30 protein-coding genes, 1 pseudogene and 1 riboswitch are annotated in these 46079 nt (G+C 62.7%); of the genes and pseudogenes, 13 read left to right on the top strand and 18 right to left on the bottom strand.

The genetic code is table 11. The features are described from left to right. Positions 1-109: pseudogene (locus tag ACQ4WN_RS24560) on the top strand (IS1595 family transposase); the annotation flags it as partial. Between the two features lie 58 nt (positions 110-167). Here the strand turns inward: ACQ4WN_RS24560 and ACQ4WN_RS24565 are convergent. The 3 genes from ACQ4WN_RS24565 to ACQ4WN_RS24575 all read right to left on the bottom strand — a co-directional run bounded on the left by ACQ4WN_RS24565 (position 168) and on the right by ACQ4WN_RS24575 (position 4375). After that, on the bottom strand, positions 168-1979 hold the full coding sequence (locus tag ACQ4WN_RS24565; RefSeq protein WP_436553872.1) for a DUF885 domain-containing protein: 1812 nt from the start codon (positions 1977-1979) through the stop codon (positions 168-170). 135 nt (positions 1980-2114) lie between these two features. After that, entirely contained in the window at positions 2115-3212 is a 1098-nt protein-coding gene (locus ACQ4WN_RS24570; RefSeq protein ID WP_436553873.1) for a M48 family metallopeptidase, read from the bottom strand. Then, on the bottom strand, positions 3209-4375 hold the full coding sequence (locus ACQ4WN_RS24575) for an HPP family protein (RefSeq protein ID WP_436553874.1): 1167 nt from the start codon (positions 4373-4375) through the stop codon (positions 3209-3211). Before ACQ4WN_RS24575 ends, ACQ4WN_RS24570 begins: the two co-directional genes overlap by 4 nt. A 295-nt stretch (positions 4376-4670) precedes the next feature. Between ACQ4WN_RS24575 and ACQ4WN_RS24580 the strand changes: the two genes are divergently transcribed. After that, positions 4671-5171 (top strand): thioredoxin family protein, encoded by a 501-nt coding sequence (locus ACQ4WN_RS24580; RefSeq protein WP_436553875.1) that lies wholly within the window; start codon positions 4671-4673, stop codon positions 5169-5171. Positions 5172-5177: 6 nt separating this feature from the next. Here ACQ4WN_RS24580 and ACQ4WN_RS24585 read toward each other — a convergent pair whose 3' ends face one another. After that, positions 5178-7184 carry a methyl-accepting chemotaxis protein gene (locus ACQ4WN_RS24585; protein ID WP_436553876.1) on the bottom strand — a complete coding sequence of 669 codons (2007 nt, stop codon included), beginning with the start codon at positions 7182-7184 and terminating at the stop codon, positions 5178-5180. A 197-nt stretch (positions 7185-7381) separates the two neighbouring features. Continuing rightward, the gene (locus tag ACQ4WN_RS24590) at positions 7382-7879 is read right to left on the bottom strand and encodes an Lrp/AsnC family transcriptional regulator (protein WP_152255419.1); all 498 of its coding nucleotides are present in this window, start codon (positions 7877-7879) and stop codon (positions 7382-7384) included. 153 nt (positions 7880-8032) lie between these two features. On the opposite strand from ACQ4WN_RS24590, the gene ACQ4WN_RS24595 reads away from it, so the two are divergent. Both ACQ4WN_RS24595 and ACQ4WN_RS24600 read left to right on the top strand, forming a co-directional pair. Further along, positions 8033-10072, top strand: coding sequence for an aminotransferase class V-fold PLP-dependent enzyme (locus tag ACQ4WN_RS24595; RefSeq protein WP_436553877.1), 2040 nt, complete (start codon positions 8033-8035; stop codon positions 10070-10072). Between the two features lie 388 nt (positions 10073-10460). After that, a complete protein-coding gene (locus tag ACQ4WN_RS24600) occupies positions 10461-19106 on the top strand; it encodes a GH36-type glycosyl hydrolase domain-containing protein (RefSeq protein ID WP_436553878.1) in 8646 nt (2881 codons plus the stop codon). Here the strand turns inward: ACQ4WN_RS24600 and ACQ4WN_RS24605 are convergent. Both ACQ4WN_RS24605 and ACQ4WN_RS24610 read right to left on the bottom strand, forming a co-directional pair. Continuing rightward, positions 19103-19327 (bottom strand): hypothetical protein, encoded by a 225-nt coding sequence (locus ACQ4WN_RS24605; protein ID WP_436553879.1) that lies wholly within the window; start codon positions 19325-19327, stop codon positions 19103-19105. The two genes, ACQ4WN_RS24600 and ACQ4WN_RS24605, sit on opposite strands and share 4 nt — an antisense overlap. A gap of 126 nt (positions 19328-19453) precedes the next feature. Continuing rightward, a complete protein-coding gene (locus ACQ4WN_RS24610) occupies positions 19454-20029 on the bottom strand; it encodes a TMEM165/GDT1 family protein (protein WP_436553880.1) in 576 nt (191 codons plus the stop codon). Positions 20030-20050: 21 nt separating this feature from the next. Further along, positions 20051-20220, bottom strand: a riboswitch (yybP-ykoY riboswitch). 145 nt (positions 20221-20365) lie between these two features. Between ACQ4WN_RS24610 and ACQ4WN_RS24615 the strand changes: the two genes are divergently transcribed. The 3 genes from ACQ4WN_RS24615 to ACQ4WN_RS24625 all read left to right on the top strand — a co-directional run bounded on the left by ACQ4WN_RS24615 (position 20366) and on the right by ACQ4WN_RS24625 (position 26387). Further along, positions 20366-22750 carry a M1 family aminopeptidase gene (locus ACQ4WN_RS24615; protein WP_436553881.1) on the top strand — a complete coding sequence of 795 codons (2385 nt, stop codon included), beginning with the start codon at positions 20366-20368 and terminating at the stop codon, positions 22748-22750. Between the two features lie 117 nt (positions 22751-22867). Further along, positions 22868-24727 carry a M1 family metallopeptidase gene (locus tag ACQ4WN_RS24620; protein WP_436553882.1) on the top strand — a complete coding sequence of 620 codons (1860 nt, stop codon included), beginning with the start codon at positions 22868-22870 and terminating at the stop codon, positions 24725-24727. 22 nt (positions 24728-24749) lie between these two features. Continuing rightward, a complete protein-coding gene (locus ACQ4WN_RS24625; protein WP_436553883.1) occupies positions 24750-26387 on the top strand; it encodes a serine hydrolase in 1638 nt (545 codons plus the stop codon). Positions 26388-26440: 53 nt separating this feature from the next. Here ACQ4WN_RS24625 and ACQ4WN_RS24630 read toward each other — a convergent pair whose 3' ends face one another. Both ACQ4WN_RS24630 and ACQ4WN_RS24635 read right to left on the bottom strand, forming a co-directional pair. Then, the gene (locus tag ACQ4WN_RS24630) at positions 26441-27271 is read right to left on the bottom strand and encodes a class I SAM-dependent methyltransferase (RefSeq protein WP_436553896.1); all 831 of its coding nucleotides are present in this window, start codon (positions 27269-27271) and stop codon (positions 26441-26443) included. 77 nt (positions 27272-27348) lie between these two features. Next, positions 27349-28008, bottom strand: a complete 660-nt coding sequence (locus tag ACQ4WN_RS24635) for a pyridoxamine 5'-phosphate oxidase family protein (RefSeq protein WP_436553884.1) — start codon at positions 28006-28008, stop codon at positions 27349-27351. Between the two features lie 104 nt (positions 28009-28112). Between ACQ4WN_RS24635 and pdxR the strand changes: the two genes are divergently transcribed. Continuing rightward, the gene (gene pdxR, locus ACQ4WN_RS24640; RefSeq protein ID WP_436553885.1) at positions 28113-29597 is read left to right on the top strand and encodes a MocR-like pyridoxine biosynthesis transcription factor PdxR; all 1485 of its coding nucleotides are present in this window, start codon (positions 28113-28115) and stop codon (positions 29595-29597) included. Between the two features lie 10 nt (positions 29598-29607). Here pdxR and ACQ4WN_RS24645 read toward each other — a convergent pair whose 3' ends face one another. The 8 genes from ACQ4WN_RS24645 to ACQ4WN_RS24680 form a co-directional block, all read right to left on the bottom strand. Beyond that, entirely contained in the window at positions 29608-30387 is a 780-nt protein-coding gene (locus tag ACQ4WN_RS24645) for a spermine/spermidine synthase domain-containing protein (protein ID WP_436553886.1), read from the bottom strand. Between the two features lie 59 nt (positions 30388-30446). Further along, a complete protein-coding gene (locus tag ACQ4WN_RS24650; RefSeq protein ID WP_436553887.1) occupies positions 30447-30968 on the bottom strand; it encodes an FxDxF family PEP-CTERM protein in 522 nt (173 codons plus the stop codon). A gap of 238 nt (positions 30969-31206) precedes the next feature. After that, positions 31207-32538: a sensor histidine kinase gene (locus tag ACQ4WN_RS24655; protein WP_436553888.1), complete on the bottom strand. Its 1332-nt coding sequence runs from the start codon at positions 32536-32538 to the stop codon at positions 31207-31209. Then, the gene (locus ACQ4WN_RS24660) at positions 32538-33890 is read right to left on the bottom strand and encodes a sigma-54-dependent transcriptional regulator (protein ID WP_436553889.1); all 1353 of its coding nucleotides are present in this window, start codon (positions 33888-33890) and stop codon (positions 32538-32540) included. The genes ACQ4WN_RS24655 and ACQ4WN_RS24660 overlap by 1 nt, the downstream gene beginning before the upstream one ends. A gap of 28 nt (positions 33891-33918) precedes the next feature. Then, positions 33919-35157: an ABC transporter permease gene (locus ACQ4WN_RS24665; RefSeq protein ID WP_436553890.1), complete on the bottom strand. Its 1239-nt coding sequence runs from the start codon at positions 35155-35157 to the stop codon at positions 33919-33921. Between the two features lie 28 nt (positions 35158-35185). Then, positions 35186-36511 carry an ABC transporter permease gene (locus ACQ4WN_RS24670; protein WP_436553891.1) on the bottom strand — a complete coding sequence of 442 codons (1326 nt, stop codon included), beginning with the start codon at positions 36509-36511 and terminating at the stop codon, positions 35186-35188. A 9-nt stretch (positions 36512-36520) separates the two neighbouring features. Beyond that, positions 36521-37237 carry an ABC transporter ATP-binding protein gene (locus ACQ4WN_RS24675; RefSeq protein WP_436553892.1) on the bottom strand — a complete coding sequence of 239 codons (717 nt, stop codon included), beginning with the start codon at positions 37235-37237 and terminating at the stop codon, positions 36521-36523. 35 nt (positions 37238-37272) lie between these two features. Then, complete coding sequence (locus ACQ4WN_RS24680) at positions 37273-38538, bottom strand: efflux RND transporter periplasmic adaptor subunit (protein WP_436553893.1); 1266 nt, start codon at positions 38536-38538, stop codon at positions 37273-37275. Positions 38539-38745: 207 nt separating this feature from the next. Here ACQ4WN_RS24680 and ACQ4WN_RS24685 point away from each other — a divergent pair, with 207 nt between their 5' ends. Continuing rightward, positions 38746-40311, top strand: coding sequence for a MutS-related protein (locus tag ACQ4WN_RS24685; RefSeq protein WP_436553894.1), 1566 nt, complete (start codon positions 38746-38748; stop codon positions 40309-40311). Positions 40312-40321: 10 nt separating this feature from the next. Here the strand turns inward: ACQ4WN_RS24685 and ACQ4WN_RS24690 are convergent, their stop codons facing one another. After that, complete coding sequence (locus ACQ4WN_RS24690; RefSeq protein WP_436553895.1) at positions 40322-42247, bottom strand: phosphoethanolamine transferase; 1926 nt, start codon at positions 42245-42247, stop codon at positions 40322-40324. 425 nt (positions 42248-42672) lie between these two features. Between ACQ4WN_RS24690 and rpsL the strand changes: the two genes are divergently transcribed. The 4 genes from rpsL to ACQ4WN_RS24710 all read left to right on the top strand — a co-directional run. Continuing rightward, the gene (rpsL, locus tag ACQ4WN_RS24695) at positions 42673-43056 is read left to right on the top strand and encodes a 30S ribosomal protein S12 (protein ID WP_010394376.1); all 384 of its coding nucleotides are present in this window, start codon (positions 42673-42675) and stop codon (positions 43054-43056) included. A gap of 152 nt (positions 43057-43208) precedes the next feature. Continuing rightward, positions 43209-43679: a 30S ribosomal protein S7 gene (gene rpsG, locus ACQ4WN_RS24700; RefSeq protein ID WP_010394377.1), complete on the top strand. Its 471-nt coding sequence runs from the start codon at positions 43209-43211 to the stop codon at positions 43677-43679. A gap of 108 nt (positions 43680-43787) precedes the next feature. Beyond that, a complete protein-coding gene (fusA, locus tag ACQ4WN_RS24705; protein ID WP_101483577.1) occupies positions 43788-45893 on the top strand; it encodes an elongation factor G in 2106 nt (701 codons plus the stop codon). 72 nt (positions 45894-45965) lie between these two features. Next, the coding region (locus ACQ4WN_RS24710; RefSeq protein ID WP_204317187.1) for a GTP-binding protein at positions 45966-46079 on the top strand (114 nt) is incomplete at its 3' end.

Raw genomic sequence — 46079 nt, forward strand, 5'->3', positions numbered from 1 at the left:
GCCGAATTATCTGGGGTGGCGCTGGATACTCGACGCCGGACGCATCCGCTCCCCAGAAACATTGTTGAAGGCAACCATGGGAGAGTTCCCACACCTTACGGTGACATAGCCAAAAAAAAACGGCAGCGCCATCGAGGTGCTGCCGTTTTGCTTTCAGGCGCCGCGTCTTACTTTTGTTGCGCTATCCACCGGTCCACCTTGGCTTCCAGCAGTTTCAGGGGCAGGGTACCGTCGCTGAGCACGACTTCATGGAATTTCGGCAGGCTGAATTTGTCGCCCAGCGCCTGTTGCGCGCGCTGGCGCAGTTCGACGATCTTCAGCGAACCGATTTTGTAGCCCAGCGCCTGGCCCGGCCAGGCCATGTAGCGTTCCGTTTCGCTTTTCGCCACGGCGTCATAGCCGAGGGTGTCGCGCATGTACTTGATCGTCTGCTCGCGCGTCCAGCCCTTGGTGTGCAGTCCCGTGTCGACCACCAGGCGCACGGCGCGCAGCATCTCGTCGTTCAAGTGGCCGAAGTATTGGGCTGGATCGTCGAACAGGCCCATTTCCTTGCCCAGCGTTTCCGCGTACAGGGCCCAGCCTTCCGTGAAGGCATTATTGCCACCGAAACGGCGGAAATTCGGCAAGTCCATCTCTTGCACCAGTGCCAGGTGGAAATGGTGGCCAGGCTTGCCTTCGTGCAAGAACAAGGTAGTCATGCCCGTGTCGCCATACAGTTTCGGATCCGTGACGACGGACCAGAACACGCCTGGGCGCGAACCATCAGCGGCCGGCGCCGTGTAATGGTCGGCGGCCGTGTCGCGGCTCAGTTCAGGTTCCAGGCGCAAGTCCAGCGGCGCCTTCGGCACCAGGGTGAACAGGGCAGGCAATTTGCTGTCCAGCAGCACGTTCAGCTTGCGGTAGACGTCGAGCACTTCCTGTTCCGTCTTGAACGGGCGGTATTTCGCCTGTTCCGAGACCCATACGGGCAAGCCGGCGGCCGGGCCGTTGTAGCCCATCTTCGGACCGACGATCGCGTATTGTTCCTGGATGCGCGCCACTTCCTTCAAGCCGATGGCGTGGATTTGCTCCGGCTTCAAGTCCGTGGTGGTGCTGCTGGCCACGCGCGCCTGATACCAGGCAGCGCCATCGGGCAGGGCGCTCCAGCCGCTGCTCGTGCGGCCGGCCGGCAGGTAGTCGCGTTCCATGAAGGTGGACAGGCGCTGCAGGGCAGGCATCAGTTTGGCCTGGATGGCGGCGGTGTACGCCTGCGTCAGGCGCGCCTTGTCCGCGTCGGAAAAGCTGGCTGGCAAGTTCTTGATGGGCGTGTAATAGACGCTGTCCTGCGGCGTGGCGCTGACCAGTTTTTTAAATTGCGGCAAGGCCGACTCCGTCAGCGCTTTCGGCAGCACGATGCCCTTTTGCATGCCGACTTTCATGTTGGCAATGGCCTGGTCTATCCAGCCCGGCAGCTGGCTGATACGGCTCAGGTAGGCGTCGTATTGCTTGACCGTGGTCAGCGGTTGCGATGCCTCGCCACCCGCATAATTAGCCAGGGTGACGGGCATGCTGTCCATCTGGTTCAGTGGCAGCAGGTATTCGGGGAAGCGCTCGAAGCTCAGTGCCGTGGCCAGTTCATAGTCAAGAATATCGTAGTTGATCTGGTCCTGGTGCGACAGGCGCGCGCGGGCAATACTGCGCAGGGTCTTCTGGTACTGGCGGTACAGGGTGAACTGTTTCGCGCGCGCGGCGGGAACGATGGCTGAACCGAGCTGATCGTCAAAACGGTTGTCGCCGCTCTCGGTGGCATTGATCGGCTCGAAACGGGCCTGCGCATCGTAGTATTTGTCGGCCAGCACTTGCAGCTGATGTTTCGCTTGTGGCGCACTGACGGCCACGGTTTTGGCTGTGGGCTGGGCCGCTTGCGCCAGGGGCGTGTGGGCGAGCAACAGGGAGATGGCCAGGGTGCCGAGGGTGCCGGCGGCAAAACGATGCTTCATGCGCGATGTCCTTTGTAAGGAGGGGAATGAACGGGGCTTAGCGAGGTCGGGGTGGCCGCTCGCGAAGGAACAGCCGGGGCGTAAGCATACGCCATTGCCCGGTGCGTTTGGATAAATTGTGCGGGAGGAATGTTGCTATTTGTCCGCTGGCGCGACAACGGCTTTCATCGCCGGCCAGTGCCGGCTGGCCAATGGGACGCAAGCGGGGCAGGGCGTGGCAGCGATCAGACTGCGGATTTGCTGCGCCCGCGCCGCCGTCTGCGGGTGGGAGGAAATCCATCCTGGCGTTGCCCCCTTGTCCTTGTCATCGAGCTTCTGAAAAAAGCGCAGCATGCCATCGGGACGGATCTGTGCGCGCTGCAAGGCAAGCAAACCGAGCCTGTCCGCTTCCTCTTCCATGTCGCGGCTGAAATACAGGGTGCCGGCCTGGTGCGCGAGCATGGCGGCCACGGCGCTGATGTCGCCGATGGTCACGCCCACCAGGGCGCCCCAGCCCAGGCTGCTGATCATTTGCCGCAGTGAATGGCGCTGTTCCACATGCTGTACTTCATGCGCGAGCACGCCGGCCAGCTCTTCCGGGTCGTTTGCCTGGCGCAGCAAGCCCGTATGCACGACGATGATGCCGCCCGGCATGGCAAAGGCGTTGACGGTGTCGTCCTGCTTGACCAGCCAGCGGTACTGGTAGCGTGACCCCGCCGTCAGCGTGCGGCCGATGTCCTGCACCGTTTGCTGCGCCACGCCGTGCTCGCTGATGCCGCCCTGCGCGCGCACTTGCGACAGGGCCAGTTCGCCCAGCTGTTTTTCCGTCGACAAGGGGATCCATCCCGCCAGAGCGCCGATGGCATGGCTGCCTTGCCACCACAGCAGGGCAGAGGCGACGACGGCCGCGCCCGTCAAACCGGCAAGCCAGCCCGACACTTGCCGCCGGTTGCGCTGGCGCTCCCCCCACAGGCGCTGCAGTTGCGTCTGCAGCGCGGCCGGCGCCTCCTTCAAGACGATGGCGATGTCCTCCGCTCCGAGCGGTTTCAGCGACGCCTGTCGGCCTTGTGCATCGAGCCAGTTCAGGAACAGTTCCGGTCCATCGACACCGCCCACGCTGACGACCAGCTGCGCCACATCGACGGTGGAGCCGGGCGTATCGATGGCCAGCTGCGCGCCGAAGAAATGCGCGCTGACGGGCATGCCGGCGGAGCCGCTATCAGGACCCGTCAGCAGTGCCTGGAATGGCGTCATGCGGCCGTCTCGGCAAAGCGGCTTTCATACAAGGCCGCCATCAGGTCGGACTGGCTGATGATGCCGGCCAGGCGCTCTTCATCGTCGAGGATGGGAATATGGTGGTAGCCGGCATCGGCCATCAGGGGCACCAGATCGATGATGGGCGTGCCCAGGCGGGCAGTGTGGGGCGACGGCGTCATCAACTGGCCCACCACTTCCGGCTTGTCGCTGTGGGTGCGGCCGCTGCGCTGCAGCAGGCTGCGCAGGCGCTGGCGCATGCCCTGATAATCGTCGAGGCCGCCATGGTGCAGAAAATCCGTCTGTGTGATGATGCCGATGACGCGGCGCGCCCGGTTGACGACGGGCAGGGCGCCCACCTCGTGCTCGCGCATGGTGCGCCAGGCAACATCGAGCGGCGTGCCGAATTCCACGCTGAGCACGTCCTTCGACATGATGTCGGCGCAGGTGACGACGCCGAAGCGGCGCTGGTAGGCGCGCATTTCCGTTTGCAGAAAGATCGCCTGCAAATCGTCGCGGCTGATGTCGAGCACTTCGCTGTGCTGGCGCAAGACGGCATCGAGGTCATCCGGCGAAAATCCCAGGCGGGTGCTGGGGATGTCATCCTTCGTGGCGTGCGGATGCGGTGCGACCAGTTGCTGGGTGTGCGGGTAGCGGCGTCCTGTCAGGTTGTTGTACAGCACGGCGCAGGCGACCAGTACGGCTGAATTGAACAGCACGGTGATGAAGACGAATTCAAAGCCGGCCGCATGCACGCTGGCGCCGCCGACGACGGTGGTCAGGGCCACGGCGCCGCCCGGCGGATGCAGACAGCGCAGGGCAAACATGGCGCCGATGGCCAGGCAGGCTGCCAGCGCTGCCACGCCTACGCTGGGCCCCAGCCATTTCACGCAAGCCATGCCCACCAGGCCGGAGACCACATTGCCACCCACTACGGACCACGGTTGCGCCAGCGGGCTCGCTGGCAGGCAAAACAGCAGCACGGCCGAGGCGCCCATGGGCGCGATCAGGTAGACGCTGGCGCTATCGGGTGCCAGCAGGAAGTGGCAGATGAGACCCGTGAGCAGCAAACCGCAGATGGCGCCCGCGCAGGCGCGCAATTGTTCGCGGCGGCTGCCGTTGTTCGGTTGCGGCAGCCAGCGTGCCAGGAAAGAAGTCGTCATGGAGGAGGGCGCGTTCGGGCCGCGTTGCTCAGTGTGAGCCCGACATTATCCCATGCGTTCCATTTCGCTGCCGGCGGGCATTAATCCTCGGCGCAGACCGCCTGCAAGCCGTGCCGCTCCAGCAAGTTCCTGGAGGCCGCGATGATGGAAGGCTCTTTTGGTGCCGTTTATACGTTTTCCGCATAAGCACAATGCAATTAAATGGTGGATATTTCCTACAGGTACGCATATTCTAGACAATCATGCCCGCTGACAGCTGTTCAGCTGGCCTCACGATTTCTCTCAGGAGCCCCGCATGCGCCTTTCCATTCTTTTTGCCAGCCTGCTACTTGCCGGCACCGCCGTTGCCGCCGCCCCGACACCGGCTAACCCGGTCGCCACGCCACATTTGCCTTACAACGCGGCGGCCGACGCCAAGGCCGACGTGGCACGCGCGCTGGCCGAGGCCAAGGCGGCGCACGTGCCTGTCTTGCTGATCTTTGGCGCCAACTGGTGCGAGGATTGCCGCGCGCTCGACAAGGCCTTGAAGGAGGGCAAGAACGCGGAATTGATGCAACAGCAGTTCAAGGTCGTCAAGGTCGACGTGGGCAACTTCGACCATAACCTCGACGTGGCGCAAACCTATGGCAATCCGCTCAAAAAAGGCATCCCGGCTGCCGTGCTGGTCTCGAGCGACAACAACCAGGTGCTGTACGCCACCAAGGGCGGCGAACTGGCGAACGCGCGCCGCATGAGCGAGAGCGGCATTTATGATTTCTTCAAGCAAGCGGCGAGCGTGAAAGCACCGGCGCTTTAATCGCCTTTAAAACTCTTCCCATGCATCGCTGGCCGGCGCTTTCGGGCGCGCGGCGGGGACCGTTGCTTTGAGCATTGCCGGGCGGGACGGCTTGGCCAGCGTGGGCTTGTGGACCGGTGGCTGCGGCGGCGCTGCATGCCCCGTTTCTTCCAGTTTGAAGACGCTGACCACCTGTGCCAGCCTGCCAGCCTGATCTTGCAAGGATTGGGCTGCCGCGGCCGCTTCTTCCACCAGGGCCGCGTTTTGCTGGGTTGCGTCATCCATCTGCGTGACGGTGGCATTGACTTGCGCGATACCCTGGCTTTGCTCCTGGCTGGCTGAAGCGATCTCTCCCATCAGGTCGGCCACTCTCTGCACGGAGACGACGATGTCCTGCATGGTGGCGCCGGCGGAGTCGACCAGCTTGCTTCCCGCTTCCACCTTGCTGCCCGAGTCGACGATCAAGTCCTTGATTTCCTTGGCCGCTGCTGCCGAGCGTTGCGCCAGGTTGCGCACTTCTGTCGCCACCACGGCAAAGCCGCGGCCCTGTTCTCCCGCGCGCGCCGCCTCGACTGCCGCGTTCAGGGCAAGGATATTGGTTTGAAAGGCAATGCCATCGATCACGCCGATAATGTCCGCGATCTTGCGCGAACTTTCCGTAATCGCGCCCATCGTCTGCACCACCTGGCCCACCACCTCGCCACCCTTGACGGCGTGGCTCGAGGCCGACACCACCAGCTGGTTGGCCTGGCGCGCATTATCCGCGTTCTGTTTCACGGTCGACGTCAGCTCTTCCATGGCTGCCGCCGTCTCTTCCAGGCTCGATGCCTGGGTTTCCGTACGCGCTGACAAGTCCAGGTTGCCCGAAGCGATCTGGCTCGATGCGCTGGCAATGGACCCGGTACTGTCGCGAACTTCGCGTATCGTCACGTTTAGCGATGCGACGAAACGGTTGAAGGCAGCGGCCAGCGCGCCGACCTCGTCTTCCGATTCGACGGGCATGCGGCGGCTCAGGTCGCCGTTTCCGCTGGCAATTTCGCTGAGCATGTCGGCTGCCCGTGCGACGGGGGCGGCGATGGCGCGGCTGATGACATAAATGATGCACAAAGCGATACCGCCACCCACCAGGCCGGCGATCAGGGCGGCGATCAAGGCTGAACGCGTGACGTTGCCCAGCACTTCCGATTCCGGTACTTCAGCCATCACATACAGGTTGAGTTCCGGCACGAAGGAGGCGGCGACGAACTGGCGTCCCGCAGGCGCATCGTAGATGGCGTACGCGTATTTTTTGCCCGTCAGCAGGCTCTTGCTCAGGGTATCGCTAAAGCCGGGCAACTCCTTGAGTTGATGCTTGCCGTCGGCCAGGGCTGGATCGCGGTGGATCAGCAGGTTGCCGTCGGCGCGTACCAGGTAGACATGGCCGGTCTGGCCGATCTTGTAACTGCGGATGGTGTCGGCCATGGTGTCGACGCTCAAGCCCATGCCTGTAATGACGGCCTTGCCGCCCGCCGTCTGGCCCCGTGCATTCAGGAACAGCATGAAACTGCCCGAGGCTGGATCGCGGTCCAGATTGATCGTGTGCTGTTTGTTTTCGTCGAGCATGCTGAAGAACCAATGATCGGCTGGCTGTTGCTTGTCCAGCGTGCGGATCAGACCCGCATCGGTCATGTACCTGGACGCAGTTTGCGAGCTCCAGCTGACGACGGCCGCCTTGTTTTTTTCCTTCAGCATTTTGGCGTAGCGCTGGAACGTGGCCAAGCCACTGTCCGCCAGGTCCGCGTCTTCCCAGTCTTGCAGAAAGACATCATTGGCCATCGTTTGCACCACCGACAACGGTTGGCTGATCTGGCGCAGCACGTCGTTGCGAATTTCGCCCACCTGGGCTGGTAGTTCCTGGCCGACGACGCGTTCGCGCACATAATCGCTGCTCATGCGCACGCTGAGGAAGGATGAAATTCCCATGAAAATCAGCAGGCATAAGCCCATGCTGAACATCAGTTTTTTCTGGATGGAGAGACGACGAAGCAGATGCATGGAAGACCCTAGGGATGGGCCCGCACGACCGGCAGAGGTTGCCAGAAAGGCACGGACAAGTGCGCAGTATAGCGACGGATGAGGGGGATATAGTTGGGCTATGCCGTATTTAATACAGGAGTGTTGCTTTATGGCAACGATTGCAAGGTGTTAACATGCATGCTTTTCATGTATACCGGCGCGGGGTGGAAAAACGTTCAGGCTGGCAAGCCGTGGGCGATCAATTCCAGCGGCAATTCCGTGCTGCACTTGATTTGCTCCATGGAAAAGGCGGACGACACGCCCGTCAGTTGCACAGCCTTGATGAGTTTTTTATAGAAAGTATCGTAACCCTTGATGTCGGTGGTGACGACTTTCAGCAGGTAGTCGATGTCACCGCTCATGCGGTGAAATTCCTGTACCTCGGGCAAGACGATGACGGCGGCGGCGAAGCGGCGCAGCCATTTTTCATCGTGCTGTCCCGTGCGCACGCTGACGAAAACCGTGACGGGTAAGCCCACTTTTTGCCGGTTGACGATGGCCACGCGGCTTTCGATATAACCGTCTTCCTCCAGGCGCTTGACGCGCTTCCAGCAGGGTGTGCTGGACAGACCGATCTTCTCGCTGAGGGCGGCGATCGACAGGGTGCCATCCTGCTGCAGGGCGGCGAGGATGGCGCAATCGAATTTGTCGAGCGATGTGTTTGGTGAATTCATTTCGCTATTTTCTATTTTATGGCATGTATATGCTGCATATTAACTCGTTTGCAGTGTCTTTTGGCATATCTTCACGGAAGCGTACCGGTAAACTATCCATACGCTCCAGCCGCCTGCGCTGTGCCCTTTTTATAGAATACTCAGACGGCCATCATGAAAGAAATCTACCTCGACAGCAATGCCACCACTTGCGTACTGCCCGCCGCCGTTGCCGCCGCCCGGCAAGCGATGGAGCAGGGCTATGGCAATCCCAGCAGCACCCACGCCACGGGATTGCAGGCCAAGGCCATGATGGATGGCGTACGCCAACGCGCCAGCCGCTTGCTGGGCGTGGGCGATGGTCGCCTGATGTTCAATAGCGGCGCTACCGAAGGCATCCAGACGGCCGTGCTGTCGGCCTTGTGCGCGCTGCGCGAGCGGCGTGCTGCAGGCAAGCGCATCGGCAGCCTGCTGCTGTATGGCGCGACCGAGCACAAGGCCGTGCCGGAAAGCCTGGCGCACTGGAACCGTTTATTGGGTCTGAACCTGGAAGTGCGCAAGCTGCCCGTCGACGCACAGGGGCGCCACGATCTGCAGGCACTCGATGCGCTGATCGGCGACGCGGCCATGCTGTGCACGATGGCGGCCAACAATGAAACGGGCGTCATCAGCGACCTGTCCGCCATCGCGCAACTGCTGCAGGAACGCGGTGCGGACGCCTACTGGATGGTCGACTGCGTGCAGGCGCTGGGCAAGCTGACATTGAACCTGGCCGCCACGCGCATCGACTACGCGCCGTTCTCTGGTCACAAGCTGTATGCGCCCAAGGGCATCGGCATGCTGTACGTGCGCGCTGGTGCACCATTTACCCCGTTGATGATGGGCGGCGGCCAGGAAGCGGGCCTGCGCTCGGGCACGGAGAACATGGCCGGCATCGCCGCCCTGGGCGCCGTGCTGGCCGCGCTGGACGATGGCAAGACCTTCCGCAGCCACGCCGATCTGGCCGCGTTCCGCGAGCAGCTGGTGGCCAGCCTGGAGCGCGCTTTCCCCGGCATCGTTTTCAATATGCCGTTCGACTTGTCCTTGCCAACCACGCTCAATTTTTCCGTGCCTGGCTTGTCCTCGAAAGAGTTGCTGGACCTGTTCGATGCGGCGCGCGTGCGCGTCAGTTCGGGCAGCGCCTGTTCCGCCGCCAAGGCCCTGCCCAGCTATGTGCTGGAAGCCATGCACGTGCCGCAATGGCGTGCCAGCTCGGCCATCCGTCTGTCGTTCGGCCCCCTGATCGATGCGGCGACGATAGCGGCCGCCTGCGCGCGCATTGAGCGCTGCGGCGAGGCGCTGCGCAGCAGCTGTTTGCTGCCGTCGGCGCTGACGCCATCGCAGCAGGACGGTGCGCAGGACGGCATAATCCAGGTGAGCGTGGATGGACAGTGCACCTGGCTGCTCAGCGACGTCGCCAGCGCCAGTTGTATCGTCATCGATCCTGTCGCCGCGCTCGTGCCGCGCCTGGCCGCCTTCATCCGCTGCCAGCATCTGGCCTTGCGCGCCATCGTGCACACGGCAGCGCCCGCCGACCACGGCGTGGCGCGCCTGGCGTTGTTGCAGGAACTCGAGATCGAACAAGTCGCTCACGTCGATATCGACGGTGAGCTGGAGCTGGGCCAGCAGCGCCTGCGCCAGATCGAGTATGGTGAGACCCATGTTTACTTGCTGGGCCAGCGCTTCGCCTTTATCGGCAGCCTGGCGCCCGAGGCGCTGACGCTCTTGTTGGATGCGGCGCTGGTGAGACCAGACACCGTACTGTGCGCCGCAGGCGATGACGGCAGCATCTGCAGCACCGTGCGCGCGGTGCAGGAAGGCGTCGTGCCAGCTGCCGACCTGCAGCTCGATGCGGCCGGCCTGCCCGCCTTCCTGCGCCAGCATCCTGACGCCATCCTCGTCGACGTGCGCGAAGCATATGAACACGCGGCCTGCGCCGGCACGGTATTCGAGGGCTGCACGGTGCATAGCGTACCGCTGAGCCGCCTGGCAGGACAGGTGGCCGCATGGCTGCAGCAGCCACAGCGCCCGCTGGTCTTTTTCTGCCGCAGCGGCAACCGCAGCGCGCGTGCAGCCGCCTGTCTGCGCCGCCTGGGCCATGCTGCGGCATGGCAACTCAATGGCGGCATGGCGCTGGCGGAGGCGACACGTCACCCGCTGGCCATCGCGGCATGACGGTGCTGAAGTTTCTCCTCTGGAATGTTGCACCGTGCCATCATTGACACGGTGCGGGTAGTTGAGTTGCTCCCATTCATTTCCTTCGGGCATTTTTCTCCCCTGCACGGGCTGATTTCTTTGCCTGCACGTCTCTAAAACCTCGTGTATGTACGCTAGCGCACGGTCTTGTGCGCAGCGCGCACCTACGATGAAGTTCAGAAAATCTCCCTATACCCTGAGATTCGTCGCAACGCTCCGGCGCTTCGCTTTCCGTCTTCGCCAGTGTCCGATCGTGTTCTTCCAGACTGGGCTGGCGTGACGGTGGCCGCTGGCTGCCTGCGTGCACCTAGCGAGGCCCAAGTTGAAAGAGTACACAGCAGTTGTCACGCAGCAGATCAAGGAACAGATGTCCAAATTCAAGGAAATCTTCCGCGACCATCCCCTTGCCCCGGACAGTTTCGACGCTGCGCGCGACGATGCCTTGCCCCTGCGCTCCGAGTTATTCAGCGCCATGCAGATGGCCGCCCACGGCAAGCATGTGGCCGCCGGTCATGCGGTGGGACGGCATCATGGCCGCGACCGCCTGCTGGCGCGCCTGGCCGACAATGCGGCGCTGATCACGGCCACCGTCAACGAACTGACGGCCACCGTCAAGAGCGGGCGTCAGGTCACGCCCGCCTCGGAGTGGCTGCTGGATAATTTTTACCTGATCGAAGAGCAGATCCGCACCACGCGGCGCCACTTGCCGAAGAACTACAGCAAGGAGCTGCCACGGCTGACGTCGGGCGTGGACGCAGGCTGTCCGCGCGTGTACAAGATCGCGCTGGAAATCATCTCGCATGGCGATGGCCGGGTCGATCTGGAAAACCTGTGCCATTTCATCGAGGCTTACCAGGATGTCGCCACCCTGACCCTGGGCGAATTGTGGGCCGTGCCCATCATGCTGCGTCTGGCCCTGATCGAAAACCTGCGCCGCGTTGCCGTGCGCGTGGCCGATGACCGCATGCAGCGCGACCTGGCCAATACCTGGGCCGACCAGATGACGGACATCGCCGAGCGTAATCCCAGCGGCTTGATCCTGCTGGTAGCCGACATGGCACGCTCGAATCCACCGATGACCAGTGCCTTCGTGGCCGAATTGTCGCGCCGCCTGCAGGGACAAAGTTCGTCGCTGACCCTGGCCCTGTCGTGGCTGACGCACAAGCTGGCCGAATCGGGTCTCACCATCGAGCAGCAGATCCAGTCCGAGATCGGGCAGCAGGCGGCCGACCAGGTATCGATCGCCAACAGCATCGGCAGTCTGCGTTTTCTGGGCACCATGGATTGGCAGGAATTTGTCGAGACCATGAGCGTTGTCGAGCAGACCTTGCGGCTGGACCCGGCCGGCACCTATGGCTTGATGGATTTCGCCACGCGCGACAGCTATCGCCACGTCATCGAGCGCATCGCCAGGCGCAGCGCGCGCAGCGAAGTGGAAGTGGCCGAGATGGTGGTGCAACTGGCGCACACGCACGGCAACGGCAATGATGCGCGCCGTGGTCATATCGGCTTTTACCTGGTGGGGCGCGGCGTGCTGGTGCTGGAAAAGCAGGCCGGCGCGAAGCTGCCCTTCGTCGAGGCGCTGCAGCATACGGCGCGCGCCGCGCCGCTGGCCGTCTACCTCGGCGCTATCTGCTTCCTGAGCCTGGCGACGAGCGCGCTGCTGCTCGAGCGCGCCGTGCGCCATGGCGTGCAGGGCTGGCCACTGGTGGCGCTGGGTGCGCTGGCGCTGCTGGGCAGCAGCCAGCTGGCCGTGGCCGTGGTGAACTGGCTGGCGACCCTGATGACGTCGCCGCATCCGCTGCCGCGCATGGATTACCAGGCCGGCATTCCGTCGGACGGGCGCGGCATCGTGGTGGTGCCGACCCTGATCTACAGCGAGCAAAACGTGGCCGCCTTGTGCGAGGCGCTGGAAGTGCGCTACCTGGCCAACCGCGATCCGAACCTGCGTTTCTGCCTGCTGACCGACTTTGTCGACGCGGATGCACAAACGATGCCGGGCGACGAAGCCTTGCTGCGCCAGGCGCAGGAGACCATCCGTGGCTTGAACGACAAATATCGCGTGGAGGGTAGCGAGTTCAAGGAAAACGGCGACCCGGCCGAACGCGAAGAGCTGGGCCATATGGGCCCGTTCCTGCTGCTGCACCGTCCGCGCCTGTGGAATTCGCAGCAGAATGCGTGGATGGGGCAAGAGCGCAAGCGCGGAAAATTGTCCGACCTGCACGCGTTCCTGCGCGGCGGCGCGCGCGACAAATTCTCGCTGGTGGAAGGCGAGTTGCGCGGCCTGCGCACGATCAAATACGTGATCACGCTCGACACCGATACGCAGCTGCCGCGCGACGCGGCGCGCGAATTCATCGCCACCATGATGCACCCGCTGAACCGACCCGTGCTCGACGCGGCCGGTACGCGCGTGGTGGCCGGCTACGGCATCTTGCAGCCGCGCGTGGCCGTGGCGCTGCCCAGCGCGAACGCTTCACGCTACGAGCTGCTGTGCGGCGGCGAACCGGGCATCGATCCCTATACGCGCACCGTCTCGGACCTGTACCAGGACGTATTTTACGAGGGCTCCTTCATCGGCAAGGGCATCTACGACCTCGACATGTTCGAACGGGTGCTGGGACAGCGACTGCCCGATAATAAAATCCTCAGCCATGATTTATTGGAAGGCTGCTACCTGCGCGCCGGCCTGCTCAGCGACTCGCAACTGTATGAAGAATACCCGGCCCGTTACGACGCCGACGTCAGCCGCCGCCAGCGCTGGATACGCGGCGACTGGCAGCTGATCGGCTGGTTGCTGGGCCGCGTGCCGGGCCGCGCCGGCAAGCGCGAACGCAATCCCCTGTCGATGCTGTCGCGCTGGAAGCTGTTCGACAACCTGCGCCGCAGCATCGTGGCGCCGGCCACCACCGTGTCGCTGCTGATGGTATGGGGTTTCCTGCCGCACGTGGCATTCTGGAGTGCGGCAGTGCTGGCCATCATCTTCCTGCCCCCCGTCTTTTCCGCACTGTACGATCTGTTGCGCAAACCGCGCGACACCCTGTGGCGCCAGCATCTGGCCGCGTTCGAGCGGCGCTGCGGCGTGCAGTTTTCGCATGCCATGCTGACCCTCGTCTTCCTGCCGTACGAAGCGTGGATCAGCCTGGACGCCATCGCGCGCACCCTGTGGCGCCTGGGCGTGTCGCACAAGCATTTGCTCGACTGGCGTGCCTCCAATCTGCACAGTTCTTCCGGTTCGCAGGCCGACAGCTGGCGCGCCATGTGGTGCTCGCCCGCGCTGGCGCTGGCCACCTTTGCTGCCTTGCTGCACTGGCGCGCGGAAGCGTTGCCGGCCGCCGCGGTGGTGCTGCTGCTATGGCTGGCCGCACCTGCCATCGCCTGGTGGATCAGCCGCCCCATCGAGCGGGCCGTGGCGCGCCTGTCGGCCGAGCAGGGGCGCTTCCTGCATGGCGTGGCGCGCAAGACCTGGGCGTATTTCGATACTTTCGTCGGCCCCGATGATCACTGGCTGCCGCCCGATAACATGCAGGAGCATCCGCACCTGGTGGTGGCGCACCGCACCTCGCCGACGAATATCGGCCTGGCGCTGCTGGCCAACCTGACGGCCTACGACTTCGGCTATGTCACCATGGGCCAGCTGATCGAACGCAGCCGCGCCACACTGCACAGCATGGGCGAGCTGGAACGCTTCCAGGGCCATTTCTATAACTGGTACGACACGCAGACGCTGAAGGCGCTGCAGCCCATGTACATCTCGACGGTCGACAGCGGCAATCTGGCCGGTCATCTGCTGACCTTGCAGCCGGGCCTGGTGGAACTGTACGACGCTCCCATCATGGGCTTGCAAATTGTGGACGGCATCCGCACGACGGCGCAGGTACTGCAAGAGTTCATTGCCGCCGAAGGCGAAGGCAAGGAGGTGCGCGCGTCGCTGGCGCTGCTGCAGATGCCGGCCGCACCAGCCAGCCTGGCCGAATGGCATGCCTACCTGAGTGCAGCGAATGGCGCTGCCGACGCGCTGCTGTCGCTGACCCTGCAAAGCGAGGATGGCGAGCTGTCCATGTGGAGCGGCGCACTGGCGCGCCAGTGCCGCGCGGCGCTTGCCGAGTTGCTGCAACTGGCGCCGTGGGCGGCGCAGGCGGGACTCGATGCAGCGCTGGTGCGCGTGCCGACCCTGCGCGAACTGGCCAACCTGGAAACGCCGGAAGGCACGCCGCTGGAGCTGGCCGCCTTGCTGGTGCAGGGCCGCGAGCAGGCAGGTCGCCACATGCGCGACATCGCCCACGCGGCGGGCCAGGCGCGCGACTTCGCGCAGATCGAATACGCGTTCCTGTACAACCCGGCGACCAAACTGCTGGCCATCGGCTACAACGTCAGCGAACGACGCCTCGACCCCAGCTACTACGACTTGCTCGCTTCCGAAGTGCGCCTGGCAAGCTTCATCGCCATCGCCCAGGGGCAGCTGCCGCAGGAGCACTGGTTTGCCCTGGGCCGCCAGCTGTGCATGGTGGCCGGCCAGCCCGTGCTGCTGTCGTGGAGCGGCTCGATGTTCGAGTACCTGATGCCGCTGCTGGTGATGCCGAATTATCCGAATACCCTGCTCGACCAGACGTATCACTCCGTCATCGAGGCGCAGATCGACTATGGTCGCCAGCGCGATGTACCGTGGGGGATTTCCGAATCCGGCTACAACACGGTCGATGCCAGCCTGAATTACCAGTACCGCGCCTTTGGCGTGCCGGGGTTGGGCCTGAAGCGTGGCCTGGCCGACGACCTGGTGGTGGCGCCGTACGCCAGCATGATGGGCCTGATGGTGCAGCCGGAAGCGTCGTGCCAGAACCTGCAGCGCATGCAGGCGGCCGGCTACATGGGCCGCTACGGGTTTTTTGAGGCCATCGACTTCACCACGGCGCGCCTGCCGCGCGGGCAGGGCAGCGCCGTCATCCGCTCGTTCATGGTGCACCACCAGGGCATGGGCTTTTTGGCCCTCAGCTATCTGCTGCACGACCGCCCGATGCAGCGCCGTTTCGAGTCCGATCCGTTGCTGCAATCGGCCTTGCTGGTGCTGCAGGAACGCACGCCGCAGGCAGGCGCGTTTTACTCGAACACGGCCGAACTGGCGGTGCTGCGCAGCGGCGCGTCAGAGCAGGCCATGCCGATGCGCATCCTCACGCAAGCCAACAGCGCCGTACCGGAAACGCAGCTGCTCTCGAATGGCCGCTACCACGTGATGGTGAGCAATGCGGGCGGCAGCTACAGCCGCTGGAAAGACTTGTCCGTGACGCGCTGGCGCGAAGACTGCACGCGCGACAACTGGGGCAACTTCTGCTACCTGCGCGACCTCGACGACGGTGCCGTCTGGTCCACCACGTACCAGCCGACGTTGGCCGAGCCGAAGAAATACGAAGTGATTTTTTCCGAGGGACGCGCGGAATTTCGCCGTGCCGACCATGGTCTCGACCTGTACACGGAAATCGTCGTCTCGCCCGAGGACGACATCGAAATCCGGCGTACGCGCATCAGCAATAATTCGAACCGCCAGCGGCGCATCGAGATCACCAGCTTTGCCGAAGTGGTGATGGCGCCGGCGGCGGCCGATGCGGCGCATCCCGCGTTCAGCAAGCTGTTCGTGCAGACGGAAATCCTCGCACATGAAAATGCGATTTTGTGCACGCGTCGGCCTCGCTCGAAGGACGAGCAGATGCCGTGGCTGCTGCATGTGATGACCGTGCACGATATCGAGCACTATGCCGTGTCGTTCGAGACGGATCGCGCGCGTTTCATCGGCCGCGGCAACACGGCGCAGCTGCCGCAGGCGCTGCAGGATAGCGGGCCACTCGGTGGCGGCCACGGTTCCGTGCTGGACCCCATCGTGGCCATCCGCTACGTCATCACGCTCGAACCCGATCAGGCCGTGACGGTCGATAGCGTCACCGGCATGGTGGAGCAGCGCGAGGCGGCGTTGCACCTGATCGATAAATACCAGGACCGCCATCTGGCCGACCGCGTGTTCGAACTGGCCTGGACGCACAGCCAGGTGGTGCTGCGCCAACTCAATGCCAGTGAAGCCGATGCGCAGCTGTATGCGCGCCTGGCCAATGCCGTGATCTATCCGAATGCGGCCCTGCGCGCCGAGGCCAGCATCCTTATCAAGAACCAGCGCGGCCAGTCCGGCCTGTGGGCGTATGCCATCTCGGGCGACCTGCCCATCGTGCTTTTGCAGATACGCGACGTAGCCAATATCGAACTGGCGCGCCAGATGGTGCAGGCGCATGCCTACTGGCGCCTGAAAGGGCTGATCGTGGACCTGGTGATCTGGTATGAGGACCAGTCGGGCTACCGCCAGCTGCTGCACGACCAGATCATGGGCTTGATCGCCTCGGGCATCGATGCGCAGGCGATTGACCGCCCGGGCGGCATCTTCGTGCGCCTGGCCGAGCAGATCGCCAATGAAGACCGCATCTTGCTGCAATCGGTGGCGCGCGCCATCATCAGCGACTTGCGCGGCACCCTGGCCGAGCAGGTCAAGCGCCCTCCCAGCCCCGTGCTGCGCATGCCGCCGCTGCTGCAGGACCCGGCCCGCGAACACGGCGGCGTGCCGCACCAGGCGCCAAAGCGCGAGTTGATCCTGGAAAATGGCCTGGGCGGCTTTACGCCCGACGGGCGCGAATACGTGATCACCACGGGCGAAGGTCAACAGACGCCGGCGCCATGGTCGAACGTGCTGGCCAATGCGCAATTCGGCACGGTGGTGTCCGAAGGAGGTCAGGCGTATACCTGGAGCGAGAATGCGCATGAATTCCGTTTGACGCCATGGCAGAACGACCCCGTTTCCGACCTCTCCGGTGAAGCGTTTTACGTGCGCGACGAGCAGAGTGGCCAGTTCTGGTCGCCGTCGGCCCTGCCGGCGCGCGGCAGCGGCGACTACGTGACACGCCACGGCTTCGGCTACAGCATTTTTGAACACAGCGAGGGTGGCATCGCCACCGAACTGTGCACCTATGTGGCGCTCGACGCGGCCGTCAAATACTCGGTGATCAAGGTGCGCAACGACAGCGGCGTGCCGCGCCGCCTGTCCGTCACAGGCTACGTGGAATGGGTGCTAGCCGACCTGCGCGCCAAGTCCGGCATGCACGTGGCGACCGAAGTCGACACGATCAGCGGCGCGCTGTTTGCGCGCAATAACTACAACACGGAGTTTTCGGGCAGGGTCGGCTTTTTCAACACCGATGCCAGCATCCGTTCCATCACCTGCGACCGCAATGAATTCATCGGCCGCAACGGCAGCCTGGCAAGGCCGGCCGCCTTGCGCCGCGTGCGCCTGTCCGGCAAGGCGGGCACGGGGCTCGACCCGTGCGCAGCGATCCAGGTGCCGTTTGAACTGCAGCCGGGGCAGGAGCGCGAAATCGTCTTCCTCCTCGGCGTGGGCGGACGCCGCAATGCCGACGCCAGCACCATGGTGCAGCGCCATGCGGGCAAGGACGCGGCCCGCATGGCGCTCGACGCGGTCCGCGAACACTGGGACAGCACCCTGGGCGCCGTGCGCATCGAAACACCCGAACCGTCGCTGGACGTGATCGCCAATGGCTGGCTGATGTACCAGACCATCGCCTGCCGGCTGTGGGCGCGCAGCGGCTATTACCAGTCGGGCGGCGCGTATGGGTTCCGCGACCAGCTGCAAGATGCGATGGCCATGATCCACACGGCGCCGCAACTGCTGCGCGGCCATTTGCTGCTGTGCGCGGCGCACCAGTTTGTCGAAGGCGACGTACAGCACTGGTGGCATCCGCCGTCGGACCGGGGCGTGCGCACGCATTGCTCCGACGATTACCTGTGGCTGCCGCTGGCCGCTTGCCGCTATGTGATCGCCACGGGCGACATCAATGTGCTGTCGGAAGTGGCGCCCTTCATCGAGGGACGGGCCGTCAAGCCCGAAGAAGATTCCTACTATGACTTGCCCGTGCGTTCGGGCGAGTCGGCCGACCTGTACGAGCACTGCGTGCGCGCCATCCGCCATGGCTTGCGCCTGGGCGTGCATGGTTTGCCCCTGATGGGCTCCTGCGACTGGAACGACGGCATGGACAAGGTGGGCGAGCATGGCAAGGGCGAGAGCGTGTGGCTGGCCTTCTTCCTGTACGAAGTGCTGCAGCGCTTCGCCGACGTCGCCGTGCTGCGCGGCGATGCGGCGTTCGCCCAGTTCTGCCGCGACGAAGCCGTCAAGCTGGCGGCCAATGTCGAGGAGCATGCATGGGATGGCGAGTGGTACCGGCGCGCCTACTTTGACGATGGCACGCCATTGGGATCGCACACCAACGAGGAATGCCAGATCGATTCGATTTCGCAAAGCTGGGGCGTGCTGTCGGGCGCCGCCAACAAGGAACGCGTGGCCGGCGCCATGCGCCAGGTCGATGCGCGCCTGGTGCGGCGTGACTCTGGAGTGATCCAGCTGCTCGATCCGCCGTTCGACAAATCCGATCTCAATCCCGGCTATATCCGCGGTTATGTGCCGGGTGTGCGCGAGAACGGCGGCCAGTACACGCATGCTGCCATCTGGACGGCGATGGCGTTTGCTCACATGGGTGATGGCGAAAAGGCGTGGGAACTGCTGCGCATGATCAACCCCGTGCGCCATGGCGTTGACGCGCAAGCGGTGGCACGCTACAAGGTGGAACCATATGTGGTAACGGCCGACGTGTATGCCGTGGCGCCGCACGTGGGGCGCGGCGGCTGGAGCTGGTACACGGGATCGTCGGGCTGGCTGTACCGGCTGATCGTCGAATCCCTGCTGGGCTTGACGCGCGAAGCGAACATGCTGCGCATGGCGCCGGCCATGCCGTCCGAATGGGACCGCTTCAAGCTGCATTACCGCTTCGGTGCCAGCAGCTATGCCATCACGGTGGAAAAGGCGCAGGGGCGGCTTGCAGGACTGTCGCTCGATGGCGTGGCGCAGGATGGCAACAGCATCGCCCTGCGTGACGAGGGCCGCGAGTATGCGGTGCTACTGTTGCTTTAATCTTGCCATGTGTCTTGTTCGGGCCGGCGCCGTGCCAGCAGCACAATCACGCCTGCGCCCAGCAGCAGCAGGTCGCGCGTGGATACTTCATTCGCGTCGGGGTGGGAAGGGCGGGCGGTGTGCGTAGCCGCCGTCTGGCGCTGCACATGGGCAGCCGCAGCGCCGGCCTGGCTTGCGCAGGCGGCCAGGCACAGCGCCGCCATCTTTCCATTCAAATACATACATTCCTCAAGAAAGCGCGCTGACCGTTCGGGATCAGCGCGCCGGTATTCATGTCGGCGACATTGTAGTTATGGACATGAATATTGTAAATGGGAAATTATCTGCGGTTGCGTCATTGTGATGCGTCAGAAACCCAGGGCTGCGCCCGCGCCCAGCAGGGTTGCCACGCCCAGCACGGCAAAGACCAGTGCTGCGATGCCGTGCACCAGGCGCAGCGACACGCGGTTGGCGATCTTGTCACCGAGGTACACAGCCGGCACGTTGGCCAGCATCATGCCGAAGGTGGTGCCCAGTACGACGGAGACAATGTCGTGGTAGCGCGCTGCCAGCGCCACGGTCGCCACTTGTGTCTTGTCGCCCATTTCGGCCATGAAGAAGGCGATCAGGGTGGTCAGGAAGACGCCGTACTTGGCCAGCTTCGTCTCGTCTTCATCGAGCTTGTCGGGGATCAGGGTCCAGGCGGCCATCGCCAGGAATGACACGCCCAGTACCCAGCGCAGCACGTCAGGTCCCAGCATGCTGGTAATCCAGGCGCCGACGGCGGCGGCAAATGCGTGGTTGGCGATGGTGGCGACGAAAATGGCCAGCACGATGGGCAAGGGTTTGCGGAATCTGGCAGCCAGCAAAAAGGCCAGGAGTTGGGTTTTGTCGCCGATTTCAGCGAGACCGACGATGCCGGTGGAGATGAGGAATGCTTCCATGAGATTGCAAGAGGTACGCGGGCCGGACGAATTAACCAATGATCCACGGGCGACTCCGGCCCATGCGGCCGCCCTGGATCAATGGTCTCGTCAAGTTCTGCAACCACCTGCACCATGGCCTGCGGGCCAATTATGTTGATACAGGTTCCTGCGGCAGGACCGCAGGACGACTACTCCCCAATGTTCGAGGCGCATCATACGCCAATGCCTGCGTCGGCGCCAGTGCCGCCTGGGCGGGGCGTGGCCTTGTGTGTGGGACTTCCACAACAATGAGCGATTTGCAAACAGACTCGACTTAGAATGCAGTCTGTCCACGACTTCCAGATGGAATGCGCCATGCCGGTCCTTGTCCGCTTGCTTGCCTTGTGTTTGATCTTGCTTGCCCCTTTGCCCGGCCTGTGCGCCGCCGCGCCCTTCGACGACAAGTTCCGCCAGCTCGCAGAATTGCTGCCCACGCCCAACGCCTACCGCACCGCGTCCGGTGCGCCGGGCCACGCCTATTGGCAGCAGCGCGCCGACTACGTGATCCGCGCCACCCTGGACGAAGCACGCCGCGAAATCACGGCCAGTGAACAGATCACCTATCACAATCGCTCACCCGACAGCCTCGCGTATCTGTGGCTGCAGCTGGACCAGAATGGCTTGCGCCAGGATGCCGACCAGCGCCGCGTGCTGAGCGCACCGTCGCGCCAGGCCTGGCTCAGCGGCACTGAAGAGGAAGCGCTGAAATTCGAGGACTTGCGCGCCATCCACGCGGGGCGCGAGTTTGACGGCGGCTTCAAGCTCACCGCCGTGAAGGCGGCCAGCGGCAAGCCCTTGCCGTATGTGGTCAACCAGACCATGCTGCGCATCGATTTGCCCGTGGCGCTGGCGCCCGGCCAGAGCATCAGCTTTGGCATCGACTGGTCGTATCAAATCAATGACCAGAAGGTGCTGATCGAGCGCTCCGGCTATGAATATTTTGAAGACGACAAGAACACGATTTTCCAGATCGCACAGTGGTTTCCGCGCATGGCCGCGTATTACGATGCCGCCGGCTGGCAGCACAAGCAGTTCCTCGGCTCCGGTGAATTTACCCTGGAGTTTGGCGACTACGAGCTGTATCTGACGGTGCCGGCCGATCACGTGGTGGCTGCCACGGGCGAGCTGCAAAATCCTGCCAGCGTGTTGAGCGCGGCGCAGCGCGAACGCCTGGCGCGGGCGAAAAACAGCAATACGCCGCTGCTGGTGATTACGCCAGCCGAGGCGCTGGCGGCGGAAAAGGGCCGGGCGGCGGGGATGAAAACCTGGCACTTCAAGGCGGCCAATGTGCGCGACGTGGCGTGGGCCTCGAGCCGCAAGTTCATCTGGGATGCGCAGGGACTCGACAGCGGCGGCAAGCGCGTGATGGCCATGTCTTACTATCCGAACGAGGGTAATCCGCTGTGGCAGCAGTACAGCACGCGCGCCGTCGTGCACGCCATCGAGCAGTACAACAAGTACAGTTTCGACTATCCGTATCCTAACGCGATTTCTGTCAATGGCGCCGTGGGCGGCATGGAATATCCGATGATCTCGTTCAATGGCGGACGTCCCGTGAAGGACAAGAAGACGGGCGAGCTCACGTATTCGAAGACGACGAAGTATGACCTGATCGGCGTGATCATCCATGAAGTGGGCCACAATTATTTCCCCATGATCGTCAACTCGGACGAGCGCCAGTGGACGTGGATGGACGAGGGCCTCAATTCCTTCCTGCAGTACCTGGCCGAGCAGGCGTGGGAAGAGCATTTCCCCTCCTGGAATGGCGAGCCGCGCAAGATCGTCGACTACATGCGCAGCCAGAACCAGGTGCCCATCATGACCAATTCCGAGTCCTTGCTGCAGTTCACGGCGAATGCCTACGACAAGCCGGCCACGGCGCTCAACATCCTGCGCGAGACGATACTTGGGCGTGAACTGTTCGACTTCGCCTTCAAGCAATACGCCTTGCGCTGGAAGTTCAAGCGGCCCACGCCGGCCGATTTCTTTCGCACCATGGAAGACGCTTCCGGCACCGACCTGGACTGGTTCTGGCGCGGCTGGTTTTATACCACCGATGCGGTCGACATCAGTATCGACGGCATCAGCGAATATGGCGTGAGCACGAAAAATCCGGAAACGGAAAAGGCGTGGAAGAAGGCGCAGAAGGCCGCGCAGCCCATCTCGATCTCGGACCAGCGCAACAAGGCGCTGCCAAAGAAGGTCGACCTGGACCCCGCACTGAAGGATTTCTATAACCGGCACGATGAATTCACCGTCACCAACAAGGACCGTAACAGCTATGCGGAGGAGCAGGAGTCGCTGGAGCCGTGGGAGCGGAAACTGCTTGAACAGCACAACCTGGGCAAGCATCTGTACCTGGTCGACTTTTCGAATATCGGTGGTCTGGTGATGCCGCTGATCCTGGAAATCGAACTGAAAAGCGGCAAGAAGATCATCGAGCGCGTGCCGGCCGAAGTGTGGCGCTACTCGCCGCACAAGATCAGCAAAGTGATCGTCACCGACGAACCGATGGTGGGCCTGGTGCAGGATCCGTACTGGGAGACGGCCGATATCGACACCAGCAACAACGCCTGGCCGCGAAAAATCACTGCATCGCGCCTGGAGTTGTTCAAGCTGGACCGCGACAAGAATAACCTGATGAAGGACTTTAATACGCCGCTGAAGGCGCCCGAGGCCAAGGCCGAGATGAAACAGTGAAACAGCGCCGGCCAGTCCGGCGCTTTTTTTTCTGCCGGCCTGCGCCGGAAGTGCTATTCTGCGCGACGCCTCGGCGCACACGGACCGGGGCTTTCGCAAATCATTCAAAAGACGACCATGCAAACTTTGACCTTCCTGCGCGCCCTGGGCTGTGCGCTACTTTGCCAGGTAACCCTTGCTGCGCACGCCGACCCCCTCAGCTACGCGCGCTACGACCAGGTGCGCACGCGCGACCTGCAGCTGGACCTGAAAGCCGATTTCAAGCAAAAGACGCTCTCCGGCTATGCCGAGCTGTCACTGAACTGGATCGACCCGGCGGCGCGCACCCTGGTGCTCGATACGCGCGATTTGTCGATCGCGAAAGTGCAGGTGCAGGACAAGCGCGGCGCATGGCAGATGGCGCCGTATCAGCTGGACAAGGCCGACCCGGAAAAGGGCCAGGCGCTGCGCATCACCACCACGGGGCAGCCGGGCAAAGTGCGCGTCTACTATCACACGGCGCCAAACGCCATCGCGCTGCAGTGGCTCACGCCGCAGCAGACCATGTCGGGCAAGCTGCCCTTCATGTTCAGCCAGTCGCAAAGCATCAACGCCCGCTCATGGGTGCCGTCGCAGGATACGCCAGCCGTGCGCTTTACCTACAGCGCGCGCATCGATGCCCCAAGCGGCATGCGCGTCGTGATGAGCGCCGAGAATGACGAAAAGGCGACGGGCAAGGGCGGCTGGAAATTCAGGATGCCGCAGCCGATTCCCTCGTACCTGCTGGCCATTGCCATCGGCGAACTGGAAGTGCGCAAGCTCGGTCCCCGTTCGGCCGTGTATGCCGAACCGCCGCGCATCAAGGCCGCCGAATACGAGCTGGCCGACACGGAAAAGATGATTCAGGCAGCCGAGGCGCTGTATGGCCCGTATGGATGGGGACGCTACGACATGATCGTGCTGCCGCCATCGTTCCCCTACGGTGGCATGGAAAATCCGCGCCTGACCTTCCTCACGCCGACCATGATCGCGGGTGACCGCAGCCTGGTCGACCTGATCGCGCATGAGCTGGCCCACTCATGGTCAGGCAACCTGGTCACCAACGCCTCGTGGAAGCATATGTGGCTCAACGAAGGCTTTACCACCTACGTCACCACGCGCATCGTCGAGCAGCTGTATGGCAGCGACGTGGCGCAAATGGGCGTGCAGGTCGACCAGGAAGAACTGGCAGCGTCGATCAAGCAGTTACCGGCGGCGAAAACGGCGCTGATCACGCGCGATGCGGATGCCAATCCCGCTGAAACGTACACGGACGATGGCATCATCTACCCGAAAGGTGCCTGGTTCCTGGCGACCATGGAGCGCCGTGCCGGCCGTGCCGTGTTCGATCCATTCCTGCGCGGCTGGTTCGACCAGCACGCGTTCCAGAGCGTGACGACGGAGCAGTTCATCGCTTACCTGCGCAAGAACCTGCTGGCGCAGCATCCGGACGTCATGCCTGAAGCGGAACTCGATGAATGGCTGTATGGCACGGGCGTGCCTGCCAGCGCGCAACGCGTCGTCTCGCCGCGTCTGGCGCTGCTGGACCAGCACCGCGACGCCTGGCTCAAGGGTGAGCTGGCCACCAAGGACCTGGGTATGGATCATTGGATCGCCATCGAATCCATGCACTTCCTGAACGACATCAACAACAAGGCCAGTGCGGCGCAACTGCGTGAGCTGGACCAGGTGTATGGCGTGGGCAAGAGCGGCAACAATGAAGTCGCATACCGTTTCTACCTTGCTGCCGTGAACGCCGGCTACGACGTGCAGCCGCCGCTGCAGGCATTCCTGATGAGCGTGGGCCGCCAGAAGTTCGTCGTGCCCCTGTACAGCGCCTTGATGAAGACCCCGCAAGGCCATGCCTGGGCCAAGGACGTGTATGCGCAGGCGCGTGAACGCTACCACCCGGTGACGCAGGAAAGCGTCGACAAATTGATGGCCGCGCAAGCGCATTGAACCTTCTTTGGACATCCTGACCATGCATTCCATGAACCGTCTCGCCACCGCCATCGTGCTGGCGTTTTCCAGCGTCACCATGCCGGCGATGGCCGCCGATGCAACACCAGCCGTTGCCGCTGCACCGGCGCCCGCGCCCGCCTTCGATCTTGAGCGCGACGTCGCTACTGCCCTGAAGGTTTTCGACGTGCCGGGCATGGCGATCGCCATCGTCAAGGATGGCAAGGTCATCACCGCCAAGGGCTTTGGCGTACGCAAGCTGGGCGAGCCGGCGGCCGTCGATGCCAAGACCCTGTTCGAAGTGGCATCGAACTCGAAAGGCTTCACGGCCGCCGCGCTGGCCATGCTGGTCGATGAGGGCAAGCTGGCCTGGGACGATCCCGTCACCAAGCACTTGCCCGGCTTCCAGATGCACGATTCCTACGTGACGGGCGCCATGACCATCCGCGATTTGCTGACGCACCGCAGTGGCCTGGGCCTGGGCGCCGGCGACTTGCTGTGGTGGCCCACCACCACGTTCAGCACCGACGAGATCATCGAGAAGCTGCGCTACATCCGCCCGGCCACGAGTTTTCGCAACAGCTATGCCTACGATAACCTGCTGTATATCGTCGCCGGCAAGATCATCGCCGACAAGGCGGGCAAGAGCTGGGGCGAGGCCATGCACGAACGCATCCTGGCGCCGCTGGGCATGACGGGCACCACCACCAGCCTGGCCGAGAACGTTGGTAATCCCGACGTCGCCAATGCGCACAGCAAGATCGACGGCAAGATCGCCGCCGTCAAATCGATGCCGGTGCCGAACGCCGTGGGCGCCGTCGGCATCAACACGAACGCGGAAGATATCGCCAAATGGATGATGCTGCTGCTCGACGAAGGCAAGATCGCTGGCGTGAAGGACAAGGATGGCAAGGACGCGCGCCTGTTCAGCGAAAAGCAGGGCCGCGAAATGTGGACGGCGCAAACGCCGATCAAGATTGCCGAGCCGAAGCCGGCGCTGGCCGCGACGAAACCGAACTTCAGCGCGTATGGCCTGGGCTTCCAGCTGCGCGACTACAAGGGCATGAAAGTGGCCATGCACGGCGGCGCGCTACAGGGATTTTATTCGCGCGTGGTGATGGTGCCGGAAGCGAAACTGGGCGTGGCCATTCTCACCAATGCGGAAAATGGCGGTTCCATGACGGCGCTGCAATGGCGCATCCTCGACCATTATCTGCAGGCGGCGCCGTCGGACTGGCTCGCACTGGTGGCCAAGGTGGAGCAGGACCAGCATGCCGAAGAAGTCAAAAAACAGGGCAAGGCGTCGAGCGCGCGCGCGGCGAAATCGCAGCCATCGCTGCCGCTGGCGGCGTATGACGGCGAGTATGAGGATGCCTGGTATGGCAAGGTCGTGATCAAGCCCGAGGGCAGGAAGCATATCCTCAGCTTTACGCGTACGCCGGACCTGACGGGCGAGCTGGAACACTGGCAGCACGACACCTTCATCGTGCGCTGGAAAGAGCGTAACTTCAACGCCGACGCTTACGTGACATTCTCGCTCAATCCCGATGGCAGCATCGACCGCGTGAAAATGGCGCCCGTGTCGGCCGAGACGGATTTCAGCTATGACTTCCAGGATTTGAGCCTGGTGCCGGTGAAGCCGAAGGAAGGCAAGAAGTAACGCAGGAAGTAAAGCAGGAAGCCGAAGGCCACCGTGAGGTGGCTTTTTTCACATTATGGCTTGACGAACTTCAGGGTCATGCGGTCGCTCTCGCCGATGGCCGTGTACTTGTCGCGCTCCACGTCCTTGTTGGCGTAGGTGGGTGGCAGCGCCCAGACGCCGCCCTGGTGGTCCGCCGTGTCTTTCGGATTGGCGTTGATGTCGGACTTGGCCGCCAGTTTGAACCCTGCGCCTTCGGCCAGCTTGATCACATACGCTTCGTGCATGTAGCCGCTGCTGGCCGTGGCATCTTGCGCCTTGCTGGCAGGCAGGCGATGCTCGACGACGCCGAATACGCCGCCCGGTTTCAGGCTGTCATACACTTCCTTGAACAGGGTTTTCATGCCTTCGTCGCCGATGGGTATCCAGTTGTGGATATTGCGGAAGGTGAGCACCATGTCGGCTGTGCCCTTGGGGGCGATGCGGTAGGTGGTGGGCGGCGCGAAGGCGCCGAGTTCCACCTTGCCGAAAGCGGCCGGATTGGCGTCGAGTTTTTGCTGGAAGCGCGCCGCGCCGCGGCGTGCGCCTTCGCTGGCGGATTGCGGATCGTTGCCGGCGGCGATCAGCTTGCCGTTGTCGCGCAGGTAGGGCGCCAGGATCTCCGTGTACCAGCCGCCGCCAGGCGCCAGTTCCACCACTGTCATGGTTGGCTTGATGCCGAAGAACGTCAGGGTTTCATACGGGTGGCGGGCGTTGTCGCGTAGCGCGTTGGCCGGCGTGCGCGCACTGCCGGCGATGGCCGCCTTCAGGGCAGCGTCGCCCGCATCGGCGGCCAGTGCCGTACCGCTGCCGCCACAGGCCAGCATGACCGTCAAGGCCGCGGCCAGGGATACTCGCTTCATCATCATCTGCTCCATTCATGAGTGGGTCGATTGGTGGCTATCGCCATCAACGCCGATCATCGGGCAAGCACGCTGGCCGGTCAAGCGGATTCCGTACCCCATGCGGCGGCATACGCGGGCATGTCGCTGGTGTTGAGCGCATCGGCGATGGCCGCGCCGCGACCGTGCATAAACGGCAGTTCACCCGTCCAGACGGCATGCGCCATGTCGGCCGCATCGTCGAGCGGGCCCCCATTGCGCTGCTTGACGGCGCATTCGTCGAGCGCGATGCGCAGCACGGTGGTGGCTGCATATTCCTTGGCGCTGCCGCCGCGCACTTGTGCCAGGCGTCCCGGCGCCAGCTTTTCCATCAGCGCATCCATGGCCGCATGCTGCTTGCCGAGATCGCTGACTTTTTCAAACCGCCCATACACCATCGCCGAGCGGTAGTTCATGGTGTGATTGAAGGCCGAGCGTGCCAGCACCAGGCCGTCGAGATGGGTGATGGTCACGCACACGTCGGTATCGTTGACGAGTTGCTTGAGCATACGGCTGCCGTTCGAGCCATGGATGTACAGGTAGTCGTCGATACGCCAGCAGGCGGTCGGGATGCAATGGCTGCCCTTGTCGTCGCGGAAGGCGATATGGCACAGGAAGGCGGCGTCGAGGATGGCATACAGGGTGGCTTGCTCGTAGCTGGCCAGTTCGGCGACGCGGCGTACGCGGGTACGGGAACTGGGGGGCAGGGCGGTAGCGGTCATGGTGGAAGTCCGGTTGGTTGAAGAAGCAGGCCGCACTATAATCGGCATCTGGCCCTGAAAAAAGATCCAGAACTGACAAATAATTTAGAGCCACAAGGAGGCGCATGGATTTTGTTTTGCTGCTGGGCGCGTTCGAGCGCACGCACCGCGAGCGGGGCTGGCCGCGCCAGCGCCTGCTGCATGAATGCCTGCGCGCGGCGATCCGCAGCGGCCAGCTGGCTCCGGGCACGCGGCTGGCCGCCACGCGCGTGCTGGCGGCCGAACTGGGACTGGCGCGCAATACCGTGTTGTACGCCTACGAGCAATTGGCCAGCGAAGGTTTTGTTTTACCGGACCGGCGCGGCACCGTGGTCGCTGGCAGCGCCGGCGTGCCGGTGTCGGCGCCGCCGGCCAGCAGCAATAATGGCCTGTCGCGCCGTGCCCGGCATTTGCGCGGCGTGGCGGGACAGGATGTGAATGCGGCGGTGGTGTTTCCCGCCGACGCCATGGGCGCGTTCGCGCCTGGCGTGCCGGCGCTCGATGAATTTCCGCTGGCGCAGTGGCGGCGCATGCTGGACCGCGCGTGGCGCGCGCTGACGCCGCGCCAGCTCAATTACGGCGATCCTGCCGGCGAGCCGCAGCTGCGCATGGCCATCGCCGACCATTTGCGCGCCGCGCGTGGCGTCGTCTGCGATGCGGGCCAGGTGTTCATCACGGATGGCACGCAAAGCAGCCTCGATGTGTGCCTGCGCGCCTTTGCCGACCAGGGCGACACGCTGTGGATTGAGCATCCCGGCTATGGCGGCGCGCTGGCGGCGGGCCGGGGCGCCGGCTTGCAGGTCACGGGCATAGCGGTGGACATCGATGGTATCGCACCGACGGACGACGACTGGAACGCCGCGCCGCCGCGCCTGATCTACACCACGCCCTCGCACCAGTATCCGACCGGCAGCGTGCTCAGTCCCGCGCGCCGCATGGCGCTGATCGAACGTGCCCGCGCCGCCGGAGCCCTGATCATCGAAGACGATTATGACAGCGAATTTTGCCATGGCGGCCCGCCCCTGGCGGCCATGCAGGGACTGGTGGCCGACGCGCCCGTCGTGTATCTGGGCACCTTCAGCAAGACCATGTTTCCCGCCTTGCGCATCGCCTTCATCGTCGTGCCGGCGACGCTGGCCGGGGCCTTTGCGCAGATGCAGGCGCAGGGCGCCGCACGGGGGCGCGTGGCCGAACAGCTGGCGCTGGCCGAGTTCCTGCGCAGCGGCCTGTTTGCGCGCCATGTGCGGCGCATGCGGCGCCTGTACCGCCAGCGGCGCGACGCCTTGAGCGAGGCATTGCAGCGCCATGCGTGCGCGGGCGCTGGCATCCATGGCGGCACGGCCGGCATGCACCTGGCGCTGCGTTTCCACGACACGGCATGGGATGATCTGGCGCTGAGCCGCCGCGCCGCGCAGGAGGGCATCGTAGCGCTGGCGCTGTCCGCGCATGGCACGGGCGACAGAATGGCCGAAGGCGCCGGCTGGAACGGTTTCCTTCTCGGTTATGCGCAGGTGGCGGCCGAGAACATGGATGGCCTGGCGCGCCGTCTGGGCGCGCTGCTGCCGGAGTGATGCAGCTATCTTACTGCTGGTCCTGCATCCACTGCTTCAAGCCGTTGACCCAGTTCTTGGCGGGCAGGTTGAACTGCTTCTTGATGGTGGCGGCGCGTTCGTACAAGTCGCTGAAGTCGAGCGATGGCGATTTCTTGAAGGCCAGCACGACGATGTTTTCATCTTCCATTTCCGGCACCCAGACGACGGCGTCGAAGACCAGTTCCATCGCCTGCAAATTCTTGTCGTAGTTGGGAAAGTCGCCGAAGACATTCGTGCACATGATGCCATCGTCTGCCAGGCAGTCGTGGCAAGCCTGGTAGAACTCGGGCGTGTCGAGCACGGGGCCGCGCGCCTCTTCGTCGTACAGGTCCACTTGCAGCGCGTCGACCGTACCATGGTTGGCAGGATCGAGCACGAAGTCGAGCGCATTCATTTCGCGTACAGCAAGGCGCGCGTCGTTCGGCGGCAGCGCAAACTGGGTGCCGCAGATGGCGATCACATTCGGATTGAGTTCGATGGCCGTGACCAAGGCGTCGGGGAAGCGGCGGTAGCTGAATTTGGTCAGCGCAGCGCTACCCAGTCCCAGCTGTACGATGCGTTTGGGTTGCGTCTTGAACAGCATCCACATCATCATCATCTGCACGTATTCGAGCTCGATGGCGTCGGGTTTGTCCAGGCGCATGGCGCCCTGCACCCACTTGGTACCCAGGTGCAGGTAGCGGATGCCGCGGTGTTCGGTGGTGGTGGCCGGCGGATGGCCCGGGTGGCTGAAAGCGGTATGGCTGGTGGAGATAAAGTCGGTCATCATGGCAGCAGTTTAGCAGCCGGCAGAAAAAAAGACGCTGCAGCGTCTTTTGGGAGGGGAGCTCAAGTTTGCTTGCGGCGTCGTGCCAGGAAGCCCAGTACGCCGAGGCCGGCCAGCAGCATGCCATACGTTTCCGGCTCGGGAACCGGGGCCAGGGTCAGGTTGAAGTCGCCGCCATAACTGCCACCTTTGGAATTGCCCATGACCGTGAGAACCAGGGGCGCGCCGATCAAAATCTCGGTCGGAGCAAGGAGCGCGCCATGGAAGACGCCGAAAGGCGTGCTGCTGCTGACTTCTGTCAGGGCAATGCTGTTCAGCGAGACGGAGCTGAACGTGACCGCCTTATTGTCAGTTCCGGTATCGGAGATGTTCGCAAGAAAGGTTTGCACGAACGAACCGGCAGTCGCTGAGGGACTGAACGTGAATGTATCGGAAAAGTCACCTACGACGGGAGTGGCGCCGTAGCTTGCCGTCCATACATTGGTGCCTGTATTGTTCAGGTCTATGGTGTACGCCGCCGCACAGGCGCTGCCGATGGACGCCGCGCCCAGGACCGTTGCTGCGATGAGTGATTTCAGTTTCATATTTATCCCCGCGAAATAACGATTGATGTTTCAAAAAAACCGTACCGCGTTGATAAATTATCGCCAAGACAATTTATTGTCAATCAGATATTTTTATATCATTATGCAAACTTAAATAGCTTATTTCTAACATACGGGCATGCGTCGTGAATGGTTGCTGAATTAAGAACTCTAATTATCAATATTGCACCGTGAAATAATTGCGAATGGTGTGATTTAAATATCGTTACACGAGGAACTAATTTCTGTCCTGCAATGGAAGAATCAATGTCACCGCCAGGCCGCCGCCTTCGCGGTTGGCGAGGGTGATGCGCCCGCCATGGGCTTCGGCAATTTCGCGCGCCAGGGCCAGGCCGAGTCCCGTGCCGCTGCGCTTGGTGGAGTAAAACGGCACCAGCGCGTTTTCCAGCACGGCGCCGCTCATGCCCGGCCCGCGGTCGCGCACTTCGATGCGCAGCTGCCCATGCGCCTGGCTGACCTGCAGGCCGATATGCTCTTCCCGCGAGCCCGATTCCAGCGCATTCTTGAGCAGGTTGAGCAGCGCTTGCTGCATTTGCGCCGCATCGAACACGGCCGCCTGCGCGGGCGGCGTGCCGTCGAGCGTGAAGGCCGCTTGCGAGGCCAGGCTGTCGAGGAAGGGTTGCCACTCGCACGGCGCCAGGCGCGGTGCGGGCAGCTTGGCAAAGCGCGCATAGCCGAGGATAAAGGTTTCCAGGTGACGTGTGCGCTCCTCGATGGTGGCGAGGATTTGCGGCAGGCGTTCGGTCTGGCCGCGGCGCACCAGCTCGGCGCCGGAATGGGCCAGCGAAGCCAGTGGCGCCAGTGAGTTGTTGAGCTCATGGCTGATGACGCGGATGACTTTTTTCCAGGTTTGCACCTCCTGGCGCCGCAATTCCAGGGTCAGCTGGCGCAACAGCAGCAATTCGTGCTTGCGCCCGTTCAGGCTGAAGCTGCGCCGCGCCAGGTGATACACCTCTTCCTGTTCTCCTTCGCCGCTGGTAAACAGGCCGTCGTTGCGGCGCGCCAGCGCCTCGGCCAAGGCCGGTGCCGCCTCGCGCACGATGTCTGCCAGGTGGCGCCCTTCGAGCCGGCGGCCGTGGTGCAGCAACTGGCGCGCGGCCAGGTTGGCGTACACGATGGCGCTGCCTTCGGCCACCAGCAGCATTGCCACCGGCGTGTTTTGCACCATGGTGTCGAGCAGCAGTTCGCGCTGCACCAGGTCCAGGCGCTGCTTGCGCAGCACGTCGCCCAGCGCATTGTGGGCCGCCACCAGGTCGGCCAGTTCATCGTTCTGCGGCCAGCGCAAGCTGAAACCGAAGTCGCCGTCCTGGTAGCTGGCAACCGTGCCGCTCAAGGCGCGAAACAGCGACAGCATCGCTTGCAGCTGCGCGCGGATGGTAATGATGGCCACCGGCAGCACGCACAGCAGGGTACCAGCCAGCACCAGCAGCGGCTGGCCTGGCAAAAAATGCGCGAGCAGCAGGGCGATGACGATGCCCAGCACCAGCAAGGTGACGATTAGCGCCGTCCAGCGCGTAAGCAGGGAGAGGCGCATGGGACGGTATGCCATCAGCTGCGCGCGATGCCCAGGCGTTCCATGCGCCGGTACAGCGCCTGGCGTGACAGCCCCAGTTCTTGCGCCGCCTGCGCCACCACGCCGTGTGCGCGCGCCAGGGCGGCGGCGACGCTGTCGCGGTCCGGCTCCGTCACGGCGGCATCCTGCGGTGCACGCAGCGATGGTAGTGCCGCCAGTGGCAAGCCCGTTTCCTGCGCGTGGATTACCGGTCCTGCCGTCAGCAGGCTGGCGCGCTGCATGACGTTTTTCAGTTCGCGCACATTGCCCGGCCAGCCGTGGGCCAGCAGGGTGGCCTGCGCCTGCGCATCCAGCGTTTTTTCGCTGCCCAGGAAATGCCGCGCCAGTGCCAGGATATCGAGCGGGCGCTGGGCCAGCGGCGGCAGGCGCAGTTCGATCACGTTCAAGCGGTAGAACAGGTCTTCGCGAAACGTGCCCGCCTTGATCATCGCCGGCAGGTCGGCGTTGCTGGCGCTGATGACGCGCACTTTCACTTGCCGCTCGCGGTTCGAGCCGAGGCGCTCGAAGCGTCCCGTTTCCAGTACGCGCAGCAGTTTCATTTGCCCGGCCAGCGGCAGGTTGCCGATTTCATCGAGGAACAGCGTGCCGCCGTCGGCCGCGTCGAACTTGCCATCGCGTGCGCGGGTGATGCCGGTGTAGGCGCCCGCCTCGGCGCCGAACAGTTCCGCCTCGATCAGTTCCACCGGCACGGCGCCGCAATTGAGCACGACGAAGGGGCCGCTGGCGACCTGCGAATTGGCTTGCACGATGGCGGCGATGCGCTCCTTGCCGCTGCCGTTCGGCCCCGAAATGAGCACGGGCACGTCGGCGCGCGCCACCTGGCATGCCAGGTGCACCACTCGTTCGGTGGCTGGATCTTGCCATACCATGCCGCGCAGATCGAAGTCGTGCTCCAGGGCGTGGCGCTGGCGCTGCTCGGCCACCACGCGCTGACGCAGCGCGCGGTTGGCCTGTCCCAGTTCCAGCAGGTTCTGCACGGAAGCGATCAGGCGCCGGTCATCCCAGGGCTTGGCCAGGTAGTCGGCCGCGCCGGACTTGATCAGGTCGACGGCCGCGTCGAGCTGGGTCCATGCCGTTAGCAGGATCACGGGCAGGTCCGGGTAGCGCGCGCGGATGGCGTGGAATAGCGCGCTGCCTTCCTCGCCCGAGGTGGTGTCGGTCGTGAAGTTCATGTCCTGCACCACCAGGTCGATGGCGTGGCGCTCGAGCAGACGCAGGCCTTCCTCGGGCGAGGCGGCGCGCACGGCGTCGATCTCGTGCAGGGAGAACAGCACGTCCAGCGCGATCGCCACGGCGGCATTGTCGTCAATAATCAGTACGGTAGGCATGCGCGCAGCATATCACTCAGGTGCCGGCTCAGGTACTGCGGGTGGCAGTGGCCGGCGAAATGCTGGCGGCGCGCCATGCCGGGCCGTACACCGCGCCCACGCCCAGCAGCCAGAACACCAGCGCGCCGGCCAGCAGATAGCCGGGTGGCAGGCGCGCCATTTCCAGCTGGCTTACCAGCAGCTGATTCAAGCCCAACGCCAGCAGCACGCCGCACGCCACGCCGACGCTGGTGATCATGAGATTCTCCGTCAGGAAATAGCGCAGGATGTCGATGCGGCGGGCACCCAGCGCGCGCCGCACGCCGATCTGCTTCCTGCGCTGCGTCACCCACAGGCTGGCAATGCCGACGATGCCGCTGGCGGTGACCAGCAGCAGCAGGGTCGATACGGCGATCAGCATCCATGACAGGCCACGGTCGGCCCGGTAACGCAACTGGCGGTGCTTTTCCAGGGTGTCGATGCGCACCAGCAGGCGGTCGCTGGTGGAAGTGCGGATGGCCTGTTCCGCCTCTTTGATCAGGCGGTCGCGCTGGCCCGGTTCGGCGCGCACCGCATACAGCAGCGAATCGCGCCCGCCCGTCAGGCGCACCGGCATGAGCATGGAGTATTCGCCTTCGGCCTTCACCTGGGCGACCTGCGTCTGCAGCCGCTCGACCACGCCAACCACCTGCAGTTCAGGATCATCGGCACCGGTGCCCTTGTACAGCGTCTTGCCGACGAAGCTGGTTTCGTTGGGCCAGATTTTTTGCGCCGCCGCGCGCGTCACGATGGCCACCTTGGGATAGCTGTCGTCGACATCTTCGTCGATCTCTGGCACTTCGTCGGGTCGGAAGTCGCGCCCCTCCACCAATTGCAAGCCGTAGGTTTTGACCAGCGAGTCGGGCGTGTAGTAAGTCGATATGTCGGCGCTGGGTGTGACCTGATTGCGCTTGGCCGCCACGCTGGTGGAGTTGCCGGAGCGTGACAGCACTGCCTGCGAGGTTTGCGCCACTGACAGTACGCCCGGCAAGGCGCGCAGCAGGGCTGCCTGGCGCTTCTGCTCGGACAGCTGGCGCTGGTGGCTGCCGCGATCCATGTTCTGGATATTGACATAAAAAATGTCGTTTTCAGCGGCCACGCCGGTGGGCCGCGTGGCCACTGCCTGGCGCAGGTTGACGATATGCAGGGCATTGGCCAGGATGGCCAGGCTGATCGCGATCTGCACGGCCACCAGGATGGCGCCGGTTTTGCTGCGCATCAGCGCCGACAGGATGGGACGGATTTCCATGCTGGACCTCATAGTGTATAAGTGGATGTCATTGGGACTTGAGCTGGATTGCCGGCGTCACCTGGCAGGCGCGCCAGGTGGGCAGGAGGCCAGCGAGTACGGCCGCCAGCACCGACATGGCAAACGTCAGCAGCAGCATCGGGACATCCATGTGCGCCACGGTGCCCAGTTCCTTCGACTGCTGGCTGACCACGGCCAGTGCACCAAACGCCAGCAGCAGGCCCAGTACGCCGCCGGCCAGGCCGATGACGCCCGTCTCGATCAGGAACTGGCGAAAGATGTCGCGCCGCGTGGCGCCCAGCGCGCGGCGTATGCCCACTTCGCTGGCGCGCACGGAAAACTTCGCCAGCAGCAGGCCGATGGTGTTGACCAGGCACAGCAACAGAAAGCCGAAGGCCAGCCAGGCTGCCAGCTTGTTGTCGTTGTCGACCACATGCAAATAGCTCATCCATTCGTTCAGGTCGTACAGCCGGTTCGGCGCGTTGCGCTTCATGCGCCCCAGCTTGCGCTGCTCGCCCGCATAAGCATCCAGATATTGCTGCAACTGGCCGCGCTCGCCGCTGCTGGCCATTTCGAACCAGAACTGCAGCCAGGTGCAGCCGGAAACGAGCCGGCCCTGGAAGCCGGGGGGGACGTTCTGCTCATTATTGCAGCTCATGCCGCCGTCGTGCTCCGTCTCGTGGCGAATCGCGCTGGCAAACGGGATGAAGAATTCGTCTTCCGCGCCAAAGGCACCCTTGCTGCCGATGATGCGGTGCGGGCGTGGCACCACGTCCCAGGTTGCCAGCACGCCTGTCACCATGTAGGGCCGGCCCAGCACCGTGACGCGCTGGCCGACGGGGTTGCTGGTGCCCACCAGTTTTTCGGCCAGTGCGCGGCTCAGGACGATCACGTCGGCGCCGCTGGCATCATCGGCTTCGCTCCACGGCTGGCCGTACAGGAAAGGGGCGTCGAACATGCTGAAAAAATCGCGCGTGGGCGCCAGGCCCTGGGAGTTGAAGGACCCGATATCCTTGCGCGCAGGCTCGACCGGACCGGCCACGCCGTACATGACGGTGCGGCGCACGCCCATCTTGCTGGCCATGAAATTGCGTGCATCGATATAGCTTATCTGGGCTTGCGAGAAACCGGGTTCTTCGCCGGGGACGTAGCCTTTGAAGGGCAGGATGTCGATTATCGGCACGAACATGCGGTCGCTCTTGTGCGGCAGCGGATCGCCGGACATGGCGTGCAGGATGGTGACGGTGGCCACGCTGGCGGCCACGCCGACGGCCAGGGTCAGTATCATCAATGCGGTCAGGGCGCGGTTGCGGCGCAGGCTGCGCAGGCCCAGCGTGAAATAGTAGCGGAACATGTTCTCTCCTTACGCGGTCACGGGGTGCTGCGGCCTGGCCGACAGCGTGGCGCTGTGTTGCACCAGGTCCGACACCTGGCCGTCGATGATGTGCACATTGCGCTGGCTGCGCAGCGCCAGTTCCGGATCGTGCGTGACCATCAGGATGGTGGTGCCTTGCGCATTGATTTCTTCCAGCAGTTCCATCACGCCGCGCGCCATTTGCGTGTCCAGGTTGCCCGTCGGTTCATCGGCCAGCAGCAGTTTTGGCGAACCGGCCAGCGCGCGCGCGATCGCCACGCGCTGTTGCTGGCCGCCCGACAATTCGGCCGGATAGTGCTTCATGCGCGACGCCAGGCCGACCTTGGCCAGCGCGTCCTCGATGCGCTCCTTGCGTTCGGCGCGGTTGAAGCCCCGGTAGCGCAGCGGTACGTCGACGTTGTCGAACAGCGACAGGTCGGGAATCAGATTAAAACCCTGAAAGATGAAGCCGAGTTTTTCATTGCGCAGGCGCGAACGGGCATTGTCGTCCATGCCCCTGACGTTGACGCCGTCGAGTATGTATTCACCATCGGTGAATTCCTCGAGCAGGCCGGCGATGTTCAGGAAGCTTGTCTTGCCCGAGCCGGACGGCCCTGTGACGGTGACGAATTCACCTTGTTGCACATGGATGTCGAAGCCGCGCAGCGCGTGGGTTTCGATCATGTGGGTGCGGTAGACTTTACTCAGGTTTTGCATGCGCAGCATGGAGGGGCCTCTTGTGGGAGTGAGATGAATGAGATTCAGTTGAGCGAGACGCGGGCAGCGTTCGCGAAGTTTTCCGTACCGGCGACCACCACCTTGTCGCCCAGTTTCAAGCCGTCGAGGATTTCCACGGCCGAGACGCTGGTCGCGCCCAGTTTGATCGGCGTGCGGATGGCCACGCCGTCGCGCACGACGTAGGCGAAACGGCCACCTTCGGCTTCGACGAAGGAGCCGCGCGCCAGCATCAGCACATTCGGCTTTTCATCGATCAGCAGGCGCGCCGCCACGCGCTGGTTCTGGCGCAGGCCGGCCGGCTGCACGCCATCGAAACGTACGCGCGCCAGCACCTGGTTTTTCACCACTTCCGGCGACAGCGCCGACAACTTGCCGGTCGCCCTGATGACGCCTGTTTCGATCTCTGCGCGCATGCCCAGGCCCATGTCGGCGACGTAGGTTTCAGGCACCTCGAGCTCGACTTCCAGCTGCGACAGGTCGACCAGGGTCATCAGGGCCGTATTGGCTTGCACCACGCTGCGGTTGGCCACCGACAGGGTGCCGATAAAGCCATTGACGGGGGCGCGCACGGTCAGTTCATCGACCCTGCGCTGGGCGTTGTCACGCACCAGGCGCTGGCGTTCGAGTTCATTGCTTTTCGTTTTCAGGGCCAGGGTCACATCTTCGCTCTCCAGGCCCGCCGCCTGCGAGGCGTGCTTGCTGCGGATATCGGCCGAATTCAAGGCATCCTTGGCCTTCTGGTAATCGATCTTGGCGATGATGCCCACCTGTGCCACGCTCTCATAGCGCTCGAGCGTGCGCTGTGCGGACAGGCGCTCGATTTCGGCCGTATCGGCTTCACGCCGTGCCAGCAGTTTCTGCTTCTTGGCCAGGATCTGCTGGCGCGCCACTTCCGCCTCCAGCTGCTGCACGCTCGATTGTTCGCGCTTGAGGGCGTCGGACAGGTCCGGCGATTCCAGCACGGCCAGGATGTCGCCTTTTTTTACCGTGTCACCCGCCTTTGCTTTCAGCGTGACGGTGGCCACCGTGGTCGAATACAGGGTGGGGCTGATCGAGGCGACCACGCGGCCAGTGACGGCAGCGTCGCGGATCAGGGTGCCGCGCGTGACGTCGGCGATGCGCAGGCGGCTGCTGTTGACGGAATGCTCGCTGTTGCGCCAGCCGGCAACGACAGCGATGGCGGCAGCGATGACGATGACGGCACCGGCCAGCAGCAGGGCGCGTTGCTTGTGGCGCTGGCCCGGCGGGGCGGACAGTACGGCGTCTTGGGAAGAAGTATCGCGGATCATGGTCAGGTCTCGTGAACGATGATTTTTACAATGCACGATCCGTGCCAATTATTAAGTCATTGATTTTAATGGGGAAAAATACAGGCGTCCGGCTGTCCGCCATGTCCGCGCTGTCCAGCATGTCCGTCCGCGCAGGTTGCACTTGATAAATTGGCAATCGCCTGCATCTGCTGTGGCGACTCCTTTTTTGCCCCCTCCCCAGGCGCCATGCATCCATTCCTCCAGCAACTTTTCCCTGCCCGCGCCTTTGCGCCGGCGCTCGATTATCCTTTTGCGCGCAGCGACGTGGCGATGCTGCAGCGGTTGACGGGCGAGGCGCCATCGCTCGATAGCCAGACCTGGAACGAGCTGCTGCTCGACCAGTATGCGGCGCAGCTGGCGCGTGAGACCAGTATCTTCGGCCAGCAGGAGCTGCACCGGCGCCTGAGCGGTGGTCAGGCCGATCCTGCCTCGATTGCGCGCGTCCGGCGATTGCTGGACGATCCGGCCCAGGCGGCCAGCCTGCAGCGCGCCTGCCTGCCCTTGCGTCAGGCCGATACGGAAGTGAGCGAGACCCTGTTCGGTGCGGCGCAGGCAGCGGCGCCATGCTGGAGTGCCTGGCTATGGCTGGTGCCGCTGGCCTTGTTGCTGGCCATCGCCGCCGCCTGGCTGGTGGGGTGGCCAGCGCTGTTTGGCGTACTGGCCGCCTGTGTCGCGCTGATGACTGTGCAGGTGCGTTTTTACGAAAGCGCCAAGCTATGGGAACGGTCGCTCGATACCTTGCGCTACCTGCTGAAAACCCGTGCCGCGCTGGCGCGGCTCGATGTGCCGGCAGCCTTGCCATTGGCTGCCGGCGGCGCGCAGGCGGCCAAGCTGACGCGCACCATCGAGCGCTCGCTGCTGCATTACGTGCCGTTCGTCGATACGCTGCTGGTCGAGTATGGCGACTGGCTCCTGCTGAAAAACGTCAAGCGCTACTTCCGCACGCGCCAGTTGGTGGCGCAGCAGCTGCCCTTTTTGCGTGACAGCTGTACCCAGGTGGCCCAGCTGGAAGCGGACCTGGCACTGGCGCGGCACCTGCGTGCGGCGCCCGTGTTTTGCTGGGCGGGCACCGCGGCGCCGCGCGCGCTGGCCTTGCAGGGCATGCTGCATCCCTTGCTGGAGAACGCCGCGCCGCTGTCGTTCAGCGTGCAGGGCAAGGGGGGGTTCATCTCCGGCCAGAACGGTATCGGCAAGAGCACCTTGCTGCGTTGCATAGGCTTGAACCTGGTCTGCGCGCGGGCCTTTGGCTTTTGTCATGCGCACAGCGCTGATGTGCCGCGCCTGGCCGTGCATGCAAGCATGCAGAATGAAGATTCGCTCGATGGCGGCGAGAGCCTGTACATCGCCGAGCTGCGGCGCGCGCGTGAATTGCTGGCGCTGGCCGAGGAGGGCGCGCCGGCTTTGTTCCTGATCGATGAAATCTTCCGCGGCACGAACCACCTCGAATCGGTGGCGGCGGCCGCCGCCGTGCTGCATACGCTGGCCGCGCGCCACCTGGTGATCGTCTCGTCGCACAACCTGGTGCTGGGACCGCTGCTGGAAGACTGCCTGGCGCCGTGGTGCGTGCGCCGCGATGACGCCGGCGCGCTGCTGCTGGCGCCCGGCGTGCTGCAGGCCACGAATGGCATCGCCCTGCTGGCGCAGCGGGGTTTTGACGCTGGCATCGCGGACAAGGCCGGGCGCGTCTTCGACTGGCTCAGCACGCACATGGCGCAACCGGCCGATTGCGGCGGCGTGCTGGAGCGAGCCTGACGGCCGCCTCTTATTTGTCCTGTTTTTCCGGCGTGCTCTTGTCGATCACTTCGCGGCAATCGCCGCGGATGATGGCGTTGTCGTAGTTGGTCCAGCCGTAGCTGTCGACGTAGCGCTTGTGCTGCTTGAAGCGGGGGCTGGCGATGCTCCATTCGGGCTGTTCGCCGGCAAAGCGGATGTCGCCCAGGTCGAGCAGGGTATGGAACATGTTTTCCGTCGACAGGCGCGCTTTTTGATGGCGCTGCAGCTGCGTCACCTTGTCCGGATAGTGCAGCTGGAATTGCGGTGAATACCAGACGAAGGCGGGCACGTGGAATTCGAACTGCGTGTTATGTCCGTGGAAGGCCAGGCGGCAGGTGCCGTCGTACAGGGTCTGGCCATGGTCGGCCACGTAGACGAGCGAGCTGCGCAGGGCGGTGCGCTGGCCATCATCCTTCAGCATGCCGATCACGTTTGACAGGAACCAGTCCGTGTACAGGATGGAGCTGTCGTAGCTGTTGTTCAGCTGCGGCTTGATGGCCGTGTCCGTGTAGACGGGTTTGTCGACACCGAACAACGACGGCTGCCACTTGTCGAAGGATTTCGGATAGCGCTGGCTGTAGTTCCAGTGGCTGCCCAGCGTGTGCAGCACGATGAGTTTTTTCGGTGCCGGGTCGGCCAGCGCATTCTTGAACGGATCGAACAGGATCTGGTCGAAATTCGAATTGTTGGTAAAGCCGCCCAGGTTCAGGAATTGCACCACGTCCGCTTCCTTGGCAAACACGGAGACAGGCGTATCGAACTGGCCGAACGAGATCTGGTTCGACAGCCAGTAAGTCTTGAAGCCCGCTTCCTTGTAGGCGGTGAGGAAGGATTTTTCCGAGAAGCCATCCTTGAGGCTTTGCGTGGCCGGCTTGCGCGAAATGATGACGGGCACGGACAGGCGCGTGGCGGAAACGGCCGTGATGACGTCGGCCAGCGGCAGCAGGTTGCTTTCCTGTTTCAGCAGGGGATTGGTGTCGCGCTCATAGCCGTTCAGGCTCCAGCGGTCGTAACGCGACGATTCGCCGATCACCATGACCACCACTTCCGGATGGGGATCGGGCTGTTGCTGGTGCGCGCCGAAACGGAAGCTGCTGCTTTTCTGTCCCAGCTCGGCCAGGTAGCGACGCTCCTTGTAGAAATCGAAGCCGCGCGCGGCCAGGCCGAAGGGCCAGGAATTGCTGACGGTGTCGAAGGCGTAGGGCAGGCGCGCCCAGTGGGGCAGGCTGGGCCAGCCCAGTCCCGTTTCATCGGCGCCGGCGATGCTGGCGTTCTCCGGCTTGCTGCTTTCCTCGTCGTCTTCGGCCGTTTCGTCGTCGGCCGAGCTGGCGTCGCCGAAGCCGGAGGCGCCTGCCTTGCCGCTGGCCGCAGGCAGACTGGCCTTGGCCGATGCTGGAGCGCTGTGCAGAACCTTGGCGTCGAAACCAAATTCGTAGCCATACCACCAGAAGCCGCCCAGCAGGATCAGCAACACGAAGGCGGCCGGGCGCGTCTTGCCGCGCCAGTCCAGCTCGCGCGTGCGCGTGGCCGCCAACCAGCTGACCGCACACCAGGCGATCACGCCCAGCATGACGGCGCCCATCAGCCACACTTTTTGCCCCAGGAATTCCATCGCTTCCTTAGGGCTGGTTTCGAAGATGATGCCCAGGTGGTGCGTGGAAATGCCCTGACCATAGAAGATGAACAGGTAGATTTCCGTCGGCAGTGCCAGGAAGGCGGGCACCAGCAGCCAGTGGAAATACGCGGGGCGCTTGAACACGCTCCAGACGGCCAGCCAGGCCAGCAGCTCGAGCGTGAGCATCTGCCAGGGATGGTCGAGCGCACGCCCCAGCAGCGCGGGGACGAAGGGTACGGCCGTCAGCAAAGCATACGTCAGGAGCAGGAACAGAGTGGCGGGGCGAAGCAAGGAGCGCATAAAGGGAGGCAGCGAAAAATGTCCGCTATTATCAATCCTTTTGTTGTGTTGCGGTCATACAAGAATGCGCGCCCCCGATGCTTGGCCTCAGAGAAAGAATGCCAAATCATCAATCATCGCCGGATGCCGCTGCCTGCGCATAGCCGCGAAAGATTAGTCAAAATGCCACAAATGAGCCTCTTTTTTGCCTTTTTTTATAGCAAAAAGCGGTAAACTGATTGACCCCCTGTAACACAAGGTCTAAACTAGCGAGTTCTCGATTTTATTCTGCTCATCGTTTACGCATTACTTGGCATTTCATGGCCGCTCCTTATCGAGTGGCTGCGGGCGCCTCCGGTGCGCAGTAGATGAAAGCGGGACGAGGTTTTAGTCGCCGGGCATCTTGCCCGGGTTATTAATCGTAGTTTTTTGTTGGATTTATAACGATGCCAACCATCAATCAATTGATTCGCAATCCACGCGTCGCTTTGACCGTGAAGAGCAAATCGCCGGCGCTGGAAAACAGCCCGCAAAAACGTGGCGTCTGCACACGTGTTTACACCACGACTCCAAAGAAGCCTAACTCGGCTCTGCGTAAAGTCGCTAAAGTTCGCCTGACCAATGGTTTCGAAGTCATTTCGTACATTGGCGGTGAAGGCCATAACCTGCAAGAGCATAGTGTTGTGCTGTTGCGCGGCGGCCGCGTCAAGGATTTGCCGGGTGTGCGTTACCACATGGTTCGCGGTGCCCTGGATACCCAAGGCGTTAAAGACCGTAAGCAATCGCGTTCGAAGTACGGTACCAAGCGCGCTAAAGCAGGCAAGAAGTAATAAGTTGTACGCAGCAAACCCAAGTTTCGCTCAGTGGCAACTAGCTAAGTGAATGTAGTCGACCGCATCTGGTCGAGTAAGTGGAAGACTATGATGGTCGTCCGCGAGTGTGCGAAGAACGCGCGCTCAACTGAAGATTGAAAGGAATTGATATGCCACGTCGTCGTGAAGTACCCAAGCGCGAAATTTTGCCAGATCCAAAATTCGGCAACACTGATGTCGCTAAATTTGTAAACGTGCTGATGCTGTCCGGTAAGAAATCGGTTGCAGAAAACATCATTTACGGTGCTTTCGAGCACATCGCAGCAAAATCGGGCAAAGATCCGCTCGAAGTTTTTGCTACCGCAATCAACAACGCCAAGCCGCTGGTTGAGGTGAAATCCCGTCGCGTCGGTGGTGCAAACTACCAGGTGCCGGTCGAAGTTCGCCCAGTCCGTCGTATGGCTCTGTCCATGCGTTGGTTGCGTGAAGCTGCTAACAAGCGCAGCGAAAAATCGATGCCACAACGCCTCGGCGGTGAGCTGATGGAAGCGGCTGAAAGCCGCGGCGGCGCGATGAAAAAACGCGACGAAGTCCATCGTATGGCTGAAGCGAACAAAGCGTTCTCGCATTTCCGCTTCTAATATAAAGCCAGCTACCGTAAGGCGGCTGTCAAGCATCTGTTGTTCGAGGCCGGGCTCATTTTTGCAAAAAAATGCTGCTCGGTTTTGTCCATTCATTTAGGATTAATTATGGCCCGCAAGACCCCCATTGAGCGCTACCGCAATATCGGTATCTCCGCTCACATCGATGCAGGTAAGACGACCACCACCGAGCGCGTTCTGTTCTACACCGGCGTGAACCACAAGCTGGGCGAAGTCCATGATGGCGCTGCTACCACCGACTGGATGGCGCAAGAGCAAGAGCGCGGTATCACGATTACCTCGGCTGCTGTTACGTGCTTCTGGAAAGGCATGGCAAACAACTTCCCAGCGCATCACATCAACATCATCGACACCCCAGGCCACGTTGACTTCACCATTGAAGTAGAACGTTCGATGCGCGTGCTGGATGGCGCCTGCATGGTTTACTGTGCAGTCGGCGGCGTGCAGCCACAATCGGAAACGGTATGGCGTCAGGCTAACAAGTACAAAGTGCCACGTCTGGCCTTCGTGAACAAGATGGACCGTACCGGCGCCAACTTCTTCAAGGTCTACGATCAGATGCGTTCGCGTCTGAAAGCCAACCCAGTACCTATTCAGATGCCTATCGGCGCTGAAGACGTCTTCACCGGTGTTATCGATCTGGTCAAGATGAAAGCGGTTATCTGGGATGACGCTTCGCAGGGTATGAAGTTTGAATACGGCGAAATTCCTGCTAACCTGGCTGCTGAAGCTGCCAAGTGGCGCGAAAACATGGTTGAGGCCGCTGCTGAAGCGTCCGAAGAACTGATGAACAAGTACCTGGAAGAAGGCGACCTGTCGGAAGCCGAGATCAAGGCTGCTCTGCGTCAGCGTACCATCGCCAGCGAAATCGTTCCAATGTTGTGCGGTACCGCCTTTAAAAACAAGGGCGTACAAGCCATGTTGGACGCGGTCATCGAGTACCTGCCATCGCCAATCGATATTCCACCTGTCCCAGGTCTGGACGAGGACGAGCAGCCAGTCGAGCGCGCAGCCGACGACAATGAGAAGTTCTCGGCATTGGCGTTCAAGATCGCAACCGATCCGTTCGTGGGTCAGTTGTGCTTCATCCGCTGCTATTCGGGCACATTGAATTCGGGCGATTCGGTCCTGAACTCCGTGAAGCAGAAGAAAGAGCGTATTGGCCGTATCGTGCAGATGCAAGCCAATGAGCGCGAAGAAATCAAGGAAATGCGCGCTGGCGACATCGCCGCCGTCGTGGGTCTGAAAGACACCACCACTGGCGATACGCTTTGCGACGAAAAAGCAAGCGTCGTTCTGGAGCGCATGGTCTTCCCTGAGCCGGTGATTTCGCAGGCAGTCGAGCCAAAAACCAAGGCCGACCAGGAAAAAATGGGCCTGGCGCTGAACCGTCTGGCAGCAGAAGATCCATCGTTCCGCGTGCGTACCGATGAAGAATCGGGCCAGACCATCATCGCCGGTATGGGCGAGTTGCATCTGGACATCATCGTTGACCGCATGAAGCGCGAATTCAACGTTGAAGCCACCGTCGGCAAGCCACAAGTGGCTTACCGCGAAACGATCCGTAAAGTGTGCGAAGAGTCGGAAGGCAAATTCGTCAAGCAATCGGGTGGTCGTGGTCAATACGGTCACGTGGTTCTGAAGATCGAACCGCAAGAACCGGGCAAGGGCTTCGAATTCGTTGACGCGATCAAGGGCGGTACCGTTCCTCGCGAATACATCCCTGCAGTTGAAAAAGGTGTACGCGACACGCTGACTTCGGGCGTGATGGCTGGTTACCCAGTTGTTGACGTTAAAGTCACGCTGTTCTTCGGTTCGTACCATGATGTTGACTCGAACGAAAATGCATTCCGCATGGCCGCTTCGATGGCATTCAAAGATGGCTGCCGCAAAGCATCGCCAGTCATCCTGGAGCCGATGATGGCCGTGGAAGTGGAAACGCCGGAAGACTACGCCGGTACCGTGATGGGCGATCTGTCGTCGCGTCGCGGTATGGTGCAAGGCATGGATGAAATTGCTGGTGGTGGCGGCAAGATCATCAAGGCCGAAGTACCTCTGTCGGAAATGTTCGGTTACGCCACATCGTTGCGTTCGTCGACCCAAGGTCGTGCGACTTACACGATGGAATTCAAGCACTATGCTGAAGCACCTAAGCATGTGACTGAAGCGATCGTAAGCTCGAAAGCTAAGTAATAGAAGTTCCGGGCCGGCTTTCACGAGAATGCCGGTCCCTACATTTAAATCATTGTTCTAAGGAAGAATAAAATGGCAAAAGGTAAATTCGAACGGACCAAGCCGCACGTCAACGTCGGCACCATCGGCCACGTCGACCACGGTAAAACCACGCTGACCGCTGCAATCGCAACGGTTCTGTCGAAG

This window comes from Janthinobacterium pasteuri, from assembly GCF_051380775.1.
GTDB lineage: Bacteria > Pseudomonadota > Gammaproteobacteria > Burkholderiales > Burkholderiaceae_D > Janthinobacterium.

Coding starts and splice junctions, on each gene's coding strand:
- ACQ4WN_RS24680 (WP_436553893.1), bottom strand. CDS start 38,538: ATGATCCGCGATACTTCTTCCCAAGACGCCGTACTGTCCGCCCCGCCG.
- pdxR (WP_436553885.1), top strand. CDS start 28,113: ATGGATTTTGTTTTGCTGCTGGGCGCGTTCGAGCGCACGCACCGCGAG.
- ACQ4WN_RS24585 (WP_436553876.1), bottom strand. CDS start 7,184: ATGCATCTGCTTCGTCGTCTCTCCATCCAGAAAAAACTGATGTTCAGC.
- ACQ4WN_RS24620 (WP_436553882.1), top strand. CDS start 22,868: ATGCAAACTTTGACCTTCCTGCGCGCCCTGGGCTGTGCGCTACTTTGC.
- ACQ4WN_RS24675 (WP_436553892.1), bottom strand. CDS start 37,237: ATGCTGCGCATGCAAAACCTGAGTAAAGTCTACCGCACCCACATGATC.
- rpsG (WP_010394377.1), top strand. CDS start 43,209: ATGCCACGTCGTCGTGAAGTACCCAAGCGCGAAATTTTGCCAGATCCA.
- ACQ4WN_RS24570 (WP_436553873.1), bottom strand. CDS start 3,212: ATGACGCCATTCCAGGCACTGCTGACGGGTCCTGATAGCGGCTCCGCC.
- ACQ4WN_RS24635 (WP_436553884.1), bottom strand. CDS start 28,008: ATGACCGCTACCGCCCTGCCCCCCAGTTCCCGTACCCGCGTACGCCGC.
- ACQ4WN_RS24610 (WP_436553880.1), bottom strand. CDS start 20,029: ATGGAAGCATTCCTCATCTCCACCGGCATCGTCGGTCTCGCTGAAATC.
- ACQ4WN_RS24625 (WP_436553883.1), top strand. CDS start 24,750: ATGCATTCCATGAACCGTCTCGCCACCGCCATCGTGCTGGCGTTTTCC.
- ACQ4WN_RS24630 (WP_436553896.1), bottom strand. CDS start 27,271: ATGATGAAGCGAGTATCCCTGGCCGCGGCCTTGACGGTCATGCTGGCC.
- ACQ4WN_RS24565 (WP_436553872.1), bottom strand. CDS start 1,979: ATGAAGCATCGTTTTGCCGCCGGCACCCTCGGCACCCTGGCCATCTCC.
- ACQ4WN_RS24590 (WP_152255419.1), bottom strand. CDS start 7,879: ATGAATTCACCAAACACATCGCTCGACAAATTCGATTGCGCCATCCTC.
- ACQ4WN_RS24685 (WP_436553894.1), top strand. CDS start 38,746: ATGCATCCATTCCTCCAGCAACTTTTCCCTGCCCGCGCCTTTGCGCCG.
- ACQ4WN_RS24660 (WP_436553889.1), bottom strand. CDS start 33,890: ATGCCTACCGTACTGATTATTGACGACAATGCCGCCGTGGCGATCGCG.
- ACQ4WN_RS24580 (WP_436553875.1), top strand. CDS start 4,671: ATGCGCCTTTCCATTCTTTTTGCCAGCCTGCTACTTGCCGGCACCGCC.
- rpsL (WP_010394376.1), top strand. CDS start 42,673: ATGCCAACCATCAATCAATTGATTCGCAATCCACGCGTCGCTTTGACC.
- fusA (WP_101483577.1), top strand. CDS start 43,788: ATGGCCCGCAAGACCCCCATTGAGCGCTACCGCAATATCGGTATCTCC.
- ACQ4WN_RS24645 (WP_436553886.1), bottom strand. CDS start 30,387: ATGATGACCGACTTTATCTCCACCAGCCATACCGCTTTCAGCCACCCG.
- ACQ4WN_RS24655 (WP_436553888.1), bottom strand. CDS start 32,538: ATGGCATACCGTCCCATGCGCCTCTCCCTGCTTACGCGCTGGACGGCG.
- ACQ4WN_RS24595 (WP_436553877.1), top strand. CDS start 8,033: ATGAAAGAAATCTACCTCGACAGCAATGCCACCACTTGCGTACTGCCC.
- ACQ4WN_RS24605 (WP_436553879.1), bottom strand. CDS start 19,327: ATGTATTTGAATGGAAAGATGGCGGCGCTGTGCCTGGCCGCCTGCGCA.
- ACQ4WN_RS24670 (WP_436553891.1), bottom strand. CDS start 36,511: ATGTTCCGCTACTATTTCACGCTGGGCCTGCGCAGCCTGCGCCGCAAC.
- ACQ4WN_RS24615 (WP_436553881.1), top strand. CDS start 20,366: ATGCCGGTCCTTGTCCGCTTGCTTGCCTTGTGTTTGATCTTGCTTGCC.
- ACQ4WN_RS24665 (WP_436553890.1), bottom strand. CDS start 35,157: ATGGAAATCCGTCCCATCCTGTCGGCGCTGATGCGCAGCAAAACCGGC.
- ACQ4WN_RS24650 (WP_436553887.1), bottom strand. CDS start 30,968: ATGAAACTGAAATCACTCATCGCAGCAACGGTCCTGGGCGCGGCGTCC.
- ACQ4WN_RS24575 (WP_436553874.1), bottom strand. CDS start 4,375: ATGACGACTTCTTTCCTGGCACGCTGGCTGCCGCAACCGAACAACGGC.
- ACQ4WN_RS24690 (WP_436553895.1), bottom strand. CDS start 42,247: ATGCGCTCCTTGCTTCGCCCCGCCACTCTGTTCCTGCTCCTGACGTAT.
- ACQ4WN_RS24600 (WP_436553878.1), top strand. CDS start 10,461: ATGTCCAAATTCAAGGAAATCTTCCGCGACCATCCCCTTGCCCCGGAC.